49 protein-coding genes (1 of these 49 only partly in view) are annotated in these 56710 nt (G+C 71.0%); 32 read left to right on the forward strand and 17 right to left on the reverse strand.

All coding sequences use genetic code 11. The features are described 5' to 3' along the window. Positions 1-1084: 1084 nt before the first annotated feature. Entirely contained in the window at positions 1085-2269 is a 1185-nt protein-coding gene (locus tag ACZ5NH_RS08570; RefSeq protein WP_468773631.1) for a MarP family serine protease, read from the forward strand. A gap of 3 nt (positions 2270-2272) precedes the next feature. Here ACZ5NH_RS08570 and ACZ5NH_RS08575 read toward each other — a convergent pair whose 3' ends face one another. Continuing rightward, a complete protein-coding gene (locus ACZ5NH_RS08575) occupies positions 2273-2752 on the reverse strand; it encodes a GNAT family N-acetyltransferase (RefSeq protein ID WP_468773633.1) in 480 nt (159 codons plus the stop codon). Positions 2753-2817: 65 nt separating this feature from the next. On the opposite strand from ACZ5NH_RS08575, the gene ACZ5NH_RS08580 reads away from it, so the two are divergent. Further along, a complete protein-coding gene (locus ACZ5NH_RS08580; RefSeq protein WP_468773635.1) occupies positions 2818-3711 on the forward strand; it encodes a TIGR01777 family oxidoreductase in 894 nt (297 codons plus the stop codon). A 203-nt stretch (positions 3712-3914) separates the two neighbouring features. Further along, positions 3915-5288 (forward strand): NAD(P)/FAD-dependent oxidoreductase, encoded by a 1374-nt coding sequence (locus ACZ5NH_RS08585; RefSeq protein WP_468773637.1) that lies wholly within the window; start codon positions 3915-3917, stop codon positions 5286-5288. Between the two features lie 93 nt (positions 5289-5381). On the opposite strand, the gene ACZ5NH_RS08590 is transcribed toward ACZ5NH_RS08585, so the two are convergent. Further along, on the reverse strand, positions 5382-6851 hold the full coding sequence (locus ACZ5NH_RS08590) for a regulator (protein WP_388621625.1): 1470 nt from the start codon (positions 6849-6851) through the stop codon (positions 5382-5384). A gap of 248 nt (positions 6852-7099) precedes the next feature. Between ACZ5NH_RS08590 and lipB the strand changes: the two genes are divergently transcribed. The 4 genes from lipB (at position 7100) to ACZ5NH_RS08610 (ending at position 10198) form a co-directional block, all read left to right on the forward strand. Continuing rightward, positions 7100-7897: a lipoyl(octanoyl) transferase LipB gene (gene lipB, locus ACZ5NH_RS08595; RefSeq protein ID WP_388621627.1), complete on the forward strand. Its 798-nt coding sequence runs from the start codon at positions 7100-7102 to the stop codon at positions 7895-7897. 135 nt (positions 7898-8032) lie between these two features. After that, positions 8033-8998: a lipoyl synthase gene (gene lipA, locus ACZ5NH_RS08600; RefSeq protein WP_468773640.1), complete on the forward strand. Its 966-nt coding sequence runs from the start codon at positions 8033-8035 to the stop codon at positions 8996-8998. A 242-nt stretch (positions 8999-9240) separates the two neighbouring features. Then, a complete protein-coding gene (locus ACZ5NH_RS08605; protein ID WP_208901281.1) occupies positions 9241-9438 on the forward strand; it encodes an SCO2195 family GlnR-regulated protein in 198 nt (65 codons plus the stop codon). 70 nt (positions 9439-9508) lie between these two features. After that, positions 9509-10198 (forward strand): DUF4191 domain-containing protein, encoded by a 690-nt coding sequence (locus tag ACZ5NH_RS08610; protein WP_468773642.1) that lies wholly within the window; start codon positions 9509-9511, stop codon positions 10196-10198. A gap of 6 nt (positions 10199-10204) precedes the next feature. On the opposite strand, the gene ACZ5NH_RS08615 is transcribed toward ACZ5NH_RS08610, so the two are convergent. Both ACZ5NH_RS08615 and ACZ5NH_RS08620 read right to left on the reverse strand, forming a co-directional pair. Then, on the reverse strand, positions 10205-10705 hold the full coding sequence (locus ACZ5NH_RS08615) for a flavin reductase family protein (RefSeq protein WP_388621633.1): 501 nt from the start codon (positions 10703-10705) through the stop codon (positions 10205-10207). Between the two features lie 135 nt (positions 10706-10840). Next, positions 10841-11311, reverse strand: coding sequence for an RDD family protein (locus ACZ5NH_RS08620; protein ID WP_451556665.1), 471 nt, complete (start codon positions 11309-11311; stop codon positions 10841-10843). A 209-nt stretch (positions 11312-11520) separates the two neighbouring features. Between ACZ5NH_RS08620 and glnA the strand changes: the two genes are divergently transcribed. From glnA to pspAB, 4 genes are all read left to right on the forward strand, one after another. Further along, a complete protein-coding gene (glnA, locus tag ACZ5NH_RS08625; protein WP_388621637.1) occupies positions 11521-12930 on the forward strand; it encodes a type I glutamate--ammonia ligase in 1410 nt (469 codons plus the stop codon). Between the two features lie 159 nt (positions 12931-13089). Continuing rightward, the gene (locus ACZ5NH_RS08630) at positions 13090-13341 is read left to right on the forward strand and encodes an SCO2583/SCO2584 N-terminal domain-containing protein (protein WP_450980772.1); all 252 of its coding nucleotides are present in this window, start codon (positions 13090-13092) and stop codon (positions 13339-13341) included. 166 nt (positions 13342-13507) lie between these two features. Then, complete coding sequence (gene htpX, locus ACZ5NH_RS08635; RefSeq protein WP_468773646.1) at positions 13508-14428, forward strand: zinc metalloprotease HtpX; 921 nt, start codon at positions 13508-13510, stop codon at positions 14426-14428. 3 nt (positions 14429-14431) lie between these two features. Continuing rightward, entirely contained in the window at positions 14432-15016 is a 585-nt protein-coding gene (gene pspAB / locus ACZ5NH_RS08640; RefSeq protein WP_450980774.1) for a PspA-associated protein PspAB, read from the forward strand. A gap of 20 nt (positions 15017-15036) precedes the next feature. On the opposite strand, the gene ACZ5NH_RS08645 is transcribed toward pspAB, so the two are convergent. Further along, a complete protein-coding gene (locus ACZ5NH_RS08645) occupies positions 15037-15315 on the reverse strand; it encodes a hypothetical protein (protein ID WP_388621644.1) in 279 nt (92 codons plus the stop codon). Positions 15316-15451: 136 nt separating this feature from the next. On the opposite strand from ACZ5NH_RS08645, the gene ACZ5NH_RS08650 reads away from it, so the two are divergent. Continuing rightward, positions 15452-16198, forward strand: a complete 747-nt coding sequence (locus ACZ5NH_RS08650; protein ID WP_468773648.1) for an alpha/beta hydrolase — start codon at positions 15452-15454, stop codon at positions 16196-16198. Between the two features lie 49 nt (positions 16199-16247). On the opposite strand, the gene ACZ5NH_RS08655 is transcribed toward ACZ5NH_RS08650, so the two are convergent. Next, the gene (locus ACZ5NH_RS08655) at positions 16248-16562 is read right to left on the reverse strand and encodes a hypothetical protein (RefSeq protein WP_388621647.1); all 315 of its coding nucleotides are present in this window, start codon (positions 16560-16562) and stop codon (positions 16248-16250) included. Positions 16563-16779: 217 nt separating this feature from the next. On the opposite strand from ACZ5NH_RS08655, the gene ACZ5NH_RS08660 reads away from it, so the two are divergent. Further along, positions 16780-17148: an arsenate reductase family protein gene (locus ACZ5NH_RS08660; protein ID WP_450980777.1), complete on the forward strand. Its 369-nt coding sequence runs from the start codon at positions 16780-16782 to the stop codon at positions 17146-17148. Between the two features lie 118 nt (positions 17149-17266). Beyond that, positions 17267-18013 carry a hypothetical protein gene (locus tag ACZ5NH_RS08665; RefSeq protein WP_451003938.1) on the forward strand — a complete coding sequence of 249 codons (747 nt, stop codon included), beginning with the start codon at positions 17267-17269 and terminating at the stop codon, positions 18011-18013. Positions 18014-18016: 3 nt separating this feature from the next. On the opposite strand, the gene ACZ5NH_RS08670 is transcribed toward ACZ5NH_RS08665, so the two are convergent. Then, positions 18017-18937 (reverse strand): alpha/beta fold hydrolase, encoded by a 921-nt coding sequence (locus tag ACZ5NH_RS08670; RefSeq protein WP_468774222.1) that lies wholly within the window; start codon positions 18935-18937, stop codon positions 18017-18019. Between the two features lie 29 nt (positions 18938-18966). Here ACZ5NH_RS08670 and ACZ5NH_RS08675 point away from each other — a divergent pair, with 29 nt between their 5' ends. The 8 genes from ACZ5NH_RS08675 to ACZ5NH_RS08710 all read left to right on the forward strand — a co-directional run bounded on the left by ACZ5NH_RS08675 (position 18967) and on the right by ACZ5NH_RS08710 (position 26690). Further along, positions 18967-19482 (forward strand): MarR family transcriptional regulator, encoded by a 516-nt coding sequence (locus tag ACZ5NH_RS08675; RefSeq protein WP_468773651.1) that lies wholly within the window; start codon positions 18967-18969, stop codon positions 19480-19482. A gap of 142 nt (positions 19483-19624) precedes the next feature. Continuing rightward, positions 19625-20656 (forward strand): glutamine synthetase, encoded by a 1032-nt coding sequence (gene glnII / locus ACZ5NH_RS08680; protein WP_468773653.1) that lies wholly within the window; start codon positions 19625-19627, stop codon positions 20654-20656. A gap of 62 nt (positions 20657-20718) precedes the next feature. Then, positions 20719-20952 carry a hypothetical protein gene (locus ACZ5NH_RS08685; RefSeq protein WP_468773655.1) on the forward strand — a complete coding sequence of 78 codons (234 nt, stop codon included), beginning with the start codon at positions 20719-20721 and terminating at the stop codon, positions 20950-20952. 423 nt (positions 20953-21375) lie between these two features. After that, the gene (locus tag ACZ5NH_RS08690) at positions 21376-21945 is read left to right on the forward strand and encodes a winged helix-turn-helix domain-containing protein (protein WP_468773657.1); all 570 of its coding nucleotides are present in this window, start codon (positions 21376-21378) and stop codon (positions 21943-21945) included. 77 nt (positions 21946-22022) lie between these two features. After that, positions 22023-23075: an NAD-dependent epimerase/dehydratase family protein gene (locus tag ACZ5NH_RS08695; protein WP_468773659.1), complete on the forward strand. Its 1053-nt coding sequence runs from the start codon at positions 22023-22025 to the stop codon at positions 23073-23075. A 31-nt stretch (positions 23076-23106) separates the two neighbouring features. Next, positions 23107-24366 (forward strand): sensor histidine kinase, encoded by a 1260-nt coding sequence (locus ACZ5NH_RS08700; protein WP_468773661.1) that lies wholly within the window; start codon positions 23107-23109, stop codon positions 24364-24366. After that, positions 24351-25004, forward strand: a complete 654-nt coding sequence (locus ACZ5NH_RS08705; RefSeq protein ID WP_388621663.1) for a response regulator transcription factor — start codon at positions 24351-24353, stop codon at positions 25002-25004. The genes ACZ5NH_RS08700 and ACZ5NH_RS08705 overlap by 16 nt, the downstream gene beginning before the upstream one ends. Positions 25005-25142: 138 nt before the next feature. Then, the gene (locus tag ACZ5NH_RS08710) at positions 25143-26690 is read left to right on the forward strand and encodes a DUF1996 domain-containing protein (protein WP_468773663.1); all 1548 of its coding nucleotides are present in this window, start codon (positions 25143-25145) and stop codon (positions 26688-26690) included. 90 nt (positions 26691-26780) lie between these two features. Here the strand turns inward: ACZ5NH_RS08710 and ACZ5NH_RS08715 are convergent, their stop codons facing one another. Continuing rightward, a complete protein-coding gene (locus ACZ5NH_RS08715; protein ID WP_388621667.1) occupies positions 26781-27182 on the reverse strand; it encodes a hypothetical protein in 402 nt (133 codons plus the stop codon). Between the two features lie 130 nt (positions 27183-27312). On the opposite strand from ACZ5NH_RS08715, the gene ACZ5NH_RS08720 reads away from it, so the two are divergent. The 4 genes from ACZ5NH_RS08720 (at position 27313) to ACZ5NH_RS08735 (ending at position 31935) form a co-directional block, all read left to right on the forward strand. Continuing rightward, entirely contained in the window at positions 27313-29229 is a 1917-nt protein-coding gene (locus tag ACZ5NH_RS08720) for a hypothetical protein (protein ID WP_468773665.1), read from the forward strand. Between the two features lie 79 nt (positions 29230-29308). Next, on the forward strand, positions 29309-30187 hold the full coding sequence (locus ACZ5NH_RS08725; protein ID WP_388621671.1) for a metal-dependent hydrolase: 879 nt from the start codon (positions 29309-29311) through the stop codon (positions 30185-30187). Further along, the gene (locus ACZ5NH_RS08730) at positions 30187-31209 is read left to right on the forward strand and encodes a PDR/VanB family oxidoreductase (protein WP_468773668.1); all 1023 of its coding nucleotides are present in this window, start codon (positions 30187-30189) and stop codon (positions 31207-31209) included. The genes ACZ5NH_RS08725 and ACZ5NH_RS08730 overlap by 1 nt, the downstream gene beginning before the upstream one ends. Positions 31210-31245: 36 nt before the next feature. Next, a complete protein-coding gene (locus ACZ5NH_RS08735) occupies positions 31246-31935 on the forward strand; it encodes a TetR/AcrR family transcriptional regulator (RefSeq protein WP_388621675.1) in 690 nt (229 codons plus the stop codon). A gap of 4 nt (positions 31936-31939) precedes the next feature. On the opposite strand, the gene ACZ5NH_RS08740 is transcribed toward ACZ5NH_RS08735, so the two are convergent. Together ACZ5NH_RS08740 and pulA are read right to left on the reverse strand one after the other, a co-directional pair. Then, positions 31940-32302, reverse strand: a complete 363-nt coding sequence (locus tag ACZ5NH_RS08740; protein ID WP_388621677.1) for a 5-carboxymethyl-2-hydroxymuconate Delta-isomerase — start codon at positions 32300-32302, stop codon at positions 31940-31942. A 32-nt stretch (positions 32303-32334) separates the two neighbouring features. After that, positions 32335-37707: a pullulanase-type alpha-1,6-glucosidase gene (pulA, locus tag ACZ5NH_RS08745; protein WP_468773670.1), complete on the reverse strand. Its 5373-nt coding sequence runs from the start codon at positions 37705-37707 to the stop codon at positions 32335-32337. Positions 37708-37904: 197 nt separating this feature from the next. Between pulA and ACZ5NH_RS08750 the strand changes: the two genes are divergently transcribed. Further along, positions 37905-39974, forward strand: coding sequence for a carbohydrate-binding module family 20 domain-containing protein (locus ACZ5NH_RS08750; RefSeq protein WP_468773672.1), 2070 nt, complete (start codon positions 37905-37907; stop codon positions 39972-39974). Positions 39975-39984: 10 nt separating this feature from the next. Here the strand turns inward: ACZ5NH_RS08750 and ACZ5NH_RS08755 are convergent, their stop codons facing one another. The 5 genes from ACZ5NH_RS08755 to ACZ5NH_RS08775 form a co-directional block, all read right to left on the reverse strand. Beyond that, positions 39985-41361, reverse strand: coding sequence for an alpha-amylase (locus ACZ5NH_RS08755; RefSeq protein WP_468774225.1), 1377 nt, complete (start codon positions 41359-41361; stop codon positions 39985-39987). Between the two features lie 184 nt (positions 41362-41545). Continuing rightward, positions 41546-43231, reverse strand: a complete 1686-nt coding sequence (locus ACZ5NH_RS08760) for a glycoside hydrolase family 13 protein (protein WP_468773674.1) — start codon at positions 43229-43231, stop codon at positions 41546-41548. Positions 43232-43401: 170 nt separating this feature from the next. Beyond that, entirely contained in the window at positions 43402-44307 is a 906-nt protein-coding gene (locus ACZ5NH_RS08765) for a sugar ABC transporter permease (protein ID WP_388621684.1), read from the reverse strand. A gap of 19 nt (positions 44308-44326) precedes the next feature. Then, a complete protein-coding gene (locus ACZ5NH_RS08770) occupies positions 44327-45331 on the reverse strand; it encodes a carbohydrate ABC transporter permease (protein WP_388621686.1) in 1005 nt (334 codons plus the stop codon). Positions 45332-45431: 100 nt separating this feature from the next. After that, positions 45432-46709 (reverse strand): extracellular solute-binding protein, encoded by a 1278-nt coding sequence (locus tag ACZ5NH_RS08775; RefSeq protein ID WP_388621688.1) that lies wholly within the window; start codon positions 46707-46709, stop codon positions 45432-45434. Between the two features lie 309 nt (positions 46710-47018). Here ACZ5NH_RS08775 and ACZ5NH_RS08780 point away from each other — a divergent pair, with 309 nt between their 5' ends. Together ACZ5NH_RS08780 and ACZ5NH_RS08785 are read left to right on the forward strand one after the other, a co-directional pair. Next, entirely contained in the window at positions 47019-48053 is a 1035-nt protein-coding gene (locus tag ACZ5NH_RS08780; RefSeq protein ID WP_388621690.1) for a LacI family DNA-binding transcriptional regulator, read from the forward strand. A 68-nt stretch (positions 48054-48121) separates the two neighbouring features. Then, entirely contained in the window at positions 48122-48985 is an 864-nt protein-coding gene (locus ACZ5NH_RS08785; RefSeq protein WP_468773678.1) for a phosphatase PAP2 family protein, read from the forward strand. Between the two features lie 255 nt (positions 48986-49240). Here the strand turns inward: ACZ5NH_RS08785 and ACZ5NH_RS08790 are convergent, their stop codons facing one another. After that, a complete protein-coding gene (locus ACZ5NH_RS08790) occupies positions 49241-52240 on the reverse strand; it encodes a bifunctional [glutamine synthetase] adenylyltransferase/[glutamine synthetase]-adenylyl-L-tyrosine phosphorylase (RefSeq protein ID WP_468773680.1) in 3000 nt (999 codons plus the stop codon). Positions 52241-53371: 1131 nt separating this feature from the next. On the opposite strand from ACZ5NH_RS08790, the gene ACZ5NH_RS08795 reads away from it, so the two are divergent. Genes ACZ5NH_RS08795 through ACZ5NH_RS08805 form a run of 3 tightly spaced genes read left to right on the forward strand, consistent with a single transcriptional unit; the run spans position 53372 to position 56536 of the window. Then, positions 53372-54259 (forward strand): alkaline phosphatase family protein, encoded by an 888-nt coding sequence (locus ACZ5NH_RS08795; protein ID WP_468773682.1) that lies wholly within the window; start codon positions 53372-53374, stop codon positions 54257-54259. Between the two features lies 1 nt (position 54260). Then, positions 54261-55520, forward strand: coding sequence for an MFS transporter (locus tag ACZ5NH_RS08800; RefSeq protein ID WP_468773684.1), 1260 nt, complete (start codon positions 54261-54263; stop codon positions 55518-55520). Continuing rightward, on the forward strand, positions 55517-56536 hold the full coding sequence (locus ACZ5NH_RS08805; protein WP_468773686.1) for a TolB family protein: 1020 nt from the start codon (positions 55517-55519) through the stop codon (positions 56534-56536). Before ACZ5NH_RS08800 ends, ACZ5NH_RS08805 begins: the two co-directional genes overlap by 4 nt. A gap of 30 nt (positions 56537-56566) precedes the next feature. Here ACZ5NH_RS08805 and ACZ5NH_RS08810 read toward each other — a convergent pair whose 3' ends face one another. After that, a protein-coding gene (locus ACZ5NH_RS08810; RefSeq protein WP_468773688.1) for an MFS transporter crosses the window boundary here: on the reverse strand, positions 56567-56710 show its 3' end. Its footprint extends 1266 nt past the window's final position; 144 of the gene's 1410 nt are visible here — the last part of the coding sequence; its start codon lies beyond the right edge, outside the window; the stop codon is at positions 56567-56569.

Here is a 56710-nt window from a genome sequence, read left to right on the forward strand (position 1 = left end):
CGGTGCGTCCGACGGCGTGGCGGGTACGACCGATGGTCCCGGCGGAACCGAGAGCGTCTCCGGCGTGACCGGCACCCCGGGCGTATCGGACAGCGTGGCCGGTACGACAGACGGTCCCGGCTTGTCCGACGGCGTTTCCGGTGCCGTCGGCGGTTGCGGTGCGTCCGACGGCGTGGCGGGTACGACCGATGGTCCCGGCGGAACCGAGAGCGTCTCCGGCGTGACCGGCACCCCGGGCGTATCGGACAGCGTCCCCGGTATGACCGACGGCCCCAGCCTGTCCGACGGCGTTTCCGGTGCCGTCGGCGGTTGCGGTGCGTCCGACGGCGTGGCCGGTACGACCGACGGTCCCGACGTGACCGACGGCGTGGCCGGTATGGCCGATGGTCCCGGCGGAACCGACAGCGTCTCCGGCGTGACCGGCGCCCCGTGTGTATCGGACAGCGTGGCCGGTATGGCCGACGGTCCCGGCTTGTCCGACGGCATCCTCGGTGTGGCCGACACCCCGGGTGGCTCCGGCAAATGCGCCGGTGCCGGTGGCTTCGGCGAGTCCGCGGACGCCGCGGGGGGCCGCTGGGGCCGCGAAGCTCCGGGTGCCTGGGGTGCCTCGGGTATCCCGGGTGTTCCCATCGGCTGCCGGCCGCCGCAGGCTCTGCGGAGGGCCCGGCGGCCGATGAGTACCGGAAGTCTCCAGGGCCGCGACGCCTTGCGGGGCCCGGACGGCTCCGGCGCCTTGGGGGTTTCCCGGCTCTCCGACGGCTCCGACGGCCCCGGGGTCCCCGAGGCGTCACATGTCTCCGGCTCTGCCGGTATGTCCTGCGTCCCCGACGCGCCCCGCCTGTGGCGGTGCCGGGGCGTCTCCAGTGTTCTTCGGACGGCGTGCATGAGCACCACTCTCGGGCGGCCGGGCCGTGCCCGCGATGTGCACTCTGCCACCTGGCGGAACCATCATCCCGGTCCAGGACGTTTCTGGGGGTACATACAAAGTGGCCGGTTCGCCGTCCGGCGGCCGTGCCCGTGTGTGGGTGACTGATCACCGGGCCCGTCCCGTCCGTACTGAGGGGTCCGAGAGAAAGGCGGCTCCGTGGACCTGCTCGACCTGGTGCTTGTGCTGGTGATGCTCGGCTACGCGGTGTCCGGTTACCGGCGCGGTCTGGTGGCCGGCTGTGTCTCGCTGGCCGGGTTCGTCGGCGGTGCCGTCGTCGGCGTGTGGGTGCTGCCCTGGGTGACCGGCCTGGTGGAGCGCGGTACGACGCAGGCCACGGCGCTCGCGGTGGCGACGGTGCTGGTGCCCGCGGTGGTGGGCCACGAGCTGGCGGGCCGGCTGGCGCTGCGGCTGCGCGGGGAGCTGGACCGGGGCCCGCTGCGGGTGCTGGACGGGATAGGGGGCGCGGCGGCGAACTCGGTCGCGGTGCTGATCGTGGCCTGGGTGGCGGCGAGCGTGCTGGGCGCCGCCCCGTCGCAGACGCTGAACACGGCGATCCGGAACTCGACGCTGCTGGGCGCGGTGCAGGACGCGATGCCGGACACCACGCCCGCGTGGTTCTCGCGGGCCACGTCGGCGCTGACCGAGGCGGGTTTCCCGCAGGTCTTCAACCCGTTCGAGAACGAGTCGACGGCCCAGGTGGCCCGCCCCTCCGGGGACAGCGTCACCCCGGCCGCGACGAGCGCCGCGAAGCTGAGCACGGTGAAGATCGAGGGCGTCTCGGGCAACGAGGGCCGGGAGGGCAGCGGTTTCGTCTTCTCCGCGCAGCACGTGATGACCAACGCGCACGTGGTGGCGGGCATCGACCACCCGAGCGTGCGGATCGGCGGCGTCGGGCAGTCGTACGCGGCCCGGGTGGTGCTCTTCGACCCCGACCGGGACGTGGCGGTGCTGTACGTGCCCGGGCTGCGCTCCCCGGTGCTGCACTTCGACTCCAGCGCGGCGCGCGGGGACTCTGCCGTGGTCGCGGGCTATCCGCAGGACGGCGGCCTGAACCTGCAGGCGGCGACGGTGGCGAGCCGGGTGCGGGCGATCGGGCAGAACATCTACAACGACAGCACAGTCACCCGGGACATCTACTCGATCCGGTCCACGGTCCGGCCGGGCAACTCCGGCGGCCCGCTGCTGACCACGGGCGGCAAGGTGTTCGGGGTGGTCTTCGCGCGCTCCACCTCGGACGCCGAGACGGGGTATGCGCTGACGGCGGACGAGGTGGCGGGCGACGCCCAGCGCGCGGCCACGGCGACGGTGCCGGTGGACACGGGCCAGCTGGTCAGCTCCTGACGGTCACAGGCGCCGGCCCATGAACACGTCGTCGACATAGGCGCCGTCGAGGAGGAACTCCTCCGGCTGCACCCCCTCGACGACGAACCCCTCGGACTTGTACAGCGCGCGGGCCGGGGCGTTGTGCCCGAGCACGCGCAGGGTGAGGCGCCGCGCCCCGCGCTCGCGCGCCTCCTCGACGGCGGCCCGCAGCAGCATGCGCCCAAGGCCCCGCCCGCGCGCCGCCTCGGCGACGGCGAGGCCCTGGATCTGCAGGACGTGCGCGTTGGAGGCGAGCGGGGTCGGGCGGCCGATGCGGACATAGCCGACGATCCGCCCGTCGGTCTCGGCGACCAGGTAGTCCTCCGGGAGGTGGCGCTCGTCGAAGAACGGCCCCTGCGGCGGGGGCGACACGGCGTGCAGGGTGGACCAGGTGGACCGGTCGAGGAGGACCAGTTCCTCGTCGTCGGCGGGCACGGCGATGCGTATGTACGGCTCCGGCATGACGATCACCCTAAGGCGGGCCGTCGGAGCGCCTCACGGGGTTTTCGCGCGGGCATGCTGGGGCCATGGAGCGTATGCGAATCGCCGTGGCCGGCGCGTCCGGGCTCATCGGCAGCGCCCTGGTGCGGTCCCTGACCGCGGACGGGCACGAGGTGGTACGACTGGTGCGACGCGGAGCCGAGGGCCCGGACGAGGTCTGCTGGGACCCCGAGGGCCAGTACGTCGACGCGCGCGGACTGACCGGCTGTGCCGTGGTGGTGAACCTGGCCGGGGCCGGGATCGGCGACCGGCGCTGGACCGCGTCGTACAAGCGGCGGCTGCGGGACAGCCGGGTGCTGGGCACGGCCGCGCTGGCGGAGGCGGTGGCCGCGCTGCCCGAGCCGCCGCGGGTCTTCGTCAGCGGCAGCGCGATCGGCATCTACGGCGACACCGGCGACCGGGTGGTGGACGAGGAGGCGCCACCGGGCGACGGTTTCCTGCCCTCGCTGTGCGTGGAGTGGGAGGAGGCGGCGGCGCCCGCGCAGGAGGCGGGCGTGCGGACGGTGTTCCCGCGCACGGGGCTTGTGGTGGCGCGGGGCGGCGGGGCCTGGGGGCGGCTGTTCCCGCTGTTCCGGGCGGGGCTCGGGGGGCGGCTGGGCGACGGGCGGCAGTACTGGTCGTACATCGCGCTGCACGACGAGGTCGCCGCGATCCGGCACCTGATCGACCACGACGAGCTGTCCGGGCCGTTCAATGTGACCGCGCCCGAGCCGCTGACGAACCGTGAGATCACCGCGGCGATGGGCCGGGTGCTGCACCGGCCGACGCCGTTCGCGATGCCGGCACCGGTCCTGCGGGCGGCGCTGGGCGAGCTGGCCGGGGATGTGCTGGGCAGCCAACGGGTGGTGCCGAAGCGGCTGTTGGAGTCGGGGTTCCGGTTCGCGTTCCCGGGGATCGACGAAGCCATCCGGGCGGCCTGACGTGCGCACGAGATCTCGTGCGGCCTCCTGCGATCCCCTGAGACCTGTGGTGACCGTATGCGACCTCTATGCGACCGTGCCCTGTTGATGCGCGACTGTTTGCGACCGATCACGGACCTAACCTCGTCCCGAACTCGGGTATCCCCGGAGCCAGTTGGGGGCATGACGTCTCCACCGGCCGCGCAACCCACAGGAGGGGCCTCGTGCTTGAGCCCGCGTACCAGGTGGACGTCGTCATCGTGGGAGCCGGAATCGCCGGACTCTCGGCGGCTCACCGGCTGACCAGCGCAGGAATCTCGACCGCAGTTCTCGAGGCCGCCCCTTACGCCGGCGGCCGCATGTCGACGGAGAAGGTCGACGGCTTCCGGCTCGACCGCATCGGACAGTTGCTGTCCACGTCCTACCCCGAACTCCGCACGACCCCGGGCCTGGACTCCCTGGTCCTGCGCACCTACGCGCCGGGCGTCCTGCTGCACCGCGACGGACGCACCCAGCGCACGGGCGCACCGGCGACCGGAGGGAGCACAAGGGGCGCAAGGGGCGCACTCCATGTGGTGCGCGCCCTCGCAAGCACCCCCAGGGGTCCGGCGGCCACCCCTGGCCGGGTGGGCGCGCCGGTGGGCGGCGCGGTCGACCAGGCCCGGATCGGCGCCGCGCTGGGCCGGATCGCCGCCACCCCGGTCGAACGCATCCTGGCCCGGCCCGAGATGCCCGCCCGCCAGGCGCTCGCCCAGCGCGGGTTGCCGCCGCGCACGGTCGACGGCTTTCTGCGCCCGCTGCTCGCCGCCCTGCTGTGCGACCCGGAGCTGACCACGTCCAGCCGGTGCGCCGACCTCGCGCTGCGCGCCTTCGCGAGCGGCCGGCTGTGTGTGCCGGAGGGCGGCGCGGAGGTGCTGCCGGAGCTGCTGGCGCGCGCGCTGCCGCCCGGCACCGTGCACACCGGGGTGCGGGTCACCTCGGTGTCCACGACCTCGGTGGCCACCGCCGAGCACGGCGCGATCCGCTGCCGGGCGGTGCTGCTGGCGACGGACGCGCGGGCGGCGGCGGAGCTGCTGCCGGGCCTGAGGGTGCCCGACTTCCACCCGGTGACCGTGGTCCACCACACCACCGACGACCCGGCGCCCGCCTTCGCGACCGGCACCTCACTGCTGCTGGACGCCGACCGCGGCGGCCCGGTCGCCCACACGGCGGTGCTCAGCAACGTGGATCCGAGCCGGGCCCCGGTCGGCCGGGTACTGATCTCCTCGACGGTGCTCGGGACTCCGCCGGAAGGGATCGACACCGCCGTCCGCATCCACCTCTCCCGTCTCTACCGCACCTCGACGCGCCGCTGGGAGACGCTGGCGGTCCACCACACCCCGGAAGCGGTCCCGGCCATGCGCCCCCCGCACGACCTGCGCCGCCCCGTCCGCCTCCTGGCCGGCCTCTACGTCTGCGGCGACCACCGCGACACCAGCACGGTCCAGGGCGCCCTGCACTCGGCCCACAGGGCGACGGCAGCGATCCTGGCCGACCTGGGCGCGGCGGGTTCCCTGAATCGCGCAGATCCGGCGCCTACCTTGCCAAGGGCGGCGTAAGGCGCCCCCGAAGGGGCGCGGGGAACTGCGCGACAAGCCACGACGGCGCGAACTGAACAGACAACCCAAACCCGAACGGCGAGTAGCAACGGGCTACCCCAACGCCGCCACCTTCTCCCGATACCCCCGCACAGGTGCCGCATCGCGATAAGGCTCGAGCCGGCGCTCGAAGTCCCGCACGTACTCCACGGCGCGAGCGCTCCGCATCTCCGCGGCCTGCCCGGCGGCCTCCGCGGCCAGCGCGCACGCCTGGTCGAGTTCGCCGAGGCCGAGGCGGGCCGTGGCGAGGACGACACGGCAGAAGAGCCGGCTGCGGGCGAAGGAGGGCGCGCGGAGCTGCAGCGAGCGCTCTGCGTGCTGGGCGGACGCCCGGAACTGCTGCAGATCTCGGTGGCAGTGCCCGAACTCGTCGGCCAGCTGGGCCTCGTCGAAAGGCTTGGCCCAGTACGGCACCTCGTCCCCGGGCCGGGCCGCCTCCAGGGCGCGCTCGGCCCGCACCAGCGCCGCCGTGCACGCCCGCACCTCCCCGAGCACGCCGTGCGCCCTCGCCTCGGACGCGTGGAGCAGCGCCTGCACGACCGGCGGGCCGCCGGTGCCCATGCCCTGCTGGGCGACCCGCGCCAGCTGTACGGCCTCCCTGCCGTGGCCGAGATAGACGGCCTGGCGGCTCATGGTGACCAGGACGTAGGAGCCGTACGCCCGGTCGCCGGCCGCCTGGGCGAGCCGCAGGGCCTGCACGAAGTAGCGCTGGGCGAGTCCGTGGGCCGCGATGTCGTACGAGGTCCAGCCCGCGAGCCGGGTGAGGTCGGCGGCGGCGGCGAACAGCTTGCGGCCGGTCTGCTCGTCGTAGGCGCCGCGGAGCATCGGCTCGCACTCGTGCTCCAGGTAGCGCACCAGGGCCTGCCGGGCGTGGCCGCCGCCGTACCGGTCGTCGAGGGTGCGGAACAGCTCGCCGACCGAGCGCAGCGCGCTGATGTCGCCGCCCGTGACCTTGTTCCCGGGGGCGCGCTCGGCGTGCCCGCGCGCCCGGGGCGGCATCGGCAGCACCGGCCGGACCTGGGGTTTGGCCGGGGCGGAGCGGCTCTGCGCGGGGACCCGGGGTGCCGGTTCGCGGGCCACCTTGTCGTCGGCCTTGCCGATCAGCCAGTCCCGGCTGGGGACCACGAGCCCCGCCGGGGTGAAGGCGATCTTGCGCAGCTCGGCGTGGCTGCCGGAGTCCTTGCGCCACAAACCGCTGACGATGTCGACGGCCTCCTCCGGGGTGGCCGCGAACTCCAGCCCGGCGTACACCGGCGCGCAGGCGTCCAGGCCGAGATCCTGGGCCGTGAGCCGGCGCCCGAGCCGGCGTGTGAAGACCTCGGCGATCAGGGCGGGGGTCGTACCCCTGGGCTGCTGTCCGCGCAGCCAGCGGGTGACCGAGGTCTTGTCGTATCTGAGGTCCAGCCCGTGCTCCAGGCCGAGCTGATCGACGCGACGGGCCAGCCCCGCGTTGGAGAACCCCGCTTCTGCGATGAGCGCGGCGAGTTGGCGGTTGGGGGTGCGCTGCGCGGGTCGGTCCGTCATCTGCGGTGCGGTCTCCTGCCTTCCGGGCCCGACGATGTGCCCGGTTTGCCTTTGAGCAGCCCTTATGGCCTCACGAACGGCGCGAATGTAGCGGAGAGTGAGCAGGCGATCGCACATTCCGCCTGGCATTCATCCGATCGTGTGAGAAACGCCCGCAGGGCTGACGTACGCCGGACGGACGTACAGTGGCGTGGGCGCTTTACGTGCCTGACACACCGATTGCTCGGTCGCTGAGGGAGGCGCTTGCCGTGAGTGAGTTGCGGTTCGTCCGCATGGGGTTCGGTGCGGATGCCGTCGATTACCAGGAGGCCTGGGACGAGCAGCGCCGGGTGCACGCGGCCCGGTTCGCCGACGAGGTCCCGGACACCGTGATCCTCCTGGAACATCCCCCGGTGTACACGGCGGGCCGCCGCACCGAGGACAGCGAGCGCCCGCTGGACGGCACCCCGGTCATCGACGTGGACCGCGGCGGCAAGATCACCTGGCACGGCCCCGGCCAGCTGGTGGGCTACCCGATCCAGAAGCTCCCGCGCCCGGTGGACGTGGTCGCCCACGTACGGCGGCTGGAGGAGGCGCTCATCCGCACCTGCGCCGAGTTCGGCGTGGAGACCACCCGGGTCGAGGGCCGCAGCGGTGTGTGGGTGCTGGGCGACCCGATCGAGCAGCGGCCCTCCCTCGGCGGGCTCTCCCTGGACTTCGACCCGCGGATCAGCGACCCGGAGTTCGACCCCCGCCTCAACGGCCCCGAGTACGCCCCCTCCAACGCGGGCCAGCGCCGCGAGGACCGCAAGATCGCCGCGATCGGTATCCGGGTCGCCAAGGGCGTCACGATGCATGGCTTCGCGCTCAACGTGAATCCCGACAACAAGTGGTTCGACCGGATCATCCCGTGCGGGATCCGGGACGCGGGAGTCGCCTCCCTCGCGAGCGAGCTGGGCCGGGACGTCAGCATCGAGGAGGTCCTGCCGGTGGTCGAGAAGCACCTGAAGGACGTCCTGGAGAACGCGGACCTCAAGCCGCGGGTGATCGAGAAGGCGTCCGCCTGAGCCATCGGCGGTCCGGGGGAATGCGCCCTGCGACCGCGAGGTTGATCTCGTCGGCAGGGCGCAATGAACACGGGCGTAGGCTGGGGTACGCCGAGGAATCGAAGACTACGTAAGTCGAACAGCAGGGAGCCGGTCGTGTCCGCAGTCGCACCCGACGGACGCAAGATGCTGCGCCTGGAGGTCCGCAACAGCCAGACCCCCATCGAGCGCAAGCCCGAGTGGATCAAGACCCGGGCGAAAATGGGTCCCGAGTACACGAAGATGCAGAACCTCGTGAAGAGCGAGGGCCTGCACACGGTCTGCCAGGAAGCCGGCTGCCCGAACATCTACGAGTGCTGGGAAGACCGCGAGGCGACCTTCCTCATCGGCGGCGACCAGTGCACCCGGCGCTGCGACTTCTGCCAGATCGACACCGGCAAGCCCGAGGCCCTGGACCGCGACGAGCCCCGCCGCGTCGGCGAGTCCGTGGTCACGATGGACCTGAACTACGCCACCATCACCGGCGTCGCCCGCGACGACCTGGAGGACGGCGGCGCCTGGCTGTACGCCGAGACCGTACGCCAGATCCACCGGCAGACGGCGGACCGGGAGGGCGGCCGTACGAAGGTCGAGCTGCTCGCTCCCGACTTCAACGCGGTCCCCGAGCAGCTCGCCGAGGTCTTCTCCGCCCGCCCCGAGGTCTTCGCGCACAACGTCGAGACGGTTCCTCGGATCTTCAAGCGGATCCGCCCCGGCTTCCGCTACGAGCGCTCCCTGAAGGTCATCACCGAGGCCCGCGACCACGGCCTGGTGACCAAGTCCAACCTGATCCTCGGCATGGGCGAGACCCGCAAGGAGGTCGGCGAGGCGCTGAAGCAGCTGCACGACGCGGGCTGCGAGCTGGTCACCATCACCCAGTACCTGCGCCCCTCCGTCCGGCACCACCCTGTCGAGCGCTGGGTGAAGCCGCAGGAGTTCGTGGAGCTGAAGGAGGAGGCCGAGCAGATCGGCTTCTCCGGTGTGATGTCGGGTCCGCTGGTGCGGTCCTCCTACCGGGCCGGGCGGCTGTACCAGATGGCCATCGAGAAGCGCGGCTCGTTCGTCGCCACCCAGGCGGTCTGAGCCCGGCACATGAGCCGACTGTGTGAATTCGCGCACAAGTAGCTACTGGCCAGTAATGGCCGAGACGACGCGGTCCTGACCGTCCTCGCTGATGAGGGCGGCCGTCGGGGCCGCGTCGGCGTTTCAGTGCCCTGTATCAAGGCTTCATTGGCGTTTGACCGGTCGGACACGCCCTGGTAACACCAATCAGTGACTCTGGTATCACCGCTCGTACACCATCGATCCGAGGGGGGACCTCGATCATGCAGGCCGCGCCCGTACGCGCCACCGCCATCCCGTCCTTCACCGACGCTCTCCGCGCCGTCGAGTCCCTGCTCATGAGCGGCGGTCAGCGCACCGCCCGGCGCAACGCGTGGACCTCCGTGCTGGAGGACCGCCGGCGCGCCAAGGACCGGGTGGAGGCGCAGCGCTTCCTGGAGCAGGCCGCCGGCCGCTCCTGATCCCTCCCCCGTGCCTTCCTCCCGGGCACTGCCGTCGTCCGCGCTCCCGGGGCCACGTAGACTTCGTGACATGGCGAGGAAGGAAACCGCGGCGGACGCCGCGAACGCAGGACGACTGAAGCAGATCGTTCTCACATACAAGATGACCCGCAAGGTCGACACGAAGATCGGCCTTGTACTCGGGGCCGTCGGCATCGGCACCCTCGCCGTCTTCCTTGTGATCGGCTTCTTGCTCGGCCACCCCGTTTATCTGGGCATCTTCGGCCTGCTGGTCGCGCTGCTGGCGACGGCGATCATGTTCGGCCGCCGGGCAGAGCGCGCCGCCTTCGGCCAGATGGAGGGCCAGCCGGGCGCCGCAGCGGCCGTGCTGGACAACATCGGCCGGGGCTGGACGACGACTCCGGCGGTGGCGATGAACCGCAGCCAGGACGTGGTGCACCGGGCGGTGGGCAAGGCCGGCATCGTGCTGGTCGCCGAGGGCAACCCGAACCGGGTGAAGAGCCTGCTGGCCGCCGAGAAGAAGAAGATGAACCGGATCGTCGCGGACGTACCGGTGCACGATCTGATCGTCGGCAACGGCGAGGGCCAGGTCGAGCTGAAGAAGCTGCGCACGACCATGCTGAAGTTCCCGCGCGTGCTCACCGGCCCCCAGGTGACGGCCACCAACGACCGGCTGCGGGCCCTGGGCGACCTGATGAGCAACATGCCGCTGCCGAAGGGCCCGATGCCCAAGGGCATGCGGATGCCGAAGGGCCGCTGAGGCTCCTCAGTTCAGGGAGCGGAACTCCCGCTCGCAGTAGACCATCGGCGAACCCTCGCCCAGCCGTACTCCCGTTACCCGGCCGATCAGGATCGTGTGATCCCCGGCCGGGTAACGCGCGTATGCGGCACAGTCCAGCTGCACGGGCGCCTGCCGCACCGCGGGCAGCCCGGAGGGGTTCGGCTGCAGCAGGGCGTCGGAGAACTTGTCCGCGCCCTTGGTGGCGAACAGCAGGGCCAGCGGCTGGTGCTCCGGGGCCAGCACGCTCACCGCGAAGTGCTCGCACCGTGCGAAGACCGCCGCCGAGTCGGCCGCGTCCGCGAGACACACCAGGACCAGGGGTGGCTCCAGGGAGACGGAACAGAAGGAGCTCGCCGTGAAGCCGCGCGGGGTGCCGTCCTCACAGCGGGCGGTCACCACCACCACGCCCGACGGAAAGCGCGCCATGGCGTCCCGGAACTTCTCCGGCGTCACCTCTGCCGCCATCACATCCTGAGCATCGGTCATACCGCGACGATGCCGCCGACGGTGTGACCGGGCAACCGGATGGGGGGCATCCGGACGATCGCCGGGTGCGGGTCCGCGTCCCAGGGGCGGGGGGAACCGGGCGATCAGCCACAGCGCGCCCGCAGCCGAGAACGGTCAGATCCGGACCTCTACGGTCTTCGCCAGCCGGTCGTGCAGCCCGCGCCCGTCCCGGTCCCAGATCAGTGCCGGGATGGCAAGGCACAGCAGGATCGTGCGGAACAAGGCCCGCAGCGGGTTGACCGTACCGGTCTCCAGGGCCAGCACCCGGATGCCGAAGAGCCGCTTGCCCGGGGTGAAGCCGATCGTGCCCACGGTCAGCACGCTCATGACGAAGAAGACGCCGAGCGCCCAGTTGCTCGTCGCAGGCACCCGGTAGCCGTTCGTGATCAGGCCGTATGCGATCAGAACGCTCAGTCCCCAGTCCACGGCGAGCGCGCCGAGCCGCCGTCCCGGGCGTGCTATGGAGTTCGGCCCCTCCTCGGGGAGACCCAACTGCTCGCCCCGGTAGCCGAAGTCCGCACCGGCCTCTTCCATGGCCGCGCGAGGGCCGGAGAGCCACGATCCGAGTGCTTGCCTGTTGTCCACCCGTCAACGGTACTGGGCCCGAAATGACCGGGGTACGCCGGGGTGTCCCGGAGCTAGTGTGGACAGGTGGCCGGTTAACTTCTGCGAAACAAATGGGTCACGCCCGAGAAATCACCCGTCCCTAGGGTCGAGGCCAGCGTGTGCCACCGCACTGGCCGCACGAACGATCTACCACCCCGGCGAGGACGGTCGGGAGTAGGAGGAGCTGGATGTTCCAGAACGCCGACGAGGCCAAGAAGTTCATCGCGGACGAGGACGTCAAGTTCATCGACGTCCGCTTCTGCGACCTGCCGGGCGTCATGCAGCACTTCACGGTGCCCGTTGAGGCGTTCGACCCGGACGAGGAGCTCGCCTTCGACGGATCGTCGATCCGTGGTTTCCAGGCCATCCACGAGTCCGACATGGCCCTGCGCGCGGACCTGTCCACGTCCCGTGTGGACCCGTTCCGCCGCGACAAGACCCTCAACATCAACTTCTTCATCCACGACCCGATCACGGGTGAGCAGTACTCCCGTGACCCGCGCAACGTGGCGAAGAAGGCCGAGGCCTACCTCGCGTCGACCGGTATCGCGGACACCGCGTACTTTGGTCCCGAGGCCGAGTTCTACGTCTTCGACAGCGTGCGTTTCGCCACCTCGGCGAACGAGAGCTTCTACCACATCGACTCCGAGGCGGGCGCCTGGAACACCGGCGCCCTGGAGGACAACCGTGGTTACAAGGTCCGCTACAAGGGCGGCTACTTCCCGGTCCCGCCGGTCGACCACTTCGCCGACCTGCGCGCCGAGATCTCCCTGGAGCTGGAGCGGTCCGGCCTGAAGGTCGAGCGCCAGCACCACGAGGTGGGCACCGCCGGCCAGGCGGAGATCAACTACAAGTTCAACACGCTGCTCGCCGCCGCCGACGACCTCCAGCTCTTCAAGTACATCGTGAAGAACGTGGCCTGGCGCAACGGCAAGACCGCGACCTTCATGCCGAAGCCGATCTTCGGTGACAACGGCTCGGGCATGCACGTGCACCAGTCGCTGTGGAGCAACGGCGACCCGCTGTTCTACGACGAGGCCGGTTACGCGGGCCTGTCGGACACCGCCCGCTACTACATCGGCGGCATCCTCAAGCACGCTCCGTCGCTGCTGGCCTTCACCAACCCGACGGTGAACTCGTACCACCGCCTGGTGCCGGGCTTCGAGGCGCCGATCAATCTGGTGTACTCGCAGCGCAACCGCTCCGCGGCCATGCGTATCCCGATCACCGGCTCCAACCCGAAGGCCAAGCGCGTCGAGTTCCGCGCCCCGGACTCCTCCGGCAACCCGTACCTGGCCTTCTCCGCCCTGCTGCTGGCGGGTCTGGACGGCATCAAGAACAAGATCGAGCCGGCCGAGCCGATCGACAAGGACCTCTACGAGCTGGCTCCCGAGGAGCACGCGAACGTGGCCCAGGTGCCGACCTCGCTTCCGGCCGTTCTCGACTCGCTCGAGGCCGACCACGAGTTCCTCCTCCAGGGCGACGTGTTCACCCCGGACCTGATCGAGACCTGGATCGACTTCAAGCGCACCAACGAGATCGCGCCGCTGCAGCTGCGTCCGCACCCGCACGAGTTCGAGCTGTACTTCGACGTGTGACAGACGGTCCCCCGCGGACTGGACAGGCCCCTCGGCTCAGCCGGGGGGCCTTCCTCGTGCCCGTCCACCGGGCGGGGGAACTTTTTCCCGCTTCCCGGACTTCCTACTTCCGGGGGATCATCCCTCCTGGCCCTGCCGGACGAGAGAGGTTGAACGGGGATGACGGAACACGACGACTGGGAGCGGGAGTTCGATCATCGCTGGGCGAATTCCGCCGAGCACAAGGAGCCCTCGGCCCGGGCCCGGATGCTGGCCGCACGCTGGAAGGAGAACCCGCCGAGTCCGGCGCCCTTCCGCGCCGACCCGGATCCGGTGCCGCGCCGGGCGTCATGGGCGTCGACGGCCATGGTCTTCGGCTGTGTGGTCGCGGTCATGGTGCTGATCGGGCTGCTGCAGTTCGGCTCGTCGTGACCAGGACGGGCCCCACCCGGCGCACGGTGACCGGGGACGCTCGGCGACAGCCGGCCGACTCACAGGTACGTTTTGCTGCTCCTAGGGACGTTCGGGACCTGTTCATGGGAGTCCGCTGGTGCACACTGGACAGCGGGACGAGTGCCTGACTGCGGGGTGATGCAAGATGCAGAGCCGCTTCCGGAGCGACCGACGGCTGACCGTGCGCATGGGTCTGACGATGTTCCTGCTCGGTCTGTTGTATGTGGTCTTCGTGGCCGCGCTGATCGCGCTGCTGAAGTCCTGGGTGCTGGTCGTCGTGCTGGTCGGGGCGATGTTCGTGGCACAGTTCTGGTTCTCCGACCGGATCGCCATGTTCGCGATGCACGGCCGGGTCGTGGAGCGCGAGGAGTATCCCGAGCTGCACGCGGTGATCGACCGGCTGTGCGCGATCGCGGACATGCCCAAACCGGTGGTCGCGGTGTCCAACATGGACATGCCCAACGCTTTCGCGACCGGCCGTAACCCCGACCACGCCGTGGTCTGCGTGACCACGGGGCTGCTACGGCGGCTGGAGCCGGCCGAGCTGGAGGGGGTGCTGGCGCACGAGCTGTCGCACGTGGCGCACAAGGACGTCGCCGTGATCACGGTCGCGTCCTTCCTCGGTGTGCTGGCGGGCCTGATCGTGCGGTTCGCCTTCTACTCGCAGCTCTTCGGCGGGGGCCGCCGGGACCAGAACACCGCCGTCGTGTTCGCCGCGATCATGGGCGTCTCCGCGGCGGTGTACGCGATCAGCTTCCTGCTGATCCGGGCACTGTCGCGGTACCGCGAGCTGGCCGCCGACCGCGCGGCGGCGCATCTCACCGGCCGCCCGTCGGCCCTGGCCTCGGCGCTCACCAAGGTCACCGGGGACATCGCCCGGATCCCGACCAAGGACCTGCGCACCGCCCAGGCCTTCAACGCCTTCTACTTCACCCCGGCCACCGGGAAGGAGCCGGGCATCGAGCGGTTCTTCTCCACGCACCCGACCCTGGAGCAGCGGCTGGAGCAGCTCGGCCGGATCTCGGCGGAGCTGGGCGAGGCCACCACTCCCGGGAAGGCGGGCTGAGCATTGGGGCTGCTGGACATCCTGCTGGGCCGTACGAAACCGGTCGCGCCCGATCTCGACCAGCTCTTCGCGCTGCCCTCGGCGGCCGTGACCCTGCAGGCCGCGGTCGGCTTCACACCGACCGGGACCGGCGCGGTGTGCTTCGCCACGGTGGAGGGCGCGGCCTTCGAGCAGACCCACCGGGAGGTGCAGGCGCTGCTGGACGCGGACACCGACCGCTCCGGTCCGCCGGTGGAGCTGCGCCGGGACGACTACGGCTACTCCTGGCTGGTGTCCGCGCGCAGCCCCGAGCAGCTGCCGGAGCTGGTCAACGATCTGCACGCGGTGAACAGCGCGATGGAGGTCAACGGCTTCGGCCCGCAGCTGCTGTGCTCGCTGGCCGCCTTCACGGACGACGGCGGCCGCAAGCTGGCGCTGGTCTACCTGTACAAGCGGGGCACGTTCTACCCGTTCGCCCCGCTGCCCGGTACCGCCGAGCGGCGGGACAGCGCGCTGGAGCTCCAGGTGAAGGCGACGCTCGCGAGCGATCTGCGGATCGAGCAGGACCTGAGCCGCTGGTTCCCGGTGTGGGGCGCCCCCGGCCTGTGACCGGGGCCGCCCTACGCCCTTCACCTGCTCTTCTCACGCTCCTGCCGGCGGGTCTCGAAGGGCCGTTCCCGGCGGTAGCGGCGCTCCCACTTCGCCAGCCGGTCCCGGCGGTCGCGGTAGGCGCGGTAGCTCTCCGGAGTGGACGGGGTGCCCGCGCCGGCGGGCGGTGGCGTGCCGGGGGAACCACGCCCGTGCGTCGCGTACAGGTACAGCAGCGCGACGGCGGCGAGCCACCACAGATGGTTTCCGATTCCGAGGATCACCAGGACGACGGTCCCGGACGCGACGATGCCACGCATGACGGACCTCCGTTGGGGTGAGTGTGGCGGGGGTGGAGTGTGTCGGCTTCGTGCCGTTTGTTCAGAGTAGGGAGGCGGTGGCGGGGACCGCATCCCGTTTTCCGCCCAGCGCGGACCGCCGTGAGTGAATGACCTCGTGAACGAACTCTCCGATTTCACTTGCGACTTCGACGGCGAACGACTCAGCGGCCTGACGGCCGGTCCACCCGGCCGGGCCACGGCGGTGCTGCTGCACGGCGCGGGCAACGGCAGCAAACAGCGCCTCGTGCCGCTGCTCACGGAGTTCGCCGGGAACGGCTGCCACGCCCTGGCGTTCGACTTCTCGGGCCACGGCGAGAGCACGGGATCCCTCGCGGAGCTGAGCCTGCGCCGCCGGTTCGAGCAGGCGGTGGCGGTGATCGACGCGCGGGTCTCGGCGGACGCCGCGCTGGTCCTGGTCGGCTTCAGTATGAGCGGACAGACGGTCGCCGATCTCGTACGGCACTACGGCCCACGGGTGGCGGCCGTCGGTCTGTGCGCGCCGGCCGTCTACGCGCCCGAGGCCTGGGAGGTGCCGTTCGGGAACGGCCAGGGCCGGTTCAGCGAGATCATCCGCACGCCGGACGGCTGGCGGAGTTCACGGGCACTGGAAGCGTTCCGGGCGTACGAGGGCCGGGCGGTGCTGGCGGTCCCGGGCAGCGACGCGGTCATCCCGCCGGCCGTGACCGAGGCCGTACAGGACGCGCTGTCCGCCCGGGCCCGGTACTCCCGCTTCGAACTCCCGGACGCCGAGCACCGGTTGGGGCTCTGGTTTCAGGACCATGCGGAGGACCGGCGGAGGTTCGTGACCCGCCTGCTGGCGGAGTCGGCCGAGCGCGAGCCGGTCGAGGCCGTGTCGGCCTGAGCGCGCGCCGGGTGCCGAAGGGAAGGGCACCCGGCGCCAGTGCGGGGGGTCAGCGGCTGTAGCGCATGAACGCGCGCACCATGTGGCAGGTCGTGTCGGACGGCGGACGCATGCCGATCTCCTCCGCGGTGCTGCGGATCGTGTCGTCGCGGGCCTGGGCCGGGAGGTAGATGCCCGAGTCGAGCAGGGCTATCGCCAGGCGCATGGCCTTCAGCCGGCGGTTGTGGGTGACGTACCACTCGCGCGGCCGCCCGGCCGGCAGCGGTCGCTTCACCACGGGCTCGTAGGGCGAGTCGAACAGCACGGGATGCTTGGCGGTGGACTGAGTGGGCAACGGCTTCGGCTTCAGGGCGGCAGCGGGCACGGGCATCCTCCTGTCGCGGTCAGGCAGCCTCCGGGGTTCCGGCGACCGTCTCGAACACTGCTTCCAGTCTACCGGCGGCCACTGACAGTCGGAGGTCCGCGAAGGGAGCCGAATGACCAGGTGGGGCCAGGGATTTGGGGTGCGCGACAGAGGAGCGGGAAGGGGCTGCCGGGACGCCAGAAATTCGAACAGGGGCGGGCCGAGTACCGTGTGCGGCATGGAAATCTGGATCAACCCGGCCTGCTCCAAGTGCCGCAGCGCCATCAGCCTGCTCGACGCCGAGGGAGCCGAGTACACCGTCCGCCGCTATCTGGAGGACGTGCCGAGCGAGGACGAGATCAGGGCCGTACTGGAGCGGCTGGGGCTCGAACCATGGGACATCACCCGCACCCAGGAGGCCGAAGCCAAGGAACTGGGTCTCAAGGAGTGGGCGCGGGACGCCGACACCCGGAGCCGGTGGATCACCGCGCTCGCCGAGCATCCCAAGCTCATCCAGCGGCCGATCATCACCGCCGACGACGGAACGGCCCTGGTCGCCCGCTCCGAGGACGCGGTACGGGAAGCCCTGTCCCACAACAAGGACTGAGCTCGCTCAACTCCTCTGTGACGCAGCCCACTTCACCGACTCCCGCAACCGCTGAGTAACCCCGTTCGGTATCTCGTACATAGCGGCGTACGCTCCCCTACCTCTTCAGGAGGCGCGCATGTCGCGCAGGAGAACTCTCGGTACGAAGAAGAAGATCGCGCTGCTCGTCAGTGCCGCGGCAGTGGCGGGCGGCGGGGCCTTCGCGCTGGCCACGACGTCCAACGCCGCCCAGCCCGCGCAGGGCGCGAAGACCCTGTCCGCCGGTAACTCGACGGTGTGCCAGGGACTGGCCACGGCCCACGGCAACAACGACCGGTTCATCGCGGACCAGAAGGCCCATCCGGACGCACAGTCGGCAGCCCGGATCGCCAACCGTGAGGCGGTCATCAAGCAGATCGAGGTCCAGCAGAAGGCGGCCGGTTGCACGGTTGGGGAGTCGGCTCAGGGCTCCCAGACCGGACAGCAGGCGCAGAGCGGCCAGCAGGGCGCCGGACAGCAGGCGGGTCAGCAGGGCGCCGGTCAGCAGGCCGGACAGCAGGGTGCCGGACAGCAGAGCGCGCAGCCCTCGCAGTCCGCGGCCGCGGGGAACAGCGGTGGTGGCGCCGCCGCGGCCTCCGGTCAGCAGGTCTGCAACGGCTCCACGGTCACGCTCTCCGGTGAGGCCGGCGCACCGGCCGCGTCCAGCAACCAGTTCCCGGCGGGTACGACCCTGAAGGTGACCAACCTGGACAACAACAAGTCCACGACGGTGAAGGTGACCTCGGTGTCCGGCAGTTGCGTGCTGCTCAACAACGCGGCCTTCGAACAGGTCAGGGAACCCGGCAAGTTCCTCATCCGCCACGCCCGGATCGAGAAGGTGGGGTGAGGCTCAGGGACCGGACAGGAAATCGGTGAGGCGGCCGGCCAGGGCGGCGGGGGCCGCCTGCGGCAGCGCGTGGTGCGAGACGCCCGGCAGTACGGCCGTCTCCACGTGCGGGAGCAGCGCGGCCGCCCTGGCAGCCACCTCGCGAGCCTCATGGGTCCTGCTGTTGGCCGCCACGAGCAGCAGGGTCGGCGTCTCCAGCGCCCGCAGCGCGTCCGGCGCCGGGCGCGGGCCGGTCACCGGCTTCGCGGCCGGGAAACCGGCGGCCGCCTCCTGCAGGGCGAGCCAGTCCTGGTCCAGCGGCTCCCCCACTCCCGGCTTCGCTCGAGCGGGAGGAGCCCCCATCCCGGTCTCCCACTCCAGGAAGGCGCGGACCCGGCGGGGCGCGGGCCGCAGCAGCATCGGCAGGGCGCGCAGCAGATACGCCGCCTTGAACCCGGCGAAGCACTGGGTCGGGTCCAGGAGGAACAGGCGGCGTGTCCGCACGGGGGCGCGCAGGGCGTAGTGCAGGGCGATCCAGCCGCCGTACGAGTGACCGCCCAGGTCGGCGGAGGCGGCACCCAGGCCGTCCAGGACCGCGTCCAGCCAGAGCGTCAGGTCGGCGACCGTACGGGGGTGGCGGTCGCCGGCCGGGACGCTCAGGCCCGGGGCGCCGATCACATCGACCGCGTGCACCCGGCGAATCCGAGCCAGCTGCGCGGCCTGGGCGTACCAGGAGACGGAGGTGGCCCCACCACCGCCCGGGAGCAGGAGCAGCGGGGGCGCCTCGCGGGGCCCGCAGGAGGTGACGCGGGTGTCGCCGAAGGGCGTGGCAACCATCAGCGCCTCCCGCTCGGCGGGCCATTTCGTCAGGACCTTGTCGTACGCAACCCGGAAGGCCGTGCTGTCGTATCCGGTGTCTCCGGCCACGGAACCGCCCCCTATCATCTCGTTCAGCAAGATACTCTCCGAGCGAGATGACAGTCAGGGAGGCCCCCGTGCGATCCGAGCTGGAGACCGTCCACCTGCTGCGTGCCGTCGCCGTCGAACTCGGTCTGCACAGCGGCCGCTTCGCCCAGCAGAACGGCATGCACCCCACGGACGTACGCGCCCTGATCGCGCTCATGGACGCGCGGCGCGCGGGCGAGGAGCTGACCGCCGGGCGGCTCGGGGCCGCGCTCGGGCTCAACTCGGCCGGCACGACGGCGCTGCTGGACCGGCTGGAGCGGGCGGGCCGGGTACGGCGGGCGCGCGGGCGGAGCGATCGGCGGAAGGTCGTCGTGGAGGTGACGGACAGTGCCGTGGAACTCGGCTGGACGTACTTCGGGCCGCTGATCGAGCGCTCGCTGGAGCTGCTGCGCGGCTACGACGACCATCAGCGGGCCGCGATCCGGGACTTCCTCGACGGGGTGCGGCAGGCCGCGGCGGAGGGCCCCCATACCCCGCCCACCGGCACCTCACAACGTGAGTCGAGACACAGAACGACCAGGTAACACGGGGTTCACACAAGAGCAATGGACGGGAAATCGCCTGTTGACAGGCTGCCCGGCAGCTCGAGCGGCGCCCCAGTGCCGCAGCGCCGCAGCACCCGCGACGACGAGTGCGCCCCGACCCACCGCCTAAGGATGTGGCCCCGTGACCTTCAAGGCTGAGTACATCTGGATCGACGGCACCGCGCCGACGGCCAAGCTCCGTTCCAAGACGAAGATCATCACGGGTGCCCCGGCCGGTCTCGACGCGCTGCCGATCTGGGGCTTCGACGGCTCCTCCACCAACCAGGCCGAGGGCCACGCCTCGGACTGCGTGCTCAGGCCGGTCTTCACCTGTCCGGACCCGATCCGCGGCGGCGACGACATCCTGGTGCTGTGCGAGGTCCTCGACACGGACATGAAGCCGCACCCGTCCAACACCCGGGCCGCGCTGGCCGAGGTCGCCGGGAAGTTCGCCGCGCAGGAGCCGATCTTCGGCATCGAGCAGGAGTACACCTTCTTCGACGGCTCCCGCCCGCTGGGCTTCCCCGAGGGCGGCTTCCCGGCCCCGCAGGGCGGCTACTACTGCGGTGTCGGCGCCGACGAGATCTTCGGCCGCGAGATCGTCGAGGCCCACCTGGAGAACTGCCTGAAGGCCGGCCTCGGCATCTCCGGTATCAACGCCGAGGTCATGCCGGGCCAGTGGGAGTTCCAGGTCGGCCCGCTCGCCCCGCTGGAGGTCTCCGACCAGCTGTGGGTGGCCCGCTGGCTGCTGTACCGCACCGCCGAGGACTTCGGCATCTCCGCCACCCTGGACCCGAAGCCGGTCAAGGGCGACTGGAACGGCGCGGGCGCGCACACCAACTTCTCCACCAAGGCCATGCGCGAGGGCTACGACGCGATCATCACCGCGTGCGAGTCGCTCGGCGAGGGCTCCAAGCCGCTGGACCACGTCAAGAACTACGGCGCCGGCATCGACGAGCGCCTGACGGGTCTGCACGAGACCGCCCCGTGGGACAAGTTCTCCTACGGCGTCTCCAACCGTGGTGCCTCGGTGCGCATCCCGTGGCAGGTCGAGAAGGACGGCAAGGGCTACATCGAGGACCGCCGCCCGAACGCCAACGTCGACCCGTACGTGGTGACCCGCCTGCTGGTGGACACCTGCTGCTCCGCGCTGGAGAAGGCCGGCCAGGTCTGATCCGTCCGGTTTCCCGCAGGGGGGCGCCCGCCGTCACGGCGGGCGCCCCCCTGCCGTGTTCCGTGCCCCTCCTTCTCGGCGCGCTCGGCCCGGCCGCCGGTGCCTTCGGTGCTCGGACGCTGCGGGCGGTGGCGGCACACGTGGGTCGGCCCGGGCCCGCCGCCGCGCCGTTGCCGCCGCTGATCGAGCAACACCTGAAGGAGGCGGGCACGGCCGCCGGGCGGGCCGAGGACACGGTGGAGCCGTTCGCCCGATGGCTGTTCGGCCACCGCTCCTGGAGCGGCCTCCGCTCCTGAAGCGGTTTCGGCCTGCCCGGTGCCCTGCCCGCGCTCACCGCGATCGGCCTCCTCCCGGGTTCGCTGCACGGGAACTGCCGGCGACCGCGACGGTGGTCGGCTGAACGGCCCTTGTCCGGATACCGAGACGACCTTGCACGCAGGGGTCCTGTCCGGCGCCCGCGTCTGCTTCAATGGGCCCATGGCCAGCTTCCAGAAGTACACCGCGACGGGTCGCCATGACCTCGAGCCCTTCTGGCCTTCCCGTCAGCACCACGACTTCGACCGGGTGTGTTGCCGCGCGGTGAACGCGCGGGCCCTCTAAAGCCGTAACCCCCGGCCTTCGGCCAGCGCGAAACGACGTACGTCCTCCGGCGCGCCCGACCACGAATCGCGGCCGCCGCTCCCACCGACGAACCTCTCGCGCGAAAGAGCTGACCTCTCATGGCGACCACTCGTTCTCTCTCCCCCGCCTCCACCCTCACCGCCCCCGCCCGGCACCGGCTGCGCGCCGTCGACCGGGACGAGGTGGTCGACGTCGCGGACCTCCTGCCGCCGGGCGCCACCTGGCTGCCCGCGCCGCAGCACACCCTGCCGACCCTGCCCGGACAGCCGCCGATGGTCGGCTACCTGGTGCTGGTCCCGGCCGACCAGCACCCGCCGTTCCTGCCGGTCGCGGTGCCGGACCAGCCGGAGACGCCCGCCGGGGCGGGCGCCGCCGAGCCGCTGGTGCGGATCGACCCCGTGCAGCGCACCGCCCGCGTCGACGGCCGCGAACTCGACCTCACCTACCTGGAGTTCGAGCTGCTCGCGCACCTGGTGGCCCATCCGCACCGGGTGCACACCCGCGACCAGCTGGTCACCACGGTGTGGGGCTACGGCCATGTCGGCGACGGCCGCACCGTCGACGTGCACATCGCCCGGCTGCGCCGCAAGCTGGGCGCCGAGCACCGTCAGACGATCCAGACGGTGCGCCGGGTCGGCTACAAGTACACTCCGCCGACCGGCCGCTGACCGGCAGTCGGAAGAGCGGCTCTGCCCTCGGCAGAGTCACCTGCCGCCGGGCGCCCGGAGCGGGCACGATCACCGGTATGAGACTTCTGGTGCTGGGCGGTACGGAGTTCGTGGGGCGGGCGGTGGCCGAGGCCGCGCTGGGGCGCGGCTGGGAGGTGACCGTCTTCCACCGGGGACGGCATCAACCACCGCCGGGGGTGCGGTCGTTGCACGGCGACCGCACCGCACCGGACGGCCTCGCCACGCTCGCCGCCGACGCCGGCTCCTGGGACGCCGTGATCGACACCTGGTCGGCCGAGCCGCGTGCCGTGCTCGCGGCGGCACAGTTGCTGCGGGGCCGTGCCGGACGGTACGTGTACGTCTCCAGCCGGTCGGTGTACGCCTGGCCCTGGCCCACGCTGGGCGGGGCCGCCGAGGCCGGGGCGCCGGTCGAGGGCGCCGCCGCCGACGCGGGGCCGACCGACTACGCCCGCGACAAGCGGGGCGGCGAGCTGGCCGCCGTCGAGGCCTTCGGCGAGCGGGACTCGCTGCTGGTGCGGGCCGGGCTGATCCTCGGACCGTACGAGAACGTGGGCCGGCTGCCCTGGTGGCTGACCCGGATCGCCCGTGGTGGCCCGGTGCTGGCGCCCGGGCCGCGCGAGCTGCCGGTGCAGTTCATCGACGCCCGTGACCTGGCGGGCTGGCTCCTGGGAGCGGTGGAACAGTCGCTGAGCGGGCCGTACGACCTGATCGGCCCGCCGGGGCACAGCACCATGGGCGAGCTGCTCGACCTGTGTGTCCGGGTCACCGGAGCGAACGCCGAGCTGTGCTGGACCGACCCGGAGGCGATCCTGGCCGCCGGGGTCGAACCGTGGACCGAGCTGCCGGTGTGGGCGCCGCCGGGCACCGAGCTGTACGACTGCGCCCACCGCACCGACGTGTCACGGGCCCTGGCCACCGGCCTGGTGTGCCGGCCGGCCGCTCAGACCGTGGCGGACACCTGGCGCTGGCTGACGGAGATCGGCGGCGAGGTGCCCATCCGGCCCGACCGGACGGCGCCGGGCCTCGATCCGGAGGTGGAGGCGACGGTGCTGGCCGGCGGCCGGGGTGTACCTGGCACCACCTCCCAGGAGGGGGCCTCGGGCCAGTGACCCCCACCCCGGGGTCGGCGAGACTTGCCGCATGAGCAGCGAAGACAAGAGCGGCCGCAGCCGAGAGGCCCTGCTGGCCGCCGTGCGCGGGCTGGTGCTGGCGGTGACCGTGCTGCCTTTCGGCATAGTGTTCCTGGTGCTGATCCCGCTGTCCCTCGCCTTCATCCCCCTCGGCGTCGGACTCGTGACGACTCCGGCCGTGCTGACGGGCGTTCGCGCGCTGGCGGACGTGCGCCGCAGGCTGGCGGGCGAGTGGTGCGGCGTGCGGGTCCGGGCGGCGTACCGGCCGATCCCCCGCGGCACCAACCCGTGGACCCGCACCTTCACCATGCTGGGCGACCCCCAGACCTGGCGGGACGTGCGCTGGCTACCGGTGGACGTCACGGCCGGTTTCGTCACCGCACTGCTCCCGGCCGTGCTGCTGTTCTTCCCCGTCGAGGGGCTGATGCTGCCCTTCGGACTGTGGCGGCCGTACACGCACGGCGGCACCTACTGGTACGCGTTCGTCCCGGTCACCGGAGAAGTGAGCGCCATCGGCGCGGCTGTCCTCGCCCTCGTCCTCCTAGGCGTCGCCCGGCGCTACACCCCGGCCCTGCTGACCGTCCATTTCCGGCTCACCCGGGCCGTCCTCGGCCCGGCCGACGGTGAACTCGCCGAGCGCGTCCGGGTGTTGACCGAGACCCGGCGGGACGCGGTGGACACCTCGGCCGCCGAGCTGCGGCGCATCGAGCGCGATCTGCACGACGGGGCGCAGGCCCGGCTGGTCGCCATGGGCATGGACCTCGGCACCATCGAGTTGCTGGTGGAGCGGGACCCGGCCCAGGCGAAGCGGCTGCTCGCCCAGGCCCGCCAGAACTCCGCCGAGGCCCTGGAGGAACTGCGCGACCTGGTGCGCGGCATCCACCCGCCGGTCCTCGCCGAACGCGGGCTCGGCGACGCCGTACGGGCGCTGGCGCTGCGGCTGCCGCTGCCGGCCGAGGTGACCGTGGAGCTGCCCGGCCGGGCGGACGCGCCGGTGGAGTCGGCGGCCTACTTCGCGGTGAGCGAGGTGCTCACCAACGCCGCCAAGCACTCCGGCGCCGACCGGGTCTGGGTCGACGTGCACCATGCCGAGGGCCGGCTGCGGATCACGGTCACCGACAACGGCAGGGGCGGCGCGGCGGTCGGCGCCGGGTCGGGGCTCGCCGGGGTCGAACGCCGGCTCGGTACATTCGACGGCGTCCTGGCCGTCAGCAGCCCCGTCGGCGGCCCCACCCTGGTGACCATGGAGGTCCCGTGCGCGTTGTCCTAGCCGAAGACCTCTTCCTGCTGCGCGACGGACTGGTGCGCATGCTGGAGGCGTTCGGCTTCGAGATCGCGGCCGCCGTCGAGTCCGGCCCCGAACTCTCCCGGGCGCTGGCCGAGTCGGAGCCGGACGTGGCCGTGGTGGACGTACGGCTGCCGCCCACGCACACCGACGAGGGCCTGCAGTGCGCGCTCGCGGCCCGCAAGGCGCGGCCCGGGCTGCCGGTGCTGGTCCTGTCCCAGCACGTGGAGCAGCTGTACGCGCGCGAGCTGCTCGCGGACGGCAACGGCGGGATCGGGTATCTGCTGAAGGACCGGGTGTTCGACGCCGAGCAGTTCGTGGACGCCGTACGACGGGTCGCGGCCGGCGGTACGGCGATGGACCCGCAGGTGATCCAGCAGCTGCTGTCCCGCCGGGCGGGCGGCGACCGACCGCTCTCGGGTCTCACCCCGCGCGAGCTGGAGGTGCTGGAGCTGATGGCGCAGGGCCGGTCGAACGCGGGCATCGCGGCCCAGCTGGTGGTGACCGAACGCGCCATCGCCAAGCACACCTCCAACATCTTCACCAAGCTGGGCCTGGAGGTGTCGGACGACGACAACCGGCGGGTGCTGGCGGTCCTCGCCTATCTGGACCGGGACCGCTGACCCGCCAACTCCCCTGTTTCTGCGAAGAATTTGTGAGACGGGTGAACACCTCTGGGGCGGCGTCCGTATGGAAGGGCGCCGCTTCACTCCTGTCGGGCGCGCCCCGATGCTGCCCCGCAAGGAAGTCAGAGGAGTTCCATGGGACGCAACACACGAAAACGCCGTACGCCGCTGGCCGCCAAGGCCATAGCCGCATCGGCGGCCCTAGCGCTCGGTGGGGGCGGGCTGATCTGGGCGAACTTCTACGCCTCTGCGCACGAGTCGAACAACCAGACATGGGGAGGCAACCAGACGAAGGCCGCGACGGCGCAGGTCGCGACCATCTCCTGCCCGGACGTCCAGCAGAAGCTGACCAACGTGCCGAACACGGCACGCCAGGGCGTGGCGACGGAGCTGGCCAACCTGGACAAGCAGATCACCGAGGCCTACACCCGGCTCGCGTCCACGCGGGACGCTCAGGCCAAGGATCCGAGCTTCGTGCAGAACGCGATCGTCGGTCCGCTCAAGGAGAAGCGGGCGGCGACGATCGACCGGATCCGGATCGACATCCAGCGGGTCGGCGGTTCCTTCGACAACGCGATCCAGCAGCTCGCCGCCTGTACGACGCAGACCGCCAACCAGACCACCGCCGGGGGGAACGGCGGTGGCCAGCAGCAGAACGGTGGCGGCCAGCAACAGAACAACGGCGGTCAGCAGCAAGGCGGCCAGCAGGGCGGTCAGCAACAGGGCGGTCAGCAGCAGGCCAACAACGGTGGTCAGGGCGGTGACGGACCCTCCGCGGCGGACTTCGTGGACATCACCAAGGTCGCGCCGAACGTCCAGGGCAAGCCGAACCAGACCCCCAACGCCTCGACGGGCACGTTCACCACCCGCTGCGGTGTGAACGCGAACCAGAACCACAACAGCGACAACGTGATCGTCGCGCCCGGCGTGACCAACGGCGCCCACCACGTCCACGACTACGTCGGCAACCAGAAGGTCAACGCCTTCGCCAGCAACAACACGTTCCTGCAGGGCGGCACCAGCTGCCAGAACCGGAACGACCTGTCGGCGTACTACTGGCCGGTCATCCGCGAGCAGGACGGCACCCAGGAGAAGGATGCCAACGCGGACGGCGGCGGCAAGGACCTCAACGTCGGCAAGATCCTGGTCGCCCAGCAGGCCCAGATCAAGTACGTGGGCAGCCCGGCGAGCAAGGTCGTCGCGATGCCGCAGTTCCTGCGGATCATCACCGGTGACGCCAAGGCCTTCGTCAACGGCCCGGCCAACGCCAACGCGCACTGGAGCTGCACCGGCTTCGAGAACAGGGTTCAGCTGACGGACAAGTACCCGATCTGCCCGGCGGGCAGCAAGGTGGTGCGCTCGTTCGCCTTCCAGAGCTGCTGGGACGGCCAGAACATCGACAGTGCCAACCACCGCACGCACGTGGCCTTCGCCGATCCCGGGAGCGGTGTCTGCCCGAACGGCTTCAAGGCGATCCCGCAGCTGACGATGCGCCTGGTGTACAACGTGCCGCAGCCCGTCATCCAGGCGGACGGCACGGTGAAGAACGCCTACGCGGTCGACGGCTTCCCGGAGGAGCTGCACAAGGCGATCACCGATCACGACGACTTCATCAGCGTCACGACCGGTGGCCTGGCGAACCGGATCGCCAACTGCATCAACAGCGGGCGGAACTGCGCCTGACCGCCTGACACGGGCCACAGAGCGAGGCCGGTGACGGATCCCCCTCCCGTCACCGGCCTTTCCCGCGCGCGCCCGCTTCGACGGAACGTCTCAGCCGCCGTGCCCGGCGTGGGCCGCATGGTTCGTGCCCATCTCCACGTCCCCGCCGAGGGTGCCGCGCAGCGCCTTGACGACGCCGTCGTCACCGACGGCCACCCACTTGCGGCCGACGAGGTAGTAACCGCCGTAGTCCTTCGCGTCGTTGATCCACTCGCGCTGGCCGCGGTCGGTGGCGAAGGTGGCGAAGACGAACCTGCCGTCGTGGTTCTTGCAGATGGCCTGACGGACCTCGTCGGAGTCGATCTGCATGTTCGGTGTGCACTTCACCTCGGCGGCCAGGCTCTCCAGGCTGCCGGTCGCGGTGGGCGGGACCGCCTTGGTGTCCCCGCCCGAACCGCAGCCCGCCAGCGCCAGTACGGCCACGGCGGCCGGCAGCAGTCGTGTCACCTTCATCTGTTCCTCCGGTCCAGTGGGCCAAGCATGCCTCAGCTCCTTCGGATACGGCTCCGGGCCGCAGTGCGCTCAAATCCGGGGATCACCCATCCGGTGGTGACCAACCGACTGCCGGCTCGTTCTCCATGACGTGCAGTCACAGGATGTAGCCCCGCGTCACGCACTCACCTCCAAGAACTCCGGACCGGTCGATGTCGAGCAGGCCGAGGCCGCGCTCGTCGAGCACTATCCACGGCTGGTCCGGATCGCCTACCTGGTGCTGCCGTCGAGCGTCGGCCGCAGCCGCCGGGTGCTGACCGCGCACGCGCTCGTCCAGCGCGCCCTGCCCAGAGGCCGGGGGCAGCGGTCCGCGATCCCGGCCCAGGCCTCCGGGGGCGCGGGCGACCCCGGGTACGCCTTCCTGCGTGAGCGCGTCCTGCGTACGGCCCTGGAGGCGGCCCGGCCCCGCAAGGGCCTGCCCCGGCTCTCCCAGCTGCCGCCGCTGCTGCCCCAGGTGTGGGGCCTGAGGCTGTTCCCGCGCTCGGGCGGCGCCGATGAACTCGCCCTGGACCAGCGGCTGTCCGCCCTGTCCGGCCCGGCCCGCGCCGCGTATGTGCTGCGCGGTCTGGAGAAGCTGTCCGACGCCGAGATCCGGGGGCTGCTCACGGCGGCCGGGGTGGACGACGCGGGCGGCGCGCTGGCCTCGGCGAACGGCGTGCCCACGCAGCCCGTGCTGCTCTCCTCCGCCGAGTTCGACCCCTGTCTGCTCCAGGCCCGGCCCACCGATCTGATGCGCCGCCGCCAGCACACCAAGGCCGCCCTCGCCGCCACCGCGGCGCTCGCGGTGTGCGGGGCGCTGCTCGCCCTGCCGGGTGACGGCTGGGGCCCGGACGGCGCCGCCGCGCCGGTCTACGCCGAGAACCCCTCCGCCGAGGCCGCCCTCGACCCCGCCCGGCTGATCCGGGTCTCCCCCGTCGACTGGGAGTCCGCCGCCCGCACCGACTTCTCGGTGTGGCCCGCGCGCGGACCGCTCACCGGCGACACGGCCCTGCTGCGCCGCGCCCTCGCGGTATGGGCCCGCCCCGGCGCGACGGTCCGGGTCTCGGCGACCCCCGGCACCCAGACCGGCGGCCCGGCCGGCCCGCCCCAGCTGCTGTACGCGGGCCAGGTCGACAACGCGCGCGTGGTGCTGCTCTACGACGGTCTGCGCATCGCCCGCTACGCCGAGCCGGTCGACGGCACCCAGGGCGCGGCCCTCGACCTCGCCCGGGTCGACGGCGCGACCGGCGCCGAGGCGAACGCGCTGGTGCTGGGCCGCTCCGACGGCAACGTCCGCTATCTGACCGCGCCCTGGGTGAAGAAGGCGGCCTCGCGGGACCTGACGAAGCCGGACGCGGCCGCGACCCCGTTGACCCTCACCGACGGGATCACCGGGCCGCTGGGCAGCCCGGCGCTGCGGCCCGGCAGCTGCACCTCCTGGACCGTGCTCCAGCTGACCGACGCGTCGGGCACCGAACTCACCACCGACCTGGGAGAGTTGGTTCCGGCTCGGCTGACCGCCGGGCGGCCGGGATCGGCGGGCGCGGCGTCCGGCCGGGCCGGGCTGACGGCCTGGGCGCCGTTCGCCTGCTCGCTTCAGGCGGAGCGCTCCGCCGGGGTGCGCAGCGTCAACGCCTGGGCGTTCGCCGACCAGCCGCTGCCCGACGGCAGCGGGGCCGCCGGGTGGGTGTGCACCAGGGCCGAGACCTGGCGCGGCGACGGTACGGCCGCGCTGGCCCAGTTCCGCACGCCGGGCGCGGCGGTGGGGGCGGCGGTCGCCAAGGGCACGGACGCGCGGGCCTGCGGGCCGCGCGATCCCCATGTGCTGGCCGGGGTGCTGTGGAAGTCCGCGGCCGGGCACTGGTACCTGCTGGCGGCGGGCGACAAGGACACGGCGTCCATCCAGGCGGGCGGCGGAGTCACCGCGGCCGGGCAGGGACAGTTCCTGGTCGCCCGGGCCGCGAAGGGGGCTCAGGCCTCACTGAAGGGCACGCTGGTGGACGGGACCGAGGTCAGCGGGTTGCGGTAGAGGCCCTTTGCTGACAGCGGCGTAAATAAGGCTTGCCCGAGGGGTTCTCAGGGCGCCTACCCGTCAGTACATTGACGCCATGTCCAACACGCAGGCCCGGGTGCCGCTCAAGGCACGCAAGGTGTCCTTCTCCTGGGACGGCACGCCGTTGCACTGGGTGCCGGAGGATCCCTTCACCACGCACACCATCAACGTGCTGCACCTGCTGCTGCCCGCCGGTGAGCGGTGGTTCGTGCACGTGTACAAGCAGGTGCTGCCGTACATCCGCGACGAGCGGCTCCGCGAGGACGTCATCGGGTTCATCGGCCAGGAGGCCATGCACTCCCAGGCCCACGACGAGGTGCTGCCGCATCTGCGCGAGCAGGGGCTCGACCCGACGCCGTACACCGCGCAGGTCGACTGGTTCTTCGAGAAGCTGCTGGGCGACCGGACGCTGCCGCCGGGCAGGGCGCGCCGGTGGTGGCTGATGGAGCGGGTCGCGCTCATCGCGGCCATCGAGCACTACACCGCGTTCCTCGGCAACTGGGTGCTCAACGCCGAGGAGCTGGACCGGCGCGGCGCCGACCCGACCATGCTGGACCTGCTGCGCTGGCACGGCGCGGAGGAGGTCGAGCACCGCTCCGTCGCCTTCGAGCTGTTCATGCACGTCGACGGCGGCTACCGCCGGCGCGTTCGCACCTGGGCGACGGCCTTCTCGGCGCTGGTGTTCCTGTGGCAGCGTGGGGCGCGGTTCTTCATGGAGAACGACCCGACCCTCATCGACGGCAAGGCCTCCTTCAAGGACTTCTACGTCCGGGGCAGGCTGGGCCTGCTGCCCGCGACCGGGGACATGCTCAGGTCCATCCCCCGCTATCTGAGCCGCGACTACCACCCCTCGCAGGAGGGCGACACCGAGCAGGCCGTCGCCTATCTGACCGCCTCCCCGGCGGCCACGGCGGCACAGAAGAGGGCCGCCTGATGCCGAAGCTGCGTACGGTCGTGCTCGTCGCGGGCGCCGCCCTGCTGGCCCGCGGGGCCCTGCGCCGCCGGATCCAGGTCTCGCCGCTGTGGCCGATGCCCGCGCTGGAGGAGCCCACCTCGGGCCGGCCGCGCTCGCGTGCGCTGCGGCTGCTGGTGACCTCCCGCGAGACGGTGGCCGAAGGGGTCGTGCAACTCCGCCTGGAGGGGCGGGACCTGCCGCGCTGGGAGCCCGGAGCGCATCTCGACCTCGTCCTGCCGTCGGGTCTTGTCCGGCAGTACTCGTTGTGCGGGGATCCCGAGGACACCTCCTCGTACACCGTCGCGACCCGGCTGGTCGCGGACGGGCGGGGCGGCTCGCGGGAGGTGCACGAGCAGGTCACGGAGGGCATGGAACTGGAGGTGCGGGGGCCGCGGAACCGTTTTCCGCTGGTCGAGGCGGAGTCATACGTCTTCGTCGCCGGCGGGATCGGGATCACCCCGTTGCTGCCGATGCTGCGGGCACTGCCGGAGCACGCCGACTGGCGGCTGCTCTACGCGGGGCGCGACCGGGCCTCGATGCCGTTCCTGGAGGAGGTCGAGAAGCGGGGCGGTGACCGGGTGACTGTCGTGGAGGGGCGGCCGGACCTCGACGCGCTGGAGGTGGGCGAGGGGGCCGCCGTCTACTGCTGCGGTCCCGAGGGACTCATGGCGGCCGTCGCGGCACGCTTCCCGGACGTCCGTCTCGAACGGTTCGCGCCCCGTACCTCGTCCGACGGCAACACCGAGTTCCAGGTCGAACTGCGGCGCACCGGACGGACGTTGACCGTCCCCGCCGACTCCACCGTGCTCGCCGCCGTACGCGGCGAACTGCCGGACACCGCCTACTCGTGCGAGCAGGGCTTCTGCGGGACCTGCCAACAGCGGGTGCTGGAAGGGGAGATCGACCACCGGGACGAGCTGCTGACCGACGCGGAGCGCGCCGACTCGATGCTGATCTGCGTCTCGCGGGCCAACAGCGATCGTTTGGTGCTCGACATGTGATCACCTGCGGCCGAATCCGATCGGTAAGGTGTTCGCATGAGTACCGGGGTTCGCCGCAGGATGGGTGTCGAGGAGCGGCGGCAGCAGTTGATCGGCGTCGCCCTCGACCTGTTCAGCCGACGCTCGCCCGACGAGGTCTCCATCGACGAGATAGCGTCGGCCGCGGGCATCTCACGCCCGCTCGTGTATCACTACTTCCCCGGCAAACTCAGCCTGTACGAGGCGGCGTTGAAGCGCGCCGCGGAGGATCTCGCGGGCCGCTTCGGCGAGCCGCACGAGGGCCCGCTCGGCGCCCGGCTGCTGCGCGTGATGCGCCGCTACTTCGACTTCGTGGACGAGCACGGGCCCGGTTTCTCGGCGTTGATGCGCGGCGGTCCGGCGGTCGGCTCGTCGGCGACCAACGCGCTCATCGACTCCGTACGGCAGGCCGCCTACGACCAGATCCTGTCACACCTCCAGGTCCCGGAGGCGCCCCCGCGGCTGGAGCTGGTCGTCCGCTCCTGGATCTCGCTCGCCGAGTCGACCGCCCTGATCTGGCTGGACGGCCGGCGCATCCCGCGCGCAGAGCTGGAGCTCCAGCTCGTGCACGACTTCGCCGCACTGGCCGCCGTCAGCGCCGCCTACGACGAGGAGATGGCGGCCCTGCTGAAGACCATGGTCAAGGACGAGCCGGCCGACGGCCCCTTCGCGGAGCTGGTCGGCCGGCTCATCGCCCTCGGCGCCTAGACCGTCACCGGTCGAACTTCCGGTAGGACGGGTCGAGGTCGCGGACCTCGGCGGAGGCGTGCAGGGCGATGCCCGCGTCCGCCACATGCTTCCGGAGCAGCTCCAGGGCCGTGTCCGTCAGCTTCGCCTTCGTCTCGTCGCTGCGGCCGGCGAGAAGCCCGATCGTCACGTGCACGATGGCGTGCCCGCGCGCCCCGGGGTCCTCGTAGCCGTACACCGTGTACGCGCTCGGCCGGAACTGCGTCTTGCAGGCCTCCGGCTTCGCCGCCGCGATCTCCACGGTCGCCTCGTGCAGCGCCCGGGCGAAGCCCTCGCGGTCGAAGGCGTTCTCCGCGATGTCCGAGTAGTCGATGGTGATCTGCGGCATGCGCACTCCTGTTCTACGGCGTCAGCCCGACCCTACTTCCCCGCCCGGGTGAACACCGCCACCGTCCGCGCCGGGACGCTGAACGTGCCCGACCCGGCCGCGTAGGCGGAGGTCTTCACCACCGGGTCGGCGCCGGAGGCCTGCGCCGGGTGCAGCTTGTACCGCGTCCCGGCCAGGTCGCCGATCCGCTGCTCCTGCCGCTCCGGGGTGGCGTTGAAGACGACGACCAGGTCACCGAGCCTCATCGTGATCACGCCCGGTGTCTCGTCCTTGCCGGACAGCGGGAAGGACAGCTGGTCCTGCACCTGTGCGGCCGTACCGAGCGAGAACGCCTTCTCGGTCGTGCGGATCCTCAGCAGGTCCTGGTAGGCGGCGGAGGCGCCGTCGATCTGCGGGCAGCCGACCCGCACGCCGGTCAGCAGCGGGCGGGCGTAGTCCCACTTGGACTGGTTGTCGGCCGCCATGGGCAGCCCGCGGCCGAAGCCGTTGCCGTCGGCGCAGTTCCAGTGGATGGCGTTGAACCAGTCCCCGCTGTCGAAGGAGTTGCGGTCCAGCGACTTCGAGCGCAGCAGGTCGGTGCCCGCCTGGGACAGGGCCGGCCCCTGCGACAGGGCGGCCGTGGCCATCGCCAGGACCTGCATCCGGGCCCGGTCGGACGCGGAGGTGCCCTTCGGGAGCTTGTAGGTCAGGGCGTCGAAGAGGGACTCGTTGTCGTGCGCGTCCACATAGGCGAGGGCGTCGCCGGGTGCGTCCGCGTAGCCGGCGGGCGAGCCGTTGTAGTCGATCTCCGCTCCCGTGACCTCCTTGCCGTCGGTGTCCGTGAAGTGGTATTTCGCGAGGTTTCCGGACAGCCCGACCTTGATCAGGTCCTGGTAGTGCAGCAGGCGCGCCTTCTGCTCCTCCTTCGAGCCGTTGGCGGTGGCGGAGTTGGGGTCGGTGTACAGCCCGGACGCGAAGCCCTGGATGCCGGGGTCGGAGTCGAAGGGGCTGCCGCCGCGCACCGCGTCACGGGCGCGGTCGGAGAAGGTGGCGATGCCGGTGCCGGCCATGTTCGCCTGCGTGGCCTGCACGAAGCGGGCGTCGTTCGCGACCTCGCCGAAGTTCCAGCCCTCGCCGTACAGGATGATCTTCTTGCCGTCGACGCCGTCCTTCTCCAGGGTCAGGGCGTCGAGGGCCTTGCGGACCGCGAGGATGTTGGCCTTGGGGTGGTGGCCCATGAGGTCGAAGCGGAACCCGTCGACCTTGTACTCCTTGGCCCAGGTGACGATCGAGTCCACGACCAGCTTGCCCATCATCGCGTTCTCGGGTGCGGTGTTGGCGCAGCAGGTGCTGTTGGCCACCGATCCATCGGCCAGGAGCCGCTGGTAGTAGCCCGGCACGATCTTGTCGAGGACGGAGGTGTCCGCCTGGCCGCTGGCCGCCGTGTGGTTGTAGACGACGTCCATGACGACCCGCAGGCCGTCCTGGTTGAGCGCCTGGACCATCCTGCGGAACTGGACCGTTCGGGCGGTGCCGTCCGGGTCGGTGGCGTACGAGCCCTCGGGGACCGTGTAGTGGTACGGGTCGTAGCCCCAGTTGTAGGCGTCCTTCGCGGCGGTCTTCGCCACGCACGCCTGCTGCTGGTCGGAGTCGGCCGCGTAGGAGGTCAGATCGCAGTCGGGACTCGCCTGGTCGGCCTTCTTCTCGGGGACCGTGGCGAAGTCGAACGCGGGCAGCAGATGCACGTACGACGTGCCCGCCCTGGCCAGCTCCCTCAGGTGCCTGGAGCCGTCGCTGTTCTTGTCGGTGAAGGCCAGGTAGGTGCCCTGGTCCGTCGCCGGGACGGTCTTGTCGGCGACCGAGAAGTCCCGGATGTGCAGCTCCTGGATCTGCGCGTCCTTCAGCGGTACGGCCTTGGGCTTGTGCAGGGCCGACCAGCCGCTCGGGGCGAGGGCCCTGTCGTTCAGGTCGACGACGAGGCTGCGCTCGGAGTTCGCGGTGAGGGCGACCGAGTAGGGGTCGGTGACCTTGTTGGTGACCATCTTGCGGACGCTGGGCGCCCAGACCTTCACGACGTACCGGTAGGGCTTGCCCTTCCAGGACGCCGGGCCGGTGACGGACCAGACGCCGGTGGTGTCGTCGCGGTGCATGGCGTGGTCGGAGCCGTCCAGCTCCAGTGACACGCTCTGCGCGGTCGGCGCCCACACCGAGAGCGTGGGCTTTCCGTTGTGGAAGACCGGCCCGAGCGCGGCCTTGGTCGCGCCGGGGTAGAGGTCGTCCAGCGCCCCCGCGATCTGCACGCCGGTCGCGGCCAGGACGGCACCGTTGGCGGCGCGCTGCGAGGCGACGAGCTGGCCCTTCAGCGCCTCGCGCACCCGGTCCCGGTCACGTGGGTCGACGGACCAGGCGGTGTAGTCCTTCAGGTGCGGGAACTTCGCCTTCTGGGCGTCGGTCAGCGTGGTCTTCTCCAGCCGGATCCAGCGCTCGTCGTCGCTGGTCAGCGCCCCGTCCTTGACCGCGATCGAGCCGTCCGGGGAGTACAGCAGCTGGGTGGAGGCGGCGCCGTCCGCGCCGTTCCAGGCGACGGTGTCCCGGTCGATCCAGATCGCCTTGGAGGTGCTCAGGTCGAGGGCGGCCGAGCTGCCCGCCGGCTGCGGCAGCAGGTATTTCTCCTGGCCGTTCAACAGCCACACCTCGTGGCCGTTGGCCTTGAGATCGAGGGACTGGTCCGCCGCCAGGTCCTTCTCGTCGCCCTTGTGGATGATGTAGCTGAGGCTGGTGGCACCCGCGGTGAGCGACACCTCGAAGACCGCGCCATAGGCATCAGTCTTCACCGGCTTCAGCGGGTTCGACCAGTCGGTGGGGTTCGCGGCACCCGTCCAGACGTGCAGGCCCCAGCCGTCGTAGTTGCCGTCCGCCCGGTGGTAGTGGATGACCGCCTTGGTCGTGTCCTGCGCCGGATAGTCGGGCTTCTGCGTCAGTACGTCCGGCTTCCCCTGCTCGACCCAGACCTCACCCGTCCTGGTGACGTCGATGCTCCGGTCGGCGGAGACGTCCTTGTTGCCGTTCTTGTCGATGACCAGGAAGCCGACGTTGGAGGCGCCCGGCTTGAGCTTGACCCAGGCGAAGGCGCCGTAGGCGTCCCGGCCGGTGAACGGGTGGCTGGCGGGCCAGTTGGTGGCCTCGCCGTCGGCGATGTCGCCCCAGGCGTACAGGCCCCAGTTGTCGTAGTCGCCGTCGGTGCGCTTGTAGTGGACGATCACGTAGTCGCGGGCGGAGGCCGTGGGGACCTCGGGCGCGGGCGGGGTGCCGGAGGTGCTGCTCGCCGTGGTGCTCGCGGTGTGCCCGGCCGAGTCGACCACGACGGCCTTGTAGCGCAGCGCGGTCCCGGCCGGCACGTCCTTGCCGAGGGTCTGGGTGACCTTGTAGGGGGCGTGGTCGGCGGAGCCCAGCACCTGCCACTTGGCGTTTCCGACCTGGGCGGCGAAGACGACCCGGTTGAGCTGACCGCCGTCGACATCGGCGCCGATCTCCACGGTGCCGGTGGCTCCGGCGGCCGGCGCCTTCAGGCTGATCGTCGGTGCGGCGGCGGGCTTGGCGAGGGTGCCGGTGGCCTTGTAGACGACGGCGGACTCGGCCGGGACGGTGACGGTGACCCTGCGGTCGCCGTCGGACGTCACGGAGTCGGTGGCACCGTGGATGCCCCGGTACGCCATGCCGGCGGAGCCGGTCGCGAAGGTCGCCGTCCGCGCCGAGTCGGCGTTGTTGAGGGCGACGACGTACTCCTGCCCGGTCTTCGCGTCCGTACGGGTGAACGCGTAGACGCCGGCGCCGTCGGCCGCGTAGCGCTGGGTCTGGACCCCGTCGGTCAGGACCGGGTTGGCCTCGCGGAGCTTCGAGAGGTCGGCGATCTGCCGGTACAGCGGCGCGCCGGTGTCGTACGAGTCGCTGGCGTGGGTGCGGTCGGTGCCGATCTCGTCGTCGTCGAGGTAGTCGGCGACCTTGGAGGCGAACATGGTCTGGCGGGCGTCCTTGTCGCCGCCGGAACCGGTGAAGCCCTGCTCGTCGCCGTAGTAGACGACCGGGTTGCCGCGGCTGAGGAACATCAGCTCGTTGGCCAGCTCGTCCTTCTTCAGGATCTCGGCGTCGGTGGCCTTCGGGTCGTCCTGCTTGAGGAAGTACCCGATGCGGCCCATGTCGTGGTTGCCGAGGAAGGTGACCTGCTCGTACGCGTTGGCCTTGTCGGTCGTGTACTTGTAGTCGTCGCCGAAGACGCCCGCCAGCTTCTGGGCGCTCGCGCCCTGGGAGGCGTAGGCGCGGGCGGCGTCCTGGAACGGGAAGTCGAGGGTGGCGTCGAGGCGGCCCTGGGTGACGTACGGGGAGGTGATGGAGGTGTCGGCGGAGTAGACCTCGCCGAACATGAAGAAGTTCCTCCGTCCGTGCGCCGCGGCGTACTTGTCGAGCGCGGTCGCCCACTGGGTCCAGAACGGCATGTCGACGTGCTTGACGGTGTCGATCCGGAAGCCGTCGACGGCGAAGTCCTTCACCCACCGCTCGTAGATCGTCTCCATGCCGTGGACGACCTCGGGACGCTCGGTCCACAGGTCGTCCAGGCCGGAGAAGTCGCCGTAGGTGGTGGACTCGCCGGCGTACGTCGAGTCGCCCCGGTTGTGGTACATCGTCGGGTCGTTGAGCCAGGCCGGGACCTTGGACCGGCTGGTGACCTTCGGGGTGTACGGGAAGGAGGCGCTGGAGACGGCCGGGAACCTCCTGGTGCCGTCCGCGTAGTCGGCGTCGTCGAAGGGGCGGCCGTCCTTGGTGAGGTACGGGAAGGCGCCCTTGGAGAGGTAGTCGTAGGACTTCTCCTGGTAGTCCACGACGTCGGCGGTGTGGTTGGTGATGACGTCGAAGAAGACCTTCATGCCCTTGGCGTGCGCCTTGGAGATGAGGGTCTTGAGGTCCTTGTTGGTGCCGAAGTGCGGGTCGACCTGGGTGAAGTCGGTGATCCAGTAGCCGTGGTAGCCGGCGGAGGCGTTGCCGCCGGTGCCCTGCACGGGGCGGTTCTTGAAGATGGGGGCCATCCAGATGGCGGTGGTGCCGAGGCCCTTGATGTAGTCCAGCTTCCTGGTCAGGCCCTTGAGGTCGCCGCCCTGGTAGAAGCCCTTGTCGGTGGGGTCGTAACCGGTGCTGAGGCGGGAGCCGGTCAGGCCGCCCCGGTCGTTGGACGTGTCGCCGTTGGCGAAACGGTCCGGCATCACGAAGTAGAACTGCTCACGGGTGTCGTCGTGCCGGGCGGGCTGGGCGGCCAGGGCCGCGTCCGAGGGGGGCGCGGGCGGGGTGGCCGCATGGGCGGCCAGTGGCTGGATCAGTGCGGCGGCGAGGGCTGCGGCGGTGACGGCCGCGGCCCGTCTCGCTCTCGGTATCACAGGCGGTAACTCCTAGCGGATGCGGCTCTCTTGGATCCCTTGGGTCCGACCCCGCGCGACCGTATCGCCGCCGAAAGGTTTACAGCAAGAGTCTTGAAACTCATAGCAAGAAGTTTCAGCGTCAACCTTGACGTGCCTCTCTCAACTCCCTCACGCTCACGGGTTGTTGAACGCTGCCCCTTCTTTCGGAGCCGCACATGAGCAGACACCGACCCCCGGGTGTCCTCCGCCGCACCGCGACCGCCGCGGCCGCGGGCGCCCTCGCACTGGCCGGAGCCATCGCCCTTCCCTCGACGCCCGCCCAGGCCGGCACCACCGCCAAGGGCGATGTGATCGCCAACCTGTGGGAGTGGAACTGGGACTCCATCGCCTCCGAGTGCACGAACGTGCTGGGCTCGGCCGGCTACGGCGCGGTCCAGGTGGCACCGCCGGAGGAGTCCCTGAAGCAGTCGTCGTACTACTGGTGGGACGTCTACCAGCCCTACTCGTACAGCCTGAACAGCCGGTTCGGCAGCCAGGCGAAGTTCAGCGCCATGATCACGGCGTGCCACAAGGCGGGCGTGAAGGTCTACACGGACGCGGTGATCAACCACACCGCCGCCCAGACCGGCACCGGCTACAACGGCACGACGATCAGCAACAAGTACGCCACCCCCGACTGGGACCGCTCGGACTACCACGACTCCTCCGACTGCCCCACCTCCGACCTCACCATCCAGGACTACTCCAACCTCACCCAGGTCCAGAACTGCGAACTGCTCGGCCTGCCCGACCTGAGGACCGGCTCGGACACCGTGCGCACGGGCCTCGCGAACTACCTCAACTCCCAGCTGGCGCTCGGCGTGGACGGCTTCCGCGTGGACGCCGCCAAGCACATCCCCGAGGCCGACCTCGCGGCGATCGAGTCCAAGCTGACCAACACCACGTCCGGCTCGGCGCCGTACGTCTTCCAGGAGGTCTACCCGGGCGCGACCCCGCAGCCCTCCGACTACTACGCCTCCGGTGACGTCCTGGACTTCACCTACGCGAGCAAGCTGAAGTCGGCCTTCCAGGGCAATGCCAGCGACCTGGCCTCGATCGGGAGCAGCGGCATCCTGCCGGCCGCGAACTCGGTGTCCTTCGTGACGAACCACGACACCGAGCGCAACGGCCTCCATCTCTCCTACAAGGACGGCGACACCTACAAGCTCGCCAACCTCTTCGAGCTCGCCTACAAGTGGTCCACGCCCACGGTGTACGCCAGCTGGGAATGGACCCAGAGCGACCAGGCCCCGCCGAACTCCGCAGGCTTCGTCACGGACACGGACTGCTCCGGTGGCGCCTGGTACTGCCTGGACCGCGACACCGCCGTGGTCGGCATGGTGGCCTGGCACAACGCGACCGACACGGCGGCCGTCTCCGACTGGCAGACCAAGTCGTCCAGCGTGCTCGGCTTCGGCCGCAGCGGCAAGGGCTTCTTCGCGCTCAACAACGGCACCTCGCCGGCCACGTACACCTTCGCGACGGGCATGGCGGACGGTACGTACAGGAACGTCGTCGACGGTGGCGCGACGACGGTGACCGTGTCGGGCGGCAGCGCGTCGATCACCGTCCCCGCGAAGAGCGCCGTCGCCTTCTACAACTCCTCCTACACCTGCACGGTGGGCTGCGGCGACGCGGGCGGCAGGTCCGGCGACACGGTCAGCGCGACCTTCGACGAGTACGCGTCCACGACGTCCGGCACGAACGTGTACGTCGTCGGGTCCATCCCGGCCCTGGGCGGCTGGGACACCTCGAAGGCGGTCCAGCTGTCGTCCTCCGGCTACCCGGTCTGGTCGGGCGAGGTGAGCGTGCCGGTCAACACGTCCTTCACCTACAAGTTCATCAAGAAGGACAGCTCGGGCAATGTGACGTGGGAGTCGAACGCCAACAGGTCGGCGACCACGACGACGTCGGCGCTCTCGCTCAACAACTCCTGGAACGTGGCGGACGCCGACGCCACCGACGTCACCTTCAACGAGAACGCGACGACCGACTGGGGCACCAACGTCTACGTCGTCGGCTCCATCCCGTCCCTCGGCTCCTGGAACACCAGCGACGCCGTCCCCCTGTCCTCCGCCTCCTACCCGAAGTGGAGCAGGCTGGTCATCGTCCCCAAGAGCACGGCCTTCGAGTACAAGTACCTCAAGAAGGACGGCTCCGGGAACGTGACCTGGGAGTCCGGGACGAACCGCTCGTACACGACGGGCAGTTCGTCCGGCTACACGACGAACGACACCTGGAAGTAGTCGTCCGGGCTCAGCAGCTCCACTTCCCGGCGTAGAGCGCGAGCGCCGTGTTCGAGCCCAAGGTGGCGGTGAACTGCCCACTGGAGTTCACCGTCACCGTGGTGTTGTTCTGGACGTTGCAGTACGTGCCCGCGGGCAGGGAGGTCTGGTACGTCCTGGTCAGGCTGCCGGACTCGTGGTTGATGGCCACATATCCCTTGCCGCCCCGCCCGAAAGCGATCGCGTTGTTGCCGTCGTCCCACCAGTCGGAGACGGCCTGGCCGCGGGTCGCGTTGCGGAAGGCGACCATGCGGATGATCTCCGGCCAGGCGTGCTGGCACTTCCAGCCGTCCTGCCAGCAGGCGTTGACCTGCCCGTTGTTGGGCGGGCCCGCGTCCGCGTCGGACCACTCGTAGCCGGAGTTGATGTCGGGGGCGCCGTACGGCCAGGCGAGCATGAAGACGTTGGCCAGGGTGTAGTTGGCGCCGTCCTTGTAGTTCAGGGTCGAGCCGTTGCGCTCGGTGTCGTGGTTGTCGACGAAGACGCCGGCCACCGAACTGCTCAGATAGCCCCAGCCCTCGCCGAAGTTGTTCAGGTAGGCCAGCTTCTCGTTGTTGAAGACGCGCTTGAGGTCGTAGGCGTAGCGGAACTCCTGGACGTCTCCGTTGCCGGTGTACTCGGAGGGCTGGACGGCCTCGTTCGCGCCGTAGATGACCTCCTGCTTCCAGTACACGGACGGGTTCGTCAGGCGGCTCTTGATGTTGGCCAGGTCGTCCGCCGGGATGTGCTTGGCCGCGTCGATGCGGAAGCCGTCGGCGCCCAGGGAGAGCAGGTCGTTCATGTAGCCGGCGATGGTCTTGCGGACGTACTCCTCGCCGGTGTCCAGGTCGGCCAGGCCGACGAGTTCGCAGTGCTGGACGTTCCAGCGGTCCTGGTAGTTGGTGACCTGGGAGGTGCAGTCGTCGAAGTCGGGGTACGAGTACAGGCCCGGATAGTCGTACTTGCTGTACGCCGAGCCGCCGGTGCCGGTGCCGCTGCCCGCCGACATGTGGTTGACGACGGTGTCGACGACGACCTTCAGGCCGGCCGCGTGACAGGTGTCGATCATGTTCTTGAAGGCGGTCCGGTCACCGAGCCGGCCCGCGATCCTGTACGACACCGGCTGGTACGACGTCCACCACTGCGAGCCCTGTATGTGCTCGGCGGGCGGGGAAACCTGGACGTATCCGTAGCCGGCGGGGCCGAGGGTGGTGGTGCACTCGCGGGCCACCGAGGCGTAGTTCCACTCGAACATGACGGCGGTGACGTCCTTGGTGCCGGGCGGGGAGGCGTCGGCGGTGGTCGGGTTCATGCCAACCAGGGCGGCGGCCGTGAGGGCGGCCACCGCGGGGAGGGTTCTGCGTGCCATGTGTCTGCGTGCCATGTGGGGGTCCTTCGTCCTTGAAGGCTGGGGAAAGACCGCTGAAGGCGCTTGCTGCAATGTTTCAGCAAACTTGCGGTGACGCAGATGTTAAAGGCCCGCTGCCTGAAAGACAGCGGGCCGTTGTGAAGTTGATGCAAGAACTTGTCGACGGGCCGTCAGGCCGCCTGTGTCACATGGTCGTGAACCACACCGTCGTGTCGGCCGGCACCTTGGTCTCGTCGTCGGCCTCGGTCACCTCACCGCTGGCGAGGAGCACACGGCCGTACGCCGGAATCGCCACCGACTCCCCCGTGGTGTTCGCGACGCAGACGAACTCCCCGCGCCGGAAGGCCAGGACGCCCTCGGACGCCCGCAGCCACTCCACCGCGTCGCCCGCGCCCAGGTCGGGCTGCGTCCGGCGGGCGGCCAGGGCCGTGCGGTACAGCTCCAGCGTCGAGCCGGGGACGCCCGTCTGCGCCTCCACGCTCAGCTCGCCCCAGCTCGCGGGCTGCGGGAGCCAGCTGCCGCCTGCGCCGAAGCCGTACGAGGAGCCCTCGCGGGTCCACGGGATCGGCACCCGGCAGCCGTCGCGGAAGCCGTCCTGGCCGGCGCCGCGGAAGTACGCCGGGTCCTGGCGCACCTCGTCCGGCAGGTCGACGACGTCCGGCAGGCCCAGTTCCTCGCCCTGGTAGATGTACGCCGAGCCGGGCAGGGCGAGCATGAGGAGGGTGGCGGCGCGGGCCCGGCGCAGGCCCAGTCCCCTGTCCCCCGCCGTGCGGATCTGGGTGCCGAGGCCGGGCGGGTTGGCGAAGCGGGTGGCGTGCCGGGTGACATCGTGGTTGGACAGCACCCAGGTGGCGGGCGCGCCGACCGGGCGCATGGCCTCCAGCGTGCGGTCGATGACCGTACGCAGCTCCTTCGCGTCCCACTCGGTGCTCAGGTACTGGAAGTTGAAGGCCTGGTGCAGTTCGTCCGGGCGTACGTAGTTCGCGGTGCGCTCGACGGTCGGCGTCCAGGCCTCGGCGACGAAGATGCGCTCACCGGCATATTCGTCGAGGATCCGGCGCCACTGGCGGTAGATCGCGTGGACGCCGTCCTGGTCGAAGAACGGCATGACATCGTTGCCCAGCAGCTTGAGCTGGTCGTGGGAGCCGAGGTCGGGCAGGCCGTCGGCCTTGACCAGGCCGTGGGCCACGTCGATGCGGAAGCCGTCCACGCCCATGTCCAGCCAGAAGCGCAGGATGGAGCGGAACTCGTCGCCGACGGCCGGGTGTTCCCAGTTGAAGTCGGGCTGCTCGGGCGCGAAGAGGTGCAGGTACCACTCGCCCGGGGTGCCGTCCGGCTCGGTCACGCGCGTCCAGGCGGGGCCGCCGAAGATGGACTCCCAGTCGTTCGGCGGGAGTTCGCCGTTCTTCCCCTTGCCGGGGCGGAAGTAGTAGCGCTCGCGCACCGGGGAGCCGGGGCCCTCGGCGAGGGCGCGCTTGAACCACTCGTGCTGGTCGGAGGAATGGTTCGGCACGAGGTCGACGATGATCCTGAGTCCCAGATCGTGGGCGTCGCGGATCAGGGCGTCGGCGTCGAGCAGGTTGCCGAACATCGGGTCGACGGCACGGTAGTCGGCGACGTCGTAGCCCGCGTCGGCCTGCGGGGAGGCGTAGAAGGGGCTGAGCCACACGGCGTCGACGCCGAGGTCACGCAGATAGGGCAGGCGGGAGCGTACGCCTTCCAGGTCGCCCATGCCGTCGCCGTTGCTGTCGGCGAAGCTGCGCGGATAGACCTGGTAGATGACCGCGTCCCGCCACCAGTCACGGCGGCGGTCGGCGACGGCGGCCACGGCGGAGTGGTGGGCCGGTGCGGCGGGGGGCTGCTGGCTCATGGCGTCCTTGATGTGTAACGGGGTTCGGGTCATGGGCGCGTGGGTGATACGACGGCGGATGCGGTGGGCCGGGGGTGCGTGTGCGAGGCGGCCGCGGTGACAGCGGGGTCGGATGGGCACCGCGGCCGCCTACCCGCGCGGTGAGGCGCGCGGGAGTCCCGGGGTGGGCGTCAGCCCTTGGTGCCGCCGGCGGTGAGACCGGTGACGAGGTTCTTCTGCACGAGGTAGAAGAACACCGACACGGGTATCGCGATCAGCACCGCGGTGGCGGCCATGTAGTTCCACTGGGCGTCGTGCTCGCTGACGAAGGTCTGCAGACCGACGGCGAAGGTGTACTTCGAGTCGTCCAGCATGAAGGTGGTCGCGAAGGCGACCTCGCCGACGGCGGTGATGAAGTTGTAGAACGCGGCGACGGCCAGGCCCGGGCGGGCCAGCGGCAGGATCAGCCGGAAGAAGGTGCCGAAGGGGCTCAGTCCGTCGACGCGTCCGGCCTCGTCGATCTCGAAGGGGATGGTGTCGAAGTACCCCTTGAGCAGCCAGGCGCTGTACGGCACGGCGGTGGTGCAGTTGATGACGATCAGCGCCCAGTAGGTGTCGATGAGATCGAGCTGGCTGAAGATCTCGTACATCGGCACGATCAGGATGGCGATCGGGAAGGCCTGGGTGAGCAGCAGGACCCACATCAGCTGCTTGTAGCCGGGGAAGCGCATCCGGGAGACCGCGTAGCCGGTGGTGGCGGCGACGAAGACGCCGATCAGGGTGGTGCCGCCGGCCACGATCATCGTCGACTTGAACCAGTCGAAGAAGCCGGTGTGCTGCAGCACGAAGCTGTAGTTGGAGAAGCTGAGCTTGCCCAGGATCTTGCCCGGGTGCAGGTAGTCGTCCTTCTCGGGGCCGAGCGACAGGAAGATCAGCCAGGCCACCGGGGCGAGTGCGATCAGGCTCGCGAGGGCGAGGCCGCCGTGCAGGAGGGCGGCGCCGAGCGGGCCGCGCTCGCCGCGCCGGCGGACGCGGCGCGCGGACTGCGCGGCGGGGACGGGCCCGGCCTCGGTCTTTTCCAGGGTCGTGGTGCTCATGGCGGCGGCTCCTGCGGCGTCAGACGGCGAGCTGGTCATTGCGCTTCAGCCAGCGGAAGTAGAAGGAGGTGAAGACGGTGATGATCGACAGCAGCAGTACGCCGTACGCGGCGGACTGGGCGAAGTCGCGCGGCTGCTGTCCGAAGCCCAGGAAGTACGCCCAGGTGACGAGGATCTGGGCGTCGGGGGCGCTGGTCGGGCCGAACAGCAGGAAGATGATGGCGAACTGGTTGAAGGTCCAGATGATGCCGAGGAGTACGACGGTGGAGCTGACGGACCTCAGGCCCGGCAGGGTGACGTGCCGGAAGCGCTGCCAGGCACTGGCGCCGTCCATCTCGGCCGCCTCGTAGAGCGAGGAGTCGATGGACTGCAGTCCGCCGAGCAGCGAGAGCATCATGAACGGCACACCACACCAGGTGTTGACCATGATCGCGGCGAAGCGCTGCCAGAAGGTGTCCTCCAGCCACTGCGGCTGGGGCATGTGGAGCGCGTGCAGGATCTGGTTGATCACGCCGGAGTCGGAGAGCATGATCCGCCAGGAGAAGACGGTGACGAAGGTCGGCACGGCCCAGGGCAGGACCAGCAGCACGCGGTAGAAGGTGCGGCCGCGCAGCTTCTCGTTGAGCATGAGCGCGAGGCCCAGGCCGATGGTGTAGTGCAGGGCCACACAGGCGGCGGTCCACACCACGGTCCACAGGAAGTGCGACCAGAACCGGTCGTAGGACAGCGGGCCGAACAGGATGTCCTTGTAGTTGCCGAACCCGATGAACTTGTAGGTGGCCGGGATGTGGTTGACGCCGATCGTGCGCGCCGAGTTCAGGCTGTTGGCGTCGGTGAGCGTCAGGTAGACGCCGCGGAGCAGCGGATATCCCACGATCACGGCGAGCACGACGACCACCGGGGCGATCATCGCGTACGCGTACCAGTACCTCTGGTAGCCGTTCTTGATGCGCTGCCCCAGCCCGGGCCGAGGCGCGCGGTCACCGCGGCGCTTGCCGGTCGCGCGGTCGATGGCGACTGTCATGGTTCGACACCTTCAAAACGATCAGGGGTTGGCCGGGCACAGGGCGGTGGCCGCCGGATCCTTCCCCTCCTGACGAGAGGATCCGGCGGCCACCCGGGCGTCACTTGCTGAAGTCGGGCACCAGCTTGGCGATGGCGACCTCGGCGTTGCTCAGACCCTTGTCCAGCGACTCCTTGCCGTCGGCGACCTTCGGCAGCTCGGTGTCGAGCGGACCCCACAGGCTGCTGTACTCGGGCAGCGCCGGGCGGGGCTGGGCGGCGGGCAGGACGGCCTGGTAGCCGGCGATGCCGGGGTCGGCCTTGACCTGGGCGGTGTAGGCGTCCTCACGCGTGGGCAGGGTGGAGTTCTTCAGCGCGATGGTCTCCTGGGAGGCCGCCGAGGTCATGAACTTCACGAACTTCAGCGCCGCGTCCTGGTGGGACTTGTCCGAGCCGGCGTAGACCGCGAGGTTGTGGCCGCCGGTCGGGGCGCCCGCCTTGCCGGAGGAGCCGGCCGGGACGGTGGCGATGCCGAGGTTGGACTTGTCCGTGAAGGCGCTGCCCTTGTAGAAGTTCGTGATCTCCCAGGGGCCCTGGATGATCGCGGCGACCTTGCCGTTGACGAACGCGTCCTGGATGTGGGCGTAGGCGTCGGCGGTGGTGTCGGCCTTGTGCAGGCCCTTGCCGGAGAACGTGCTCAGCCAGGTGCCGTAGGCCTTCTTGGCGGCGGCCGAGTCGACGGTGATCTTCTTGGCGGTCGCGTCGACGGTGTCGGTGCCCTCGCCGTAGAGGAAGGTCTGGGCGTAGTAGGCCTGGGTGGAGCCCCAGTAGCCGAACTGGCCGGTCTTGGCCTGGATCTTGGCGGCGTCGGACTTCAGCTCGTCCCAGGTCTTGGGGGCCTCGGTGATGCCGGCCTTCTTGAACAGGGCCTTGTTGTAGACGAGGGCCAGGGTGTCGGTGACCAGCGGCACGCCGTAGGTCTTGCCCTGGTACTGGGCCTGCTGGATCAGGCTGGGCTGGAACTTGGCCTGGTCGGCGAGGGCCTCGGTGCCGTCCAGCGGCAGGAAGTAGCCCTTCTTGGCGAAGGCCGGGGTCCAGCCGACCTCGGAGCGCAGCACGTCCGGGGCGCCCTTGGAGCCGGCCGCGGTGTCGAACTTGTTCTGCGCCTGGTCGAAGGGGACGTTGACGTACTTGACCTTGATGTTCTTGTTGGCAGCCTCGAACTGCTTGATCAGGGCCTGGTACGTCGGCGCCTCGTTCGTGGCGTTGGAGGTGTCCCACCAGGTGATGGTCACCGGGCCGTCCGACTTACCGCTGTCGCTGCTGCTCCCGCCGCCGCAGGCCGTCGCCGCGAGGGCGAGGGACGCCACCAGCGCGGAGGCCGCTATGCCACGCCGCATGAGTTCTCCTTGAGGGTTTAGCCCGTGTGATGCCGACTGCGCCGTTGCGGCCGCCGAGCGACCAGGAACGTAACAGCGTTGTAAGCGTTGCGAAAGACCTTGCAGAAAAAAAGTGCAAGGGAACACGATGGTTACCCTGTCGTTACCGCTCAGCGGAGAGACAACACGTGTGCAAGACTCTGCAAGCTCTTGCCGCCACCAATTCGAGGGAGCCCGATGAGGCAGCAACCCAGGGCGGGCCGTCCGGCCGCTCGTGCACGGCGTCCCGTCGGTGTGCAAGGCGACATACGACCGGTACAGTCCAGTGCCGTGACCACACGGCTTGCGGACATCGCTGCGCAGGCGGGGGTGAGCGAAGCGACCGTCAGCCGGGTCCTCAACGGGAAGCCGGGCGTCGCCGCCACCACTCGCCAGTCCGTGCTGGCCGCGCTGGACGTGCTGGGGTATGAGCGCCCGGTCCGGCTGCGGCAGCGCAGCGAGGGCCTGGTCGGGCTGATCACCCCGGAGCTGGAGAACCCGATATTCCCGGCCCTGGCCCAGGTCATCGGCCAGGCGCTGACCCGCCAGGGCTACACGCCGGTGCTCGCCACCCAGACGCCGGGCGGGTCGACCGAGGACGAGCTGACCGAGATGCTGGTGGACCGGGGGGTCGCGGGGATCATCTATGTCTCCGGCCTGCACGCCGACACCACCGCCGACATGCAGCGCTATGAGCGGCTGCGGGCGCAGGGCGTGCCGTTCGTGCTGGTGGACGGGTTCTCGCCGAAGGTGCAGGCGCCGTTCATCTCCCCCGACGACCGGGCCGCGATGACCCTCGCGGTGACCCATCTGGTGTCGCTCGGGCACACCCGGATCGGGCTCGCCCTCGGGCCGAAGCGGTTCGTGCCGGTGCAGCGCAAGATCGAGGGCTTCGTGCGGGCCGTGCAGGACCAGTTGGGCCTGGACGCCCCGGTGATCGAGACGGAGCTGATCCAGCACTCGCTGTACACGCTGGAGGGCGGTCAGGCGGCCGCGACCGCGCTGATCGACCGGGACTGCACGGCCGTGGTGTGCGCCAGCGACATGATGGCGCTCGGTGCCATACGAGCCGCCCGGCAGCGGGGTCTGGACGTGCCCCGGGACGTGTCGGTGGTGGGCTTCGACGACTCCCCGCTGATCGCCTTCACCGACCCGCCACTGACCACGGTCCGCAAGCCGGTGCCGGCGATGGGCCAGGCCGCGGTGCGCACCTTGCTGGAGGAGATCGGCGGGACGCCCGCGCCGCACAGCGAGTTCGTGTTCATGCCGGAGCTGGTGGTGCGCGGTTCGACCGCTTCTGCGCCGCATGTCGTCCGTACGTCGTAGAAGGTGCGCGGCGGACCCGCCCTTGGGATGATCGGGCGAAGGACCCTTTTCTGGCAGACTTGATGCCTATGAGTGACTCGACCGTGACGCAGTCGGAAGGTCGCGAGGAGGTGGCCGTTCCTCACACCATCACGGGCGAGGACGGCAGGGGTCCGCTGCGGCGGCTGCGGCGACCGCGCCGGCCCCGGCTCTGGTTCGAGGTCCTTCTGATCGCGGTGAGTTACTGGACCTACTCGCTGATCCGCAACGCCGTCCCGGAGCAGAAGGGCAAGGCGCTGCGCAACGCCGACTGGATCTTCCGGGTCGAGCACCAGCTGGGCGTCGCCGTCGAACAGTCCGTCAACCATGCCGCCAACTCGGTCACTTGGCTGATCATCGGCATGAACTACTACTACGCCACGCTGCACTTCATCGTCACGATCGGTGTGCTGGTGTGGCTGTACCGATGGCATCCGGGGCGTTACGCGGCGGCGCGGCTGGCGCTGTTCTCGACCACCGGTGTGGCCCTGCTCGGTTACTATCTGTTTCCGCTCGCCCCGCCTCGGTTGATGCGCGGAGGGGGCTTCGTGGACACCGTGACGGTGCACCACACATGGGGCTCGATGGCCTCCGGCGATCTGAAGCACATGTCGAACCAGTACGCGGCGATGCCGTCGATGCACATCGGCTGGTCGCTGTGGTGCGGGCTGACGATCTTCGCGCTGGCGTCCGTGCCCTGGGTGCGGGTGCTGGGCCTGCTCTACCCGGCGGCCACCCTGCTGGTCATCGTTGCCACGGCCAACCATTTCTGGCTGGACGCCGTGGGCGGTGTGCTGTGCCTGTCCTTCGGCTTCACGGTGGTGCGGCTGTGGTACGGCGCGCTGCCGTACGCCCTGCCCAGGCTGCTCCCGGCCCGGCGCCCCGAGCCGGAGCGTGCGACGGCCCGGGCCTGAGCGCCGCGGCTCCGGCCGGGCGCGGGTGGTACTGCAGTGTGCCCGGCGGCGCAGCCCAGGTAGCGGCACGCTGCCGTATGCGCCCGGGCCTGAGCGCCATGGCTCCGACGAGGCGTCACCCTCCGTTGCCGTAGAACGGCTCCTCCACCACCGCGCGCCCGGCGGGTGGTACGGCGTCGTGCCCGGCGCCGTAGCCCGGGTGGCGGCGCGCTGCCGTATGCGCCCGGGCCTGAGCGCCGTGGCTCCGGCCGGGCGTCACCCTCCGTCGCCGTAGAACAACTCCTCCACCACCGCGCGCGCCCGGCGGGCGGTACGGCGGTAGGCGTCCAGCATGTCCCCGGCGTGCCCGGCGCCGTAGCCCAGGTAGCGGCCCACGGCGGCCAGCTCGCGCGGCTCGGTGGGGAAGGTGTCCCCGGCCCGGCCGCGCACCAGCATGACCGCGTTGCGCACGCGCGTCGCCAGCACCCAGGCCTCGTCGAGGATCTCCGCCTCCTCGGCGGACAGCAGCCCGGCCTCGCGGGCGGCGGCCAGCGCCTGGCGGGTGCGGGTGGTGCGCAGACCGGGCTGCTCCCAGCCGTGCCGGAGCTGGAACAGCTGGACGGTCCACTCGACGTCGGACAGCCCGCCCGGGCCGAGCTTGGTGTGCAGTTTGGGGTCGGCGCCGCGCGGCAGGCGCTCGGACTCCATCCGGGCCTTCAGCCGGCGGATCTCGCGGACCGCGTCCTCCGGCAGCCCGCGCCGCGGGTAGCGCAGCGGGTCGATGAGCTCGGTGAAGCGCCGGCCCAGCTCGTCGTGCCCGGCGACCGGCTCCGCCCGCAGCAGCGCCTGGGACTCCCAGACCAGGGACCAGCGGCGGTAGTACGCCTCGTACGACTTCAGGGTGCGCACCAGCGGGCCCGACTTGCCCTCCGGGCGCAGGTCGGCGTCGATGAGCAGCGGCGGGTCGGAGCTGGGCAGCTGGAGCAGTCGGCGCATCTCGGCGACGACCTTGTTCGCGGCGGTGGCCGCCTCGTGCTCGTCCACACCGTCCTGCGGCTCGTGCACGAAGACGACGTCCGCGTCGGAGCCGTAGCCCAGCTCGTGGCCGCCGAAACGGCCCATCCCTATGATCGCGAAGCGGGTGGGCAGCGTGTCGCCCCAGCCGTCCCGGACCACCGCGCGCAGGGTGCCGGCGAGGGTGGCGGCGGTGAGGTCGGAGACCGCCGCGCCGACCCGGTCCACCAGGGCGCCCTGGTCGGCCTCGGCGGGGTTGGTCTCGGTGCCGTAGGAGCCGACGATGTCGTCGGCGGCCGTACGGAACAGCTCCCGGCGGCGCACGCCGCGGGCGGCGGTGACGCCCTGCTCGGCGTTCTCCGCGCGGCCCACCGCGGCCAGGATCTCCTGCTCCAGGTGGGCGCGCCCGCGCGGGTCGAGGCCGCCGCCGTCCCCGTCGCCCAGCAGGGCCACCGCCTCGGGGGCGCGCATGAGCAGGTCGGGCGCCAGGCGGCCCGCCGACAGCACGCGGGCCAGGTTTTCCGCGGCCGCCCCTTCGTCCCGGAGCAGGCGCAGATACCAGGGGGTCTTGCCGAGCGCGTCGGAGACCTTGCGGAAGTTCAGCAGGCCCGCGTCCGGGTCCGCCGAGTCGGCGAACCAGCCGAGGAGGACGGGGAGCAGGGTGCGCTGGATCGCCGCCTTGCGGGTCACTCCGGAGGCCAGGGCCTCCAGGTGGCGCAGGGCGGCGGCGGGGTCGGCGTAGCCGAGGGCGACGAGGCGCTCGCGGGCCGCCTCGGGGCTCAGGCGGGCCTCGCCGGGGGCGAGCTGGGCGACCGCGTCGAGCAGCGGGCGGTAGAAGAGCTTCTCGTGGAGCCTGCGTACGACACCGGTGTGCCGCTTCCACTCCCGGATCAGCTCGGCCACCGGGTCGGTGCGCAGGCCGAGGGAGCGGCCGAGGCGCCGCTGGTCCTCCTCGGCGACCGGGACGAGGTGGGTGCGGCGCAGGCGGTAGAGCTGGATGCGGTGCTCCATCGAGCGCAGGAAGCGGTACGCCTCGTCCAGGCGGGCGGCGTCCTCGCGGCCGACATAGCCTCCGGCGGCCAAGGCCTGCAGGGCGTCCAGGGTGGTGCCGCTGCGGAGGGCCTGGTCGGTGCGGCCGTGCACCAACTGCAGGAGCTGGACGGCGAATTCGACGTCGCGCAGGCCGCCCGGGCCGAGCTTGAGCTCGCGCTCGATCTCGGACGCGGGGATGTTCTCCACCACGCGCCGGCGCATCTTCTGGACGTCCGGCACGAAGTTCTCGCGCTCGGCCGCCTTCCAGACGAGGGGTTCGAGGGCGTCTACGTAGGCTTGACCGAGTTCCGCGTCCCCCGCCACCGGGCGGGCCTTGAGGAGGGCCTGGAACTCCCAGGTCTTGGCCCAGCGTTGGTAGTAGACGAGGTGGGAGGACAGGGTGCGGACCAGGGGGCCGTTGCGGCCCTCCGGGCGGAGGTTGGCGTCCACCGGCCAGATGGAGCCCTCCACGGTGGTCTCCGAGCAGATCCGCATGAGGTGGGAGGCGAGGCGGGTGGCGGCGGTGAGCGCCTTGGCCTCGGTGGTCCCCTCGGCCGCTTCGGCCACGAAGATCACGTCCACGTCGGAGACGTAGTTCAGTTCGTGGCCGCCGCACTTGCCCATCGCGATCACCGCGAGGCGGCAGGCGGCGGCGTCCTCGGGGGCGTGCGCCTTCGCTATGGCGAGCGCGGTGCGGAGGGTTGCGGTGGCGAGGTCGGCGAGTTCGGCGGCCGTCTCGGCGACGTCCGTGGTGCCGCAGACGTCGCGGGCGGCGATGGAGAGCAGACAGCGGCGGTAGGCGACGCGGAGGGAGACGGGGTCGGTGGCCTCGGCCAGGCCGCGCTCGAACTCCTCGACGCCGGGGTGCAGGTCCCGGGGCTCGTAGGTGACCAGAGCGTGCCAGTCGCTGGGGTGGCGGGCCAGGTGGTCGGTGAGGGCGGCGGAGGCGCCGAGCACGCCGAGGAGGCGGTCGCGCAGCGGCTTGGCCGCGATGAGGGTGTCCAGCAGTTCGCGGTGGGCCGTTGGGCCGTCCTGGGCCTCCAGGAGGCGGACCAGGCCGTGCAGGGCGAGGTCCGGGTCGGCGGTGGCGCCCAGGGCTTCCAGGAGGACGGGGTCGTCGCGGACGGCGGCGAGTTCCGGGCCGTCCAGGAGGCGCTCCGCCGCGGAGGGGTCGGTGAAGCCGTGCCGGAGCAGGCGGGTGAAGGTACTGCTTCTGCGCCCCGGCGTCATCTCCGTGCCTCCCCTTGGGTGCGGCTGCATGCGTGTGCGTGCGTCTCGGACCGGAATCGTCCTGGCCAGAGCCTAACCGGAGGGGGGCAGGGGGGCTTCGCCGAGCGGGGGGCTCCTGCGGGGCGGGGTCGGATGCGGGGGCCTGCGGGGCGGGGGTGGGGGTCGGGTGCGGGGGGCTGTGCCGGTGTGGGGCCTTGAGGGCGGGTTCGGGTGCGGGGGCTGTGCCGGTGCCTGCGCCCTGCGGGGTTGACTCGGGTGCGTGAGGCGCTGCCGTGCGTACGCCCTGCGGGGCCGGTTCGGGTGCGGGGGGCTGTGCCGGTGCCTGCGCCCTGCGGGACCGGTTCGGGTGCGGGAGGGGGCTGTGCCGGTGCGTTGCCGATGGGGGCGGAGCGGGGCGCGGGTACCTGGGTCCTGTGGGTGGATTCGGGGTGCGTGGTGCCGTACGGGTGCGGGCTCTACGGGGTCCGATGCGTGATGCTCTGCCGGTGCGTGGGCCCTGCGGGGTCGGTCCGGGGGCGTGGTGTCGTGTGGGTGCGGGGCCCTGCGGGGGTCCGAGTGCGTGGTGCTCTGCCGGTCCGTGGGCCCTGCGGGGCCGGCTCGGGTGGCGTGGCGCTCTGCCGGTGCCTGCGCCCTGCGGGGCCGGTGTGCGGGAGGGGCTGTGCCGGTGCGTTGACGATGCGGAGCGGGGCGCGCGTATGTGGTGGGTCCTGTGGGTGGATTCCGGGTGCGTGGTGTCGTGCGGGTGCGGGCCCTGCGCCCTGCGGGATCGGTCCGGGTGCGTGGTGCTGTGCGGGTGTGTGGTCACTGCCTGCGGCGGCCAGTGCGGGTGCGTCGTGGCTGGGGTCGCGCCTGGCGTTGTCCGTGAGTCGGTGCCGCGCCGGGTGGTGTCCGTCCTCGGGCCGGCGGGCTGTTGTTGGGTGTTGCAAGGCGTTTTCGCCGGCCGCTGCGGGTGGACACCACCCGACACGTCCCCTTCCCGCCGTGCGCGGCCGCGGCCCCGCGCATGGGGAGCCGGAGTAGTTCATCTGGTTTTCACCGTCCCGGTTGGGTGCCGTACGGCGGGGGAGTATTGACGTGAGCATGCTCTGTCCGCACCGCCAACCCCGTCCCACCCCCACACCGGAGGTTGATGTGTCCGGCAGTTCCGTGTACCGCCGTGCCCGTACCGTCGTGGCATCCACAGCGGCCCTCGCCGCCACCGCGTTCGGGCTGTGGACCGGGATCGGCGCAGAGTCCGCGCACGCCGCGGGCGCCGTGCCGAGCCCGGACCACGTGGTCGTCGTGGTCTTCGAGAACCACGCGTACAGCCAGGTCATCGGCTCCTCCCGCGCCCCGTACATCAACTCGCTGAAGTCGGGAGGTGCCAACCTGACGCAGTCATACGCCGAGACCCACCCGAGCCAGCCGAACTACTACGCGATGTTCTCCGGCGACACCCAGGGCATCACGGACGACAGTTGTGTCACGCCCGGATTCTCCTCGGAGCCCAACCTGGCGTCCGAGGTGATCGACGCCGGCCGTACCTGGGCCAGCTACAACGAGGATCTGCCCAGCCAGGGTGACACCACGTGCGGCAGCGGCGACTACGCCCAGAAGCACAACCCGTGGTTCGGGTTCAGCAACGTGCCGGCGGACAGCGCCATGACGTTCGACCAGTTCCCGACGGACTTCTCGACGCTGCCCCAGATGTCGTACGTGGTCCCCAACCTGTGCAGCGACATGCACGACTGCTCGGTGTCCACCGGTGACACCTGGCTGAAGAACAACCTGGGTGCCTACGCGACCTGGGCCAAGACCCACAACAGCCTGCTCGTCGTCACGTTCGACGAGGACAACCGGCTGAGCGGCAACCGGATTCCGACCGTGCTGTACGGGCAGCCGGTGACGGCCGGGTCGTCCAGCTCGACCACGTACAACCACTACGACCTGCTGCGCACCCTGGAGGACACCCAGGGGCTGACCTCGCACGCGGGCAACGCGGCCTCCGCCAAGGACATCACCGGCATCTGGGCGTCCTGACGTGTACGTAGCGGACAGCCGCGCGAGTACGCCGGCGTCCGCGGACGGTGCCGTCCGGCCACTGGCCGGGCGGCGTCGTGCCGCGATCGCCCCGACCGTGCTCGCGCTCGGAACGGTCAGTCTGGTGACGGACGTGTCGTCCGAGATGGTCACGGCCGTACTGCCGTTGTACCTGGTCAGCGGGCTCGGTCTGTCGCCGCTGGGGTTCGGGCTGCTCGACGGCGTCTACAACGGGTTCTCGGCGGTCGTGCGGCTGGTGGGCGGGCACCTCGCCGATCGCGGCGGCGGGCGGCACAAATGGGTCGCCGGGTTGGGGTACGCGGTCTCGGCCGTGTGCAAGCCGCTGCTGCTGGTTGCCCATTCTCTGACTCCGATCGGACTGGTCCTCGCCGCCGACCGCACGGGGAAGGGGCTGCGGACGGCGCCCCGGGACGCCCTCATCTCGCTGTCCAGTACGGCGGAGACCCGGGGGCGCGCCTTCGGGGTGCACCGGGCCATGGACACGGCCGGTGCGCTGCTCGGACCGCTGGTGGCCTTCCTGATCCTGCGGGCGACGGTCGACGGATACGACGCGGTGTTCACCGTCAGCTTCTGCATCGCGGTGCTGGGCGTGCTGGTCCTGGTGCTGTTCGTGCCGGGCGGGCGCGGTGGCGCGGCCGCGGACGAGCGGCCCACCCTGCTGGGTGCGGTGGGGCTGTTGCGGCGGCGGGGGCTGCGGCGGATCGCGGTGTGCGCGCTGCTGCTGGGGCTGGCCACGGTCAGTGACTCGTTCGTGTATCTGCTGCTCCAGCGCCGTCTCGGCGTCCCGGACCGGTGGTTCGCGCTGCTGCCGCTCGGTACGGCCGCCTCCTTCCTGCTGCTGGCGGTGCCGCTCGGACGGCTCGCGGACCGGGTGGGCCGGTGGGCGGTGTTCGTCGCCGGGCACGGTGCTCTGCTGGTCGCGTACGCGCTGCTGCTCACCGCGTGGCACGGCTCGGCCCTGCCGTACGTCGTCCTCGCCCTGCACGGCGCCTTCTACGCGGCCACCGACGGGGTGCTGATGGCGGCGGCCTCGGACGGGGTGCCGGAGGCGCTGCGCTCGTCGGGGCTGGCCCTGGTGCAGACGGGGCAGGCCGCGGCCCGGTTCACCTGCAGTCTGCTGTTCGGCGTGGCCTGGACGGTGTGGGGCGACCGGGCGGCGCTGGCGGGCGCGGCGGTGGCGCTGGCCGCGTGTGCCGCCTTCTCCCTCACCCTGCGCCCGAAGGGGACGGTGCCCGCATGACCGTACGCAACCGCGTCCTGATCCTGGTCGGCGCCGTCGCCGTGCTCGCGGCGGTGGGACTGGCGTCCGTGCTGCACGCCTCGGCCCGCGCCGACCGCCGTGACCAGGCGCAGGCGGGCGGTCCGCGGGTCATGGTGGGGGCGGTGACGCTGACCGGGCACGGGCGGATGGTGTTCCGGAACATGGCGTGGGGGCCGCACCGGGACGAGCTCGTCAGTGTTCCGGCCGGCGATCCGTCGGGGGCGCGGACGGCGTCCGGGGTCAAGTGCCTGCGTTTCCATGCCGCTTCGGGCACCGGTGTCTGTCTGCAGGCCGTGCACGGCCCGGTCTCGGACACCTACCGGGCACTGATCCTGGACGCCCGCCTGCGCACCGTCCACCGGTACGACGTCCCGGGCATCCCGTCCCGCGCCCGCGTCTCCCCCACCGGCCGCTTCGCCGCCTGGACGGCGTTCGTGGGCGGCGACTCCTACGCCGGTACGAACTTCTCCACGCGTGCGGCGATCGTGGACACGAGGAGCGGTGAGCTGATCCCGTCCCTGGAGGCCTTCCGCATCGTCAGTGACGGGCACACCTACCACGCGGCGGACGCCAACTTCTGGGGCGTGACGTTCGCGGCGGACGACCGCACGTTCTACGCGACGCTGGCGACGAAGGGACGCACGTATCTGATCCGGGGCGACCTGCGCGCCCGTACGGTCACGACCCTGCACGCGAACGTCGAGTGCCCGTCCCTGTCGCCCGACGGCACCCGGATCGCCTACAAGAAGCGGGTCGAGGGCCTGCCGAAGGACGCCCCTTGGCATCTGTACGTCCTGGACCTGCGGACCATGCGGGAGACTCCGCTGGCCGAGCGGCGGAGTGTGGACGACCAGGTGGTGTGGAAGGACGCCCGTACGGTTGTGTACGCGCTGCCGGGTGACTACGGCGCCGATCTGTACCAGGTGCCCGCGGACGGGTCGGGGGTGGCTCGGCGGATCAGTACGGCTGCCGTGTCGCCCGCGTACGTCCCCTGACGCCCGGACGAGCCGGTGCGGCGCCCCCGGTCATCGGTCGCCCACGTCCGCCTTCGCCGGGACACACCGCCAGGCAAGCGCCGCGGCGGTCAGGTAGGCGAGGGCGCCGACGGCCATGCTGATGCGCACTCCGGCGCCGGCCGCCAGCAGGCTGCCGCCGAGGGCCACGCCGGT

It is taken from the genome of Streptomyces sp. NPDC031426 (genome assembly GCF_055581585.1).

What these genes read in the sequence shown, in the direction of transcription:
- ACZ5NH_RS08760 (WP_468773674.1), bottom strand. Translation starts at nt 43,231, where the DNA reads ATGAGCCAGCAGCCCCCCGCCGCACCGGCCCACCACTCCGCCGTGGCC.
- ACZ5NH_RS08730 (WP_468773668.1), top strand. Translation starts at nt 30,187, where the DNA reads ATGCCGAAGCTGCGTACGGTCGTGCTCGTCGCGGGCGCCGCCCTGCTG.
- ACZ5NH_RS08700 (WP_468773661.1), top strand. Translation starts at nt 23,107, where the DNA reads ATGAGCAGCGAAGACAAGAGCGGCCGCAGCCGAGAGGCCCTGCTGGCC.
- ACZ5NH_RS08710 (WP_468773663.1), top strand. Translation starts at nt 25,143, where the DNA reads ATGGGACGCAACACACGAAAACGCCGTACGCCGCTGGCCGCCAAGGCC.
- ACZ5NH_RS08670 (WP_468774222.1), bottom strand. Translation starts at nt 18,937, where the DNA reads ATGATAGGGGGCGGTTCCGTGGCCGGAGACACCGGATACGACAGCACG.
- ACZ5NH_RS08615 (WP_388621633.1), bottom strand. Translation starts at nt 10,705, where the DNA reads ATGACCGATGCTCAGGATGTGATGGCGGCAGAGGTGACGCCGGAGAAG.
- htpX (WP_468773646.1), top strand. Translation starts at nt 13,508, where the DNA reads ATGCAGAGCCGCTTCCGGAGCGACCGACGGCTGACCGTGCGCATGGGT.
- ACZ5NH_RS08610 (WP_468773642.1), top strand. Translation starts at nt 9,509, where the DNA reads ATGGCGAGGAAGGAAACCGCGGCGGACGCCGCGAACGCAGGACGACTG.
- ACZ5NH_RS08575 (WP_468773633.1), bottom strand. Translation starts at nt 2,752, where the DNA reads ATGCCGGAGCCGTACATACGCATCGCCGTGCCCGCCGACGACGAGGAA.
- ACZ5NH_RS08675 (WP_468773651.1), top strand. Translation starts at nt 18,967, where the DNA reads ATGACAGTCAGGGAGGCCCCCGTGCGATCCGAGCTGGAGACCGTCCAC.
- ACZ5NH_RS08660 (WP_450980777.1), top strand. Translation starts at nt 16,780, where the DNA reads ATGGAAATCTGGATCAACCCGGCCTGCTCCAAGTGCCGCAGCGCCATC.
- ACZ5NH_RS08645 (WP_388621644.1), bottom strand. Translation starts at nt 15,315, where the DNA reads ATGCGTGGCATCGTCGCGTCCGGGACCGTCGTCCTGGTGATCCTCGGA.
- ACZ5NH_RS08725 (WP_388621671.1), top strand. Translation starts at nt 29,309, where the DNA reads ATGTCCAACACGCAGGCCCGGGTGCCGCTCAAGGCACGCAAGGTGTCC.
- ACZ5NH_RS08785 (WP_468773678.1), top strand. Translation starts at nt 48,122, where the DNA reads ATGAGTGACTCGACCGTGACGCAGTCGGAAGGTCGCGAGGAGGTGGCC.
- ACZ5NH_RS08750 (WP_468773672.1), top strand. Translation starts at nt 37,905, where the DNA reads ATGAGCAGACACCGACCCCCGGGTGTCCTCCGCCGCACCGCGACCGCC.
- ACZ5NH_RS08775 (WP_388621688.1), bottom strand. Translation starts at nt 46,709, where the DNA reads ATGCGGCGTGGCATAGCGGCCTCCGCGCTGGTGGCGTCCCTCGCCCTC.
- ACZ5NH_RS08715 (WP_388621667.1), bottom strand. Translation starts at nt 27,182, where the DNA reads ATGAAGGTGACACGACTGCTGCCGGCCGCCGTGGCCGTACTGGCGCTG.
- ACZ5NH_RS08690 (WP_468773657.1), top strand. Translation starts at nt 21,376, where the DNA reads ATGGCGACCACTCGTTCTCTCTCCCCCGCCTCCACCCTCACCGCCCCC.
- ACZ5NH_RS08805 (WP_468773686.1), top strand. Translation starts at nt 55,517, where the DNA reads ATGACCGTACGCAACCGCGTCCTGATCCTGGTCGGCGCCGTCGCCGTG.
- ACZ5NH_RS08605 (WP_208901281.1), top strand. Translation starts at nt 9,241, where the DNA reads ATGCAGGCCGCGCCCGTACGCGCCACCGCCATCCCGTCCTTCACCGAC.
- ACZ5NH_RS08740 (WP_388621677.1), bottom strand. Translation starts at nt 32,302, where the DNA reads ATGCCGCAGATCACCATCGACTACTCGGACATCGCGGAGAACGCCTTC.
- ACZ5NH_RS08755 (WP_468774225.1), bottom strand. Translation starts at nt 41,361, where the DNA reads ATGGCACGCAGAACCCTCCCCGCGGTGGCCGCCCTCACGGCCGCCGCC.
- ACZ5NH_RS08765 (WP_388621684.1), bottom strand. Translation starts at nt 44,307, where the DNA reads ATGAGCACCACGACCCTGGAAAAGACCGAGGCCGGGCCCGTCCCCGCC.
- ACZ5NH_RS08695 (WP_468773659.1), top strand. Translation starts at nt 22,023, where the DNA reads ATGAGACTTCTGGTGCTGGGCGGTACGGAGTTCGTGGGGCGGGCGGTG.
- ACZ5NH_RS08770 (WP_388621686.1), bottom strand. Translation starts at nt 45,331, where the DNA reads ATGACAGTCGCCATCGACCGCGCGACCGGCAAGCGCCGCGGTGACCGC.
- ACZ5NH_RS08735 (WP_388621675.1), top strand. Translation starts at nt 31,246, where the DNA reads ATGAGTACCGGGGTTCGCCGCAGGATGGGTGTCGAGGAGCGGCGGCAG.
- ACZ5NH_RS08630 (WP_450980772.1), top strand. Translation starts at nt 13,090, where the DNA reads ATGACGGAACACGACGACTGGGAGCGGGAGTTCGATCATCGCTGGGCG.
- ACZ5NH_RS08790 (WP_468773680.1), bottom strand. Translation starts at nt 52,240, where the DNA reads ATGACGCCGGGGCGCAGAAGCAGTACCTTCACCCGCCTGCTCCGGCAC.
- ACZ5NH_RS08580 (WP_468773635.1), top strand. Translation starts at nt 2,818, where the DNA reads ATGGAGCGTATGCGAATCGCCGTGGCCGGCGCGTCCGGGCTCATCGGC.
- glnA (WP_388621637.1), top strand. Translation starts at nt 11,521, where the DNA reads ATGTTCCAGAACGCCGACGAGGCCAAGAAGTTCATCGCGGACGAGGAC.
- ACZ5NH_RS08665 (WP_451003938.1), top strand. Translation starts at nt 17,267, where the DNA reads ATGTCGCGCAGGAGAACTCTCGGTACGAAGAAGAAGATCGCGCTGCTC.
- ACZ5NH_RS08590 (WP_388621625.1), bottom strand. Translation starts at nt 6,851, where the DNA reads ATGACGGACCGACCCGCGCAGCGCACCCCCAACCGCCAACTCGCCGCG.